53 protein-coding genes and 3 tRNA genes (1 of these 56 running past the window's edge) are annotated in these 52,061 nt (G+C 55.9%); 19 read left to right on the top strand and 37 right to left on the bottom strand.

Translation table 11 applies throughout. The annotated features are described in order from the left end of the window. Positions 1-200: 200 nt before the first annotated feature. Genes ACOTZP_RS06160 through ACOTZP_RS06150 form a run of 3 tightly spaced genes read left to right on the top strand, consistent with a single transcriptional unit; the run spans position 201 to position 2,801 of the window. Positions 201-671, top strand: a complete 471-nt coding sequence (locus ACOTZP_RS06160; protein WP_022646938.1) for a MarR family winged helix-turn-helix transcriptional regulator — start codon at positions 201-203, stop codon at positions 669-671. Further along, complete coding sequence (locus ACOTZP_RS06155; protein WP_271075397.1) at positions 668-1,735, top strand: HlyD family secretion protein; 1,068 nt, start codon at positions 668-670, stop codon at positions 1,733-1,735. Before ACOTZP_RS06160 ends, ACOTZP_RS06155 begins: the two co-directional genes overlap by 4 nt. Further along, positions 1,725-2,801 (top strand): DUF2955 domain-containing protein, encoded by a 1,077-nt coding sequence (locus ACOTZP_RS06150; RefSeq protein WP_022646940.1) that lies wholly within the window; start codon positions 1,725-1,727, stop codon positions 2,799-2,801. The genes ACOTZP_RS06155 and ACOTZP_RS06150 overlap by 11 nt, the downstream gene beginning before the upstream one ends. Here ACOTZP_RS06150 and ACOTZP_RS06145 read toward each other — a convergent pair. From ACOTZP_RS06145 to ACOTZP_RS06135, 3 genes are read right to left on the bottom strand one after another with little or no spacing between them, the layout of a single operon-like run. Further along, positions 2,798-4,069, bottom strand: a complete 1,272-nt coding sequence (locus ACOTZP_RS06145; RefSeq protein WP_271075396.1) for a DUF445 domain-containing protein — start codon at positions 4,067-4,069, stop codon at positions 2,798-2,800. The two genes, ACOTZP_RS06150 and ACOTZP_RS06145, sit on opposite strands and share 4 nt — an antisense overlap. Positions 4,070-4,072: 3 nt before the next feature. Then, the gene (locus ACOTZP_RS06140; protein WP_271075395.1) at positions 4,073-4,726 is read right to left on the bottom strand and encodes a LysE family translocator; all 654 of its coding nucleotides are present in this window, start codon (positions 4,724-4,726) and stop codon (positions 4,073-4,075) included. Positions 4,727-4,774: 48 nt separating this feature from the next. Continuing rightward, positions 4,775-5,518 carry a helix-turn-helix domain-containing protein gene (locus ACOTZP_RS06135; RefSeq protein WP_126502852.1) on the bottom strand — a complete coding sequence of 248 codons (744 nt, stop codon included), beginning with the start codon at positions 5,516-5,518 and terminating at the stop codon, positions 4,775-4,777. A gap of 150 nt (positions 5,519-5,668) precedes the next feature. Between ACOTZP_RS06135 and ACOTZP_RS06130 the strand changes: the two genes are divergently transcribed. Continuing rightward, complete coding sequence (locus tag ACOTZP_RS06130; RefSeq protein WP_023305391.1) at positions 5,669-7,039, top strand: NAD-dependent succinate-semialdehyde dehydrogenase; 1,371 nt, start codon at positions 5,669-5,671, stop codon at positions 7,037-7,039. Between the two features lie 177 nt (positions 7,040-7,216). Here the strand turns inward: ACOTZP_RS06130 and ACOTZP_RS06125 are convergent, their stop codons facing one another. After that, a complete protein-coding gene (locus ACOTZP_RS06125) occupies positions 7,217-7,762 on the bottom strand; it encodes a YfaZ family outer membrane protein (protein ID WP_023299248.1) in 546 nt (181 codons plus the stop codon). Between the two features lie 409 nt (positions 7,763-8,171). Here ACOTZP_RS06125 and ACOTZP_RS06120 point away from each other — a divergent pair, with 409 nt between their 5' ends. Beyond that, positions 8,172-9,530 (top strand): esterase-like activity of phytase family protein, encoded by a 1,359-nt coding sequence (locus ACOTZP_RS06120; RefSeq protein WP_271075394.1) that lies wholly within the window; start codon positions 8,172-8,174, stop codon positions 9,528-9,530. Positions 9,531-9,614: 84 nt separating this feature from the next. Here the strand turns inward: ACOTZP_RS06120 and ACOTZP_RS06115 are convergent, their stop codons facing one another. From ACOTZP_RS06115 to hpaG, 15 genes are all read right to left on the bottom strand, one after another. Continuing rightward, the gene (locus tag ACOTZP_RS06115) at positions 9,615-11,462 is read right to left on the bottom strand and encodes a 3'-5' exonuclease (protein WP_023299250.1); all 1,848 of its coding nucleotides are present in this window, start codon (positions 11,460-11,462) and stop codon (positions 9,615-9,617) included. Positions 11,463-11,648: 186 nt separating this feature from the next. Continuing rightward, on the bottom strand, positions 11,649-12,602 hold the full coding sequence (gene yjiA / locus ACOTZP_RS06110; protein ID WP_038415244.1) for a GTPase: 954 nt from the start codon (positions 12,600-12,602) through the stop codon (positions 11,649-11,651). Between the two features lie 10 nt (positions 12,603-12,612). Continuing rightward, the gene (locus ACOTZP_RS06105) at positions 12,613-12,816 is read right to left on the bottom strand and encodes a YbdD/YjiX family protein (RefSeq protein ID WP_003856610.1); all 204 of its coding nucleotides are present in this window, start codon (positions 12,814-12,816) and stop codon (positions 12,613-12,615) included. 96 nt (positions 12,817-12,912) lie between these two features. Continuing rightward, entirely contained in the window at positions 12,913-15,066 is a 2,154-nt protein-coding gene (locus ACOTZP_RS06100; protein ID WP_022646950.1) for a carbon starvation CstA family protein, read from the bottom strand. 219 nt (positions 15,067-15,285) lie between these two features. Beyond that, positions 15,286-15,543: an HTH domain-containing protein gene (locus tag ACOTZP_RS06095; RefSeq protein ID WP_022646951.1), complete on the bottom strand. Its 258-nt coding sequence runs from the start codon at positions 15,541-15,543 to the stop codon at positions 15,286-15,288. 120 nt (positions 15,544-15,663) lie between these two features. After that, a complete protein-coding gene (locus tag ACOTZP_RS06090) occupies positions 15,664-16,173 on the bottom strand; it encodes a 4-hydroxyphenylacetate 3-monooxygenase reductase subunit (RefSeq protein ID WP_271075393.1) in 510 nt (169 codons plus the stop codon). 17 nt (positions 16,174-16,190) lie between these two features. After that, a complete protein-coding gene (hpaB, locus tag ACOTZP_RS06085; RefSeq protein WP_421633675.1) occupies positions 16,191-17,753 on the bottom strand; it encodes a 4-hydroxyphenylacetate 3-monooxygenase, oxygenase component in 1,563 nt (520 codons plus the stop codon). A 195-nt stretch (positions 17,754-17,948) separates the two neighbouring features. Then, positions 17,949-18,839: a 4-hydroxyphenylacetate catabolism regulatory protein HpaA gene (gene hpaA / locus ACOTZP_RS06080; protein ID WP_022646953.1), complete on the bottom strand. Its 891-nt coding sequence runs from the start codon at positions 18,837-18,839 to the stop codon at positions 17,949-17,951. Beyond that, the gene (gene hpaX / locus ACOTZP_RS06075; protein ID WP_032625355.1) at positions 18,811-20,157 is read right to left on the bottom strand and encodes a 4-hydroxyphenylacetate permease; all 1,347 of its coding nucleotides are present in this window, start codon (positions 20,155-20,157) and stop codon (positions 18,811-18,813) included. Before hpaX ends, hpaA begins: the two co-directional genes overlap by 29 nt. Before the next feature lie 21 nt (positions 20,158-20,178). Continuing rightward, complete coding sequence (hpaI, locus tag ACOTZP_RS06070; RefSeq protein ID WP_271075391.1) at positions 20,179-20,976, bottom strand: 4-hydroxy-2-oxoheptanedioate aldolase; 798 nt, start codon at positions 20,974-20,976, stop codon at positions 20,179-20,181. 10 nt (positions 20,977-20,986) lie between these two features. Then, the gene (gene hpaH, locus ACOTZP_RS06065; protein ID WP_023305397.1) at positions 20,987-21,790 is read right to left on the bottom strand and encodes a 2-oxo-hept-4-ene-1,7-dioate hydratase; all 804 of its coding nucleotides are present in this window, start codon (positions 21,788-21,790) and stop codon (positions 20,987-20,989) included. Positions 21,791-21,889: 99 nt separating this feature from the next. Beyond that, positions 21,890-22,270: a 5-carboxymethyl-2-hydroxymuconate Delta-isomerase gene (locus tag ACOTZP_RS06060; protein ID WP_023299258.1), complete on the bottom strand. Its 381-nt coding sequence runs from the start codon at positions 22,268-22,270 to the stop codon at positions 21,890-21,892. 9 nt (positions 22,271-22,279) lie between these two features. Then, positions 22,280-23,131 (bottom strand): 3,4-dihydroxyphenylacetate 2,3-dioxygenase, encoded by an 852-nt coding sequence (gene hpaD, locus ACOTZP_RS06055; protein WP_022646958.1) that lies wholly within the window; start codon positions 23,129-23,131, stop codon positions 22,280-22,282. 2 nt (positions 23,132-23,133) lie between these two features. Further along, positions 23,134-24,600 (bottom strand): 5-carboxymethyl-2-hydroxymuconate semialdehyde dehydrogenase, encoded by a 1,467-nt coding sequence (gene hpaE / locus ACOTZP_RS06050; protein ID WP_063200439.1) that lies wholly within the window; start codon positions 24,598-24,600, stop codon positions 23,134-23,136. Beyond that, positions 24,597-25,874, bottom strand: coding sequence for a 4-hydroxyphenylacetate degradation bifunctional isomerase/decarboxylase (gene hpaG, locus ACOTZP_RS06045; RefSeq protein WP_271075390.1), 1,278 nt, complete (start codon positions 25,872-25,874; stop codon positions 24,597-24,599). The genes hpaE and hpaG overlap by 4 nt, the downstream gene beginning before the upstream one ends. A 268-nt stretch (positions 25,875-26,142) precedes the next feature. Between hpaG and hpaR the strand changes: the two genes are divergently transcribed. After that, the gene (gene hpaR, locus ACOTZP_RS06040) at positions 26,143-26,583 is read left to right on the top strand and encodes a homoprotocatechuate degradation operon regulator HpaR (protein ID WP_154850072.1); all 441 of its coding nucleotides are present in this window, start codon (positions 26,143-26,145) and stop codon (positions 26,581-26,583) included. A gap of 83 nt (positions 26,584-26,666) precedes the next feature. Continuing rightward, a complete protein-coding gene (tsr, locus tag ACOTZP_RS06035) occupies positions 26,667-28,331 on the top strand; it encodes a methyl-accepting chemotaxis protein (protein ID WP_023299261.1) in 1,665 nt (554 codons plus the stop codon). Between the two features lie 135 nt (positions 28,332-28,466). On the opposite strand, the gene ACOTZP_RS06030 is transcribed toward tsr, so the two are convergent. The 9 genes from ACOTZP_RS06030 to ACOTZP_RS05990 form a co-directional block, all read right to left on the bottom strand. Beyond that, entirely contained in the window at positions 28,467-28,976 is a 510-nt protein-coding gene (locus ACOTZP_RS06030) for a GNAT family N-acetyltransferase (RefSeq protein ID WP_023305400.1), read from the bottom strand. After that, entirely contained in the window at positions 28,976-31,267 is a 2,292-nt protein-coding gene (gene opgB, locus ACOTZP_RS06025; protein ID WP_150312298.1) for a phosphatidylglycerol--membrane-oligosaccharide glycerophosphotransferase, read from the bottom strand. The genes ACOTZP_RS06030 and opgB overlap by 1 nt, the downstream gene beginning before the upstream one ends. Positions 31,268-31,538: 271 nt before the next feature. Next, positions 31,539-32,021: a DUF2501 domain-containing protein gene (locus ACOTZP_RS06020; protein WP_271075389.1), complete on the bottom strand. Its 483-nt coding sequence runs from the start codon at positions 32,019-32,021 to the stop codon at positions 31,539-31,541. Positions 32,022-32,105: 84 nt separating this feature from the next. Next, a complete protein-coding gene (dnaC, locus tag ACOTZP_RS06015; RefSeq protein ID WP_003856580.1) occupies positions 32,106-32,843 on the bottom strand; it encodes a DNA replication protein DnaC in 738 nt (245 codons plus the stop codon). Further along, positions 32,840-33,385 (bottom strand): primosomal protein DnaT, encoded by a 546-nt coding sequence (gene dnaT / locus ACOTZP_RS06010; protein WP_023299265.1) that lies wholly within the window; start codon positions 33,383-33,385, stop codon positions 32,840-32,842. Before dnaT ends, dnaC begins: the two co-directional genes overlap by 4 nt. Before the next feature lie 124 nt (positions 33,386-33,509). After that, positions 33,510-33,938, bottom strand: a complete 429-nt coding sequence (locus ACOTZP_RS06005) for an organic hydroperoxide resistance protein (RefSeq protein ID WP_003856578.1) — start codon at positions 33,936-33,938, stop codon at positions 33,510-33,512. 84 nt (positions 33,939-34,022) lie between these two features. Then, the gene (locus ACOTZP_RS06000) at positions 34,023-34,475 is read right to left on the bottom strand and encodes a MarR family winged helix-turn-helix transcriptional regulator (protein WP_022646966.1); all 453 of its coding nucleotides are present in this window, start codon (positions 34,473-34,475) and stop codon (positions 34,023-34,025) included. A gap of 44 nt (positions 34,476-34,519) precedes the next feature. Continuing rightward, positions 34,520-34,993 carry a threonine/serine exporter gene (locus ACOTZP_RS05995; RefSeq protein WP_032621429.1) on the bottom strand — a complete coding sequence of 158 codons (474 nt, stop codon included), beginning with the start codon at positions 34,991-34,993 and terminating at the stop codon, positions 34,520-34,522. Further along, on the bottom strand, positions 34,984-35,760 hold the full coding sequence (locus tag ACOTZP_RS05990; protein WP_017383842.1) for a threonine/serine ThrE exporter family protein: 777 nt from the start codon (positions 35,758-35,760) through the stop codon (positions 34,984-34,986). Before ACOTZP_RS05990 ends, ACOTZP_RS05995 begins: the two co-directional genes overlap by 10 nt. A 389-nt stretch (positions 35,761-36,149) precedes the next feature. Here ACOTZP_RS05990 and ACOTZP_RS05985 point away from each other — a divergent pair, with 389 nt between their 5' ends. Together ACOTZP_RS05985 and bglJ are read left to right on the top strand one after the other, a co-directional pair. Further along, the gene (locus ACOTZP_RS05985) at positions 36,150-36,887 is read left to right on the top strand and encodes a helix-turn-helix transcriptional regulator (RefSeq protein WP_022646969.1); all 738 of its coding nucleotides are present in this window, start codon (positions 36,150-36,152) and stop codon (positions 36,885-36,887) included. Next, positions 36,884-37,519, top strand: a complete 636-nt coding sequence (gene bglJ, locus ACOTZP_RS05980; protein WP_032677181.1) for a DNA-binding transcriptional activator BglJ — start codon at positions 36,884-36,886, stop codon at positions 37,517-37,519. Before ACOTZP_RS05985 ends, bglJ begins: the two co-directional genes overlap by 4 nt. Before the next feature lie 37 nt (positions 37,520-37,556). Here bglJ and ACOTZP_RS05975 read toward each other — a convergent pair whose 3' ends face one another. Next, positions 37,557-38,015, bottom strand: coding sequence for a YbaK/EbsC family protein (locus ACOTZP_RS05975; RefSeq protein ID WP_022646971.1), 459 nt, complete (start codon positions 38,013-38,015; stop codon positions 37,557-37,559). Positions 38,016-38,343: 328 nt separating this feature from the next. On the opposite strand from ACOTZP_RS05975, the gene ACOTZP_RS05970 reads away from it, so the two are divergent. Then, positions 38,344-39,690, top strand: a complete 1,347-nt coding sequence (locus tag ACOTZP_RS05970) for a PTS cellobiose transporter subunit IIC (RefSeq protein WP_006810218.1) — start codon at positions 38,344-38,346, stop codon at positions 39,688-39,690. A gap of 77 nt (positions 39,691-39,767) precedes the next feature. Here the strand turns inward: ACOTZP_RS05970 and fhuF are convergent, their stop codons facing one another. Both fhuF and ACOTZP_RS05960 read right to left on the bottom strand, forming a co-directional pair. Then, positions 39,768-40,556, bottom strand: a complete 789-nt coding sequence (fhuF, locus tag ACOTZP_RS05965; protein ID WP_022646974.1) for a siderophore-iron reductase FhuF — start codon at positions 40,554-40,556, stop codon at positions 39,768-39,770. A 95-nt stretch (positions 40,557-40,651) separates the two neighbouring features. Next, entirely contained in the window at positions 40,652-41,716 is a 1,065-nt protein-coding gene (locus ACOTZP_RS05960) for a GGDEF domain-containing protein (RefSeq protein WP_023299268.1), read from the bottom strand. A 216-nt stretch (positions 41,717-41,932) separates the two neighbouring features. Here ACOTZP_RS05960 and ACOTZP_RS05955 point away from each other — a divergent pair, with 216 nt between their 5' ends. Next, on the top strand, positions 41,933-42,202 hold the full coding sequence (locus ACOTZP_RS05955) for a DUF1435 domain-containing protein (RefSeq protein ID WP_026080652.1): 270 nt from the start codon (positions 41,933-41,935) through the stop codon (positions 42,200-42,202). Between the two features lie 42 nt (positions 42,203-42,244). On the opposite strand, the gene ACOTZP_RS05950 is transcribed toward ACOTZP_RS05955, so the two are convergent. The 4 genes from ACOTZP_RS05950 to rsmC all read right to left on the bottom strand — a co-directional run bounded on the left by ACOTZP_RS05950 (position 42,245) and on the right by rsmC (position 43,737). Next, positions 42,245-42,331, bottom strand: a tRNA-Leu gene (locus tag ACOTZP_RS05950). Between the two features lie 32 nt (positions 42,332-42,363). After that, positions 42,364-42,449 (bottom strand) — tRNA-Leu (locus ACOTZP_RS05945). 28 nt (positions 42,450-42,477) lie between these two features. Then, positions 42,478-42,564: transfer RNA gene (locus ACOTZP_RS05940), tRNA-Leu, on the bottom strand. Positions 42,565-42,708: 144 nt separating this feature from the next. Beyond that, positions 42,709-43,737, bottom strand: coding sequence for a 16S rRNA (guanine(1207)-N(2))-methyltransferase RsmC (gene rsmC / locus ACOTZP_RS05935; protein WP_022646977.1), 1,029 nt, complete (start codon positions 43,735-43,737; stop codon positions 42,709-42,711). 102 nt (positions 43,738-43,839) lie between these two features. On the opposite strand from rsmC, the gene ACOTZP_RS05930 reads away from it, so the two are divergent. From ACOTZP_RS05930 to ACOTZP_RS05895, 8 genes are all read left to right on the top strand, one after another. Next, positions 43,840-44,253 (top strand): DNA polymerase III subunit psi, encoded by a 414-nt coding sequence (locus tag ACOTZP_RS05930; RefSeq protein ID WP_022646978.1) that lies wholly within the window; start codon positions 43,840-43,842, stop codon positions 44,251-44,253. Then, the gene (gene rimI / locus ACOTZP_RS05925) at positions 44,222-44,665 is read left to right on the top strand and encodes a ribosomal protein S18-alanine N-acetyltransferase (protein ID WP_022646979.1); all 444 of its coding nucleotides are present in this window, start codon (positions 44,222-44,224) and stop codon (positions 44,663-44,665) included. Before ACOTZP_RS05930 ends, rimI begins: the two co-directional genes overlap by 32 nt. A gap of 19 nt (positions 44,666-44,684) precedes the next feature. Continuing rightward, the gene (gene yjjG / locus ACOTZP_RS05920; protein WP_022646980.1) at positions 44,685-45,362 is read left to right on the top strand and encodes a pyrimidine 5'-nucleotidase; all 678 of its coding nucleotides are present in this window, start codon (positions 44,685-44,687) and stop codon (positions 45,360-45,362) included. 92 nt (positions 45,363-45,454) lie between these two features. Then, positions 45,455-47,044: a peptide chain release factor 3 gene (gene prfC, locus ACOTZP_RS05915; protein ID WP_421633674.1), complete on the top strand. Its 1,590-nt coding sequence runs from the start codon at positions 45,455-45,457 to the stop codon at positions 47,042-47,044. A 304-nt stretch (positions 47,045-47,348) separates the two neighbouring features. Then, on the top strand, positions 47,349-47,966 hold the full coding sequence (osmY, locus tag ACOTZP_RS05910; RefSeq protein WP_271075388.1) for a molecular chaperone OsmY: 618 nt from the start codon (positions 47,349-47,351) through the stop codon (positions 47,964-47,966). A gap of 125 nt (positions 47,967-48,091) precedes the next feature. Continuing rightward, entirely contained in the window at positions 48,092-48,253 is a 162-nt protein-coding gene (locus tag ACOTZP_RS05905; protein ID WP_003856556.1) for a DUF1328 domain-containing protein, read from the top strand. 122 nt (positions 48,254-48,375) lie between these two features. Further along, complete coding sequence (locus ACOTZP_RS05900) at positions 48,376-49,428, top strand: patatin-like phospholipase family protein (RefSeq protein ID WP_023299272.1); 1,053 nt, start codon at positions 48,376-48,378, stop codon at positions 49,426-49,428. Continuing rightward, positions 49,425-50,207 carry a TatD family hydrolase gene (locus ACOTZP_RS05895; RefSeq protein ID WP_022646984.1) on the top strand — a complete coding sequence of 261 codons (783 nt, stop codon included), beginning with the start codon at positions 49,425-49,427 and terminating at the stop codon, positions 50,205-50,207. The genes ACOTZP_RS05900 and ACOTZP_RS05895 overlap by 4 nt, the downstream gene beginning before the upstream one ends. On the opposite strand, the gene ACOTZP_RS05890 is transcribed toward ACOTZP_RS05895, so the two are convergent. Together ACOTZP_RS05890 and ACOTZP_RS05885 are read right to left on the bottom strand one after the other, a co-directional pair. After that, positions 50,202-51,062 carry a YjjW family glycine radical enzyme activase gene (locus ACOTZP_RS05890; protein ID WP_046619840.1) on the bottom strand — a complete coding sequence of 287 codons (861 nt, stop codon included), beginning with the start codon at positions 51,060-51,062 and terminating at the stop codon, positions 50,202-50,204. The two genes, ACOTZP_RS05895 and ACOTZP_RS05890, sit on opposite strands and share 6 nt — an antisense overlap. Beyond that, on the bottom strand, positions 51,037-52,061 hold the 3' portion of the coding sequence (locus ACOTZP_RS05885) for a YjjI family glycine radical enzyme (RefSeq protein ID WP_045309049.1). Its footprint extends 511 nt past the window's final position; only the last 1,025 of its 1,536 coding nucleotides appear in the window; the start codon falls outside the window, past its right edge; it ends in the stop codon at positions 51,037-51,039. The genes ACOTZP_RS05890 and ACOTZP_RS05885 overlap by 26 nt, the downstream gene beginning before the upstream one ends.

Below are 52,061 nucleotides of genomic sequence, written 5' to 3'. Positions count from 1 at the left end.
CCGCCGTATGTTCCCCTCACCCTAACCCTCTCCCCGGAGGGGCGAGGGGATTGCTCAGTGCTCGCATTAATTTGTGGGGAACCCTCAGCCCACAGGGAGAGGGAGAATCTCATTTCGCAATTCCTGCGCTTTAACTTCTCGTTTCTTGATACTTACCCTGATAACTATTATCGTGACCGCGTGTGACGAGAGGTTTCCCCATGAGTGAAGAAGAACTGTTTAGCCGCAGGCCGATGGGCATGCGGATGGCGATGATCGTGCGCCAGTGGCGTGCCGTCATTGACGACGCCATTCTCGATACCGGGTTAACCCAGTCGAGCTGGACGGTGATGATGCAGCTGCATCAGCTCGGGGATAACGTCTCGGTGAGTGAGCTGGCGGAGGTGCAGGGCATTGAACTGCCGCCGCTAATGCGCACCCTGACACAGCTGGAAAAACAGGGTTACCTGCTGCGCACCGTCTCGCCGTATGACAAGCGCATCCGGCTTCTGACGCTGACGCCTGAGGGAAAAGCTGTACTTAACAGGCTCACCCAGGTAATTGAGACGCTTCAGACGCGCGTATCGCAAAACATCGCGCCTGAACATCTCGACATTTTCAGCGCCACCCTGAATCAAATCGCCTGCAATTTGCGGACAATCCGCGAAGAAGATAACAAGACCGAAAAATAATGACTCCTGAACAAAAGTTTGCCCGCTGGGTAAGGGTAAGTATTGCCTCTTTCCTGCTGATGTTTGTCTACTTTATCGTCGCGGATATCTGGATCCCGCTGACGCCGGATTCCACCGTGATGCGCGTGGTGACGCCGGTGTCTGCCCGTGTCTCCGGCTATGTGGCGGCGGTCCATGTCCACAACAATAGCCAGGTGAAGAAAGGCGATCTGCTGTTTGAGCTCGACGACACCCCGTTTCGCAATAAAGTGGAAGCGGCGCAGATCGCGCTCGAGCAGGCTCGCCTTTCCAACGAACAACTGGACGCGCAGATCGCCGCCGCGCAGGCCAGCCTGAAGACCGCCGTGCTGACCGCGCGTAACGACAAAGTGACTTTCGACCGCTACCAGAAACTGAGCACCCTGCAGAACGTGTCGCAGGCGGATCTGGATAAGGTCCGCACTACCTGGCAGAGCAGCGAGCAGTCCGTCAGCTCGATTCAGGCGAATATTCATAACCTGCGCATTCAGCGCGGCGAGCGGAATGAACACCGTAACGTGACGCTGCAAAAATACCGTAACGCGCTGGATGAAGCGGAGCTGAATCTTGGCTGGACGAAGGTCTACGCCGAGGCGGACGGCACGGTGAGTAATCTGCAATTAAGCCCCGGTTTTTACGCCTCGTCCGGTTCGGCAGCGCTGGCGCTGGTGAATATGCAGACGGATATTGTGGCGGATTTCCGCGAGAAGAGCCTGCGTCATACCCACCAGGGGACCGACGCCGCCGTGGTGTTTGACGCCTTTCCGGGACGGGTTTTCCGCGCCCACGTGACCAGCAGTGACGCGGGGATCCTCGCCGGTCAGGAAGCCGTTAACGGTCAACTTTCTGAACCGGAAACCTCTAACCGCTGGGTGCGCGATGCCCAGCGAATGCGCATTCACGTGGCGCTGGACGAAGCCTTACCGAAGTCGCTGCCGACCGGCGCGCGCGCCACCGTGCAGCTCTACAACAGCGAAGGGCCCTTTGCGCGCTTCTTCTCCGGGATGCAAATCCATCTGGTGAGCCTGCTTCACTATGTCTATTAGCACCCTGGCGCGGGTATTTACCCCGCACGGCAACATCGTCTACACGGCAAACGACTTCCGCCAGACCCTGCGCATCGTCTTTGCCGGGATGATTGCGCTCAGTATTTCGAGCTTCTACAACACCAGCTACGGCGTGTTTTTTGTGGTCTACCCGATCATGCTGCTGTCGCTGGTGCCGGTGTTTAACCGCCACGTGGCGAAGCAGTTTATCTTCAGCGCATCGCTCAACTGCGTCGAAATGGTGATCATCATCGGCTTTCTGTCGCAATGGCCGGTCATTATGACGCTGGTGGTCTTTGCCCTGTACGTGATGCGCTTTCGCTTTATGAGCAAGGGGCCGCTGTTTCTGTTCGGTTCGATGGGCGTGGTGTGCCAGAGCGTAATGCTCAACTTTATGAGCTACCCCACCACCAACTGGCACACGCTTTTGTTCTCCAACATTGAAGCGAGCGTGATGGCGGTGTGTCTGAGCGCGCTGATGAATTACCTGCTGCCGGACGTGGAGCCACGTAAGCCGCCGCCGCTGATAGAGAAAGACGATGCCCGCGTGCGCCACGAGTCGCTGCTCTCCGGCACCGTGGCGACGCTGATTTTCGTGGTATTTCAGATGAGCGACTTAAGCGATTCGCTCTCGGCACTGATGGCGGGCATTCTGATCCTGTTCCCGATGCACTACCGCGGCGCGGTCATGAGCTCCATCTGGCGCGTGGTCGGCGTGGTGCTGGGCTGTCTCTATATCCTCGTCGTTCAGCTTATTCTGTACGATCACAGCAGCCATATGCTGCTGATGATGCCGCTGATCGGCCTCGGGCTGGCATTTGGCGCGCGCCTGCACGTGATGGAGAAGGTCGGGGCCGGGGTGGGATTTTCCAGCATTACCACCATCGGCATTATGTTCGGGCAAAACATGCATCCGGACAGCGATCTGGTGTTCAGCGATCTGTACCGCATCACCTCCGTTACCTTCGCGCTGGTGGTCACGCTGACGATGGTCTTTCTGGTGCACTTGATCCTGAACCGCTTCGAGGCGACGCGCTACGTTATCGCGCCCCCAAAAGCGGATTAATGCCCCAGCACGGCGGGCAACTGAGAAAGTAAAAACAGGATCAGGCCAATCGTTCCGCCTACCAGGGTACCGTTTACGCGAATGAACTGAAGATCTTTACCGATATTGAGTTCTATCTGGCGTGACATATCTTTGGCGTCCCAGCTTTTCACCGTGTCGCTGATATGGCGCTTCAGGAACGCCGCAAAATCCGGCGCGACGCGGTGCGCGGCCTGCTCCAGATGCTCGTTCAACGACGCACGCAGGCTGGCATCATTCGACAGCGTCTCACCAAACCACAGCCCGGCGTTGGCGATACGTTGCTTCACGCGGGAATCGTCGCTCTGCATGTCATTTTTCAGCCACTGGCGCAGGTCAGCCCACATTTCACCCAGGTAGCGGTTAAATGCTTCATCATTCTTCAGATAGTGCTTGATATTGTCGGCTTTGGCCGTCATCTCCGGGTCGTTTTTCAGGTTGTCGATAAACTTCAGCGTGGCGCGGTCAAATGCCCGACGGATCTGGTGCGTGCGGTCGTGGCTGATATCATCCAGTAGCGTGTTCACCGCGTTCGACACCATCTCTGCGCTCTGATCGCCCAGCCACTCGGTGGGCAGCACCATCGCCTTGCGCGGATGCTCGGTCTTCAGCCAGTGGACGATCTGGTCAGAGATAAATTCCCGCGTGCTCTCGCGCTGAATCAGGGTAATCAGACGGTTGATGATGGCGTCCAGCAGCACCTGGTGACGGTTGTTTTTGGTCATGCTTTCCAGCATGACGGCGCTGGTCTCGGTTAAATCGACCTTGTCGATAGCCTTATGCACCGCGCGTTTGAGCAGGCGCTGAATGCGCCCGTCGTCAGTTAGCTCAAGAAAACCGCTCATCACCTGCATCAGATGCAGCCCGACGCGCTGGGCGTTGTCGGGCTTGCTGAACCAGACACCAATCATCTGGGCCGGCTCGTAGCGGCGAATTAATGCGACCAGCGACTGGGTATCCAGAAACTTTTCCTGCACGAACTGGCCAAGATTGTCGCCGATGCGGTCCTTATTGCGCGGGATAATCGCCGTATGGCGCGAGATAAAGGGAATTGGCACCCGGCGGAACAGCGCGACAACGGCAAACCAGTCCGCCAGCGCGCCGACCATCGCCGCCTCGGCAATAGCTTTTGCGCCGCGTACCCAGAAGGTTTGCGGCAGGAACAGGGTAGTGATAAAGGCCGCAGCGGCAATCAGCAGCAGCGACAGCGCGAGAAGCTTGGCGCGTTTGAGTTCGGTATGTTTTTCCATGGGTTAAGGATAGAGGGATACGGGGGAAAAGTGCAAAAACCGCCACAGCACCCACCCACCAAACCCCATCAATACCACCCCCGCCATGCGCTCTATCAGCCAGAGCGAACGGCTGAGCTTTCGCTGAACCGCCGGTAACCCCATCAGCGACACCAGCGCAAAATCCCATACCAGTACTACCATCACCATCCAGACGCCGCAGGTCGCCTGCTGAAGCAGCGTGACGTCCGGCCCGAGTAACGCCGTCATCAGCGCCAGGTAGAACAACGCGTTTTTGGGATTCAACAGCGCCGAACCCAGCCCCAGCAGGATCTGCTTACGCAGCGAGGGGCAGCGCTCATGTGTTTCATTTAGCGTCAGCGTCTGCGGTCGGCTGCGTACAAGATGCGAGCCGATCCAGAGCAAATACAGTGCGCCGGATAATTCAATCAACGTGAACAGCCACGCGAACTGACGCAGCGCGCTCCATCCCATAATGACCAGCAAAATGTAAAGCCCGTTTCCTGCCGCTATCCCGATGCACAATCCGGCGCTGCCGCGCAGTCGGTAGCGGGCGGCGTAGCCCATCAGCAGGAAAAAATCCGGGCCCGGGCTTAACAGGGCAACAAAATGCGCCAGCGCCAGGGCGAGAAAAGCGGAAGGGAAGAACAGTTCCATAGCGACCTCAGAATGCAAAACTGGGGCCAGATTACGGAAACACAGAACTTATTTATTGTCTGATATTGATCGGCCCGTAGCGTACTGGCGCGGTGTGGCGGCGGTGTAGCGCACAAAGGTCTTATGAAAATGGCTCTGGTCAGCAAACCCGCTCTGGTAGCCGACATCGGCGATATCATCCCCGGCACGCAGCCGCGCTTTGGCGTACTCTACGCGGAAGATATTGAGGAAGCTGCCAGGCGTCAGGCCCGTGTCCTTCTTGAAGGTACGGATCAGCGTCTCCTTTCGCAGCGAGAATCGTTGCGCAAGTGCGTCGAGGGAAGGCGGGCTGGAAAGACTGGAAAGAAATGCCTGCTGAACCTGCTGGCTGGTTGATCCAGGCTTTTCTGCCTCATCCATGCAATGGGGAAGGGCAGCAAGCAACCTGTTCACGGACGCAGGGGACATCCTCTCAACAACTTCCCGGTAATACATAAACAGCGTAGCGTTGCGAATCACCTGAACCGCAAGGGGAAGGTCCGTATCGATATAAAGCATATGATAACTACGCGGCTGCCCGGCAACAGGGTTGCAGCTGTGTGGGACATAAGCCGGGATCACAATCAGGTCCCCGGGCTGGAGGATGTATTCTCTGCCATTACACACGCAGCATGTCTGGCCTTCCACAATTGCGCCGATGGAGAGCTGAGGGTGGCAATGGCGTTTGTACGCCTGCATGCTCTGCCACGTGCTGCGTAGTTCAAGGCCCGAGGCGCGGTGAAAGGTCTGACGGATGTGGCGGGTATCGGTCATAGCAACTCCTTATGAAGGTTTTTTATACCACGCCAGCCACGGTATGGCATCGCTTTACTCAGAACCTTCCGGATATACCCAACTTTACGTCCATAGCCAGTCATGTTGACTACCCTTAATACCCTAAGCGGTAAAACATGGAGATTCGATATGGCTTATCAGACAGTAAATCCTGCCACTAACCAGCTCATCAAAGAATATCCCTCCCACACTGACGCAGATGTTGAAGCGGCGCTGAAGGCAGCCGATGCGCTCTATCACTCCGACTGGGCGAAAGGCGACATAAGCCAGCGCCTGCCGGTGCTGCATAAGCTGGCGGACCTGATCGACGAACGCGTGGAGGAGCTGGCGAAAATCGCCAGCCAGGAGATGGGTAAGCTCATCGAACAGAGCCGCGGCGAGGTGAAGCTGTGCGCGCAAATCGCCCGCTACTATGCGGACAACGCGAAGCAGTTCCTGGCCCCGGTGAAGTATGACTCTGAACTCGGGGAAGCATGGGTTGAACATCACCCCATCGGCGTGCTGATGGCCGTCGAACCATGGAACTTCCCATACTATCAGTTGATGCGCGTTCTGGCGCCAAACCTGGCGGCGGGTAACCCTGTCATCGCTAAACACGCCAGCATTGTGCCGCACTGTGCGGAAACCTTCGCCCATCTGGTGCGTGAGGCGGGCGCGCCGGAAGGGGCGTGGACCAACCTGTTTATCTCGTCCGATCAGGTGGCGAACATCATCGCTGACGATCGCGTACAGGGCGCGGCGCTAACCGGTTCAGAAAAAGCGGGCAGCGTGGTAGCGGCCCAGGCAGCGAAGCACATTAAGAAATCCACGCTGGAGCTTGGCGGTAACGACGTATTCGTGGTGCTCGACGATGCGGACCTGGATAAGGCGGTGAAGATCGGCGTTAACGCGCGGCTCAACAACGCCGGGCAGGTCTGTACCGCGGCGAAGCGCTTTATCCTGCATGAAAAGATTGCCGATGCCTTCCTGAGCAAATTCACCGAGGCATTTAAGCAGGTGAAGATTGGCGATCCGCTGGACGAAAGCACCACGCTGGGGCCGCTGTCCTCTAAAGACGCGCTCGACACGTTGACCAAACAGGTTAACGAGGCGGTGAAAAACGGCGCTACGCTGCACTATGGCGGCAAACCTGTGCAGCGAGACGGGAGCTTCTTTGAGCCGACCATCCTGACCAACATCTCACGCGACAACCCGGCGTACTTCGAAGAGTTCTTTGGCCCGGTAGCGCAGATTTACGTGGTGAAAAACGACGACGAGGCGGTCGCGCTGGCGAACGACTCTCACTACGGCCTGGGCGGAGCGGTGTTCAGCCAGGATATTGAGCGCGCGAAGAAGATGGCATCGCGTATTGAGACCGGTATGGTGTACATCAACTGGCTCACCGATACGGCGGCAGAACTGCCGTTCGGCGGCGTAAAACGTTCGGGTTACGGACGCGAGCTGTCGGACCTGGGGATCAAAGAGTTTGTGAACCAGAAACTGGTGGTTGTTCGCAAGTAATGTCGGACATAAAAAAACCTGCCATCCGGCAGGTTTTTTATTAACAGTCTCATCGCCTTTTTTGCCGGGTGGCGCTGCGCTTACCCGGCCTACATGGTGCAATAATATTCATAAATTGCACCCTTCATTGTAGGCCCGTGCAAGCGTAGCGCCGCCGGGCGAAACGGGCAAACAGGCTTAGAAGGACACGCCACCGCCAACATATGCGCCGTCAATCAGCGTGTGGTTAGGACGACCGTCTTTACCATCAACGCTCACGTGACGATAACCCACCTTCAGCGTCACCGGCTTCACTGGCGTCCAGCTTACGCCACCGTTCGCTTCAACGTAGTTTTTCACGCTGTTGTTCAGGCCGTCTGGCGCAACGTAGCCTTCACCGAATACCCTGATGCTGTCGGTCAGGGCAACGTTCACACCGCCGCCGACCGGGAACGCCACGCCGTTATCGCCTTTTTTCGGGCCAACGTAGAGGGCCTTAGCGCCTGCGTTCAGCATCACCGGGCCGACTTCAAAGTTGTAGCCTGCACCTACGCCACCGGTTGTGGTGCCGTCATCTGTGTTTTTCAGCCAGCTACCTTCGGTGTACAGACCGGAGGTTGATTTCCCCATTTCCACATTCAGGTTGGTAAAGTTTTTACCCTGCTCAATGCTGCCGCCCATGGCCAGTGCGGAGCCCGATACGGCAGTCAGAGCGGAAAGAAGGAGAACGTTGAGCTTTTTCATGAGTTTTTCCTCGTCATCAAATTAATCTGAGGGCACCTTAACAAGAGCTGTTTATCTCTGCAAATGCGATGCTTGTCACGTTTTTATGCTGATTTTGTTTGATTTTTGAATTTTAAATGTTGTTCGAATGTTGACCCGGCAAGGAGTCAATACGTAATGCATTCGCGTTTAGGAAGGGTTCAGGATTCTCATTAAACGTACCCTGAACGGGTCGGAAAAATTAGTTCAGGATGAATTAATTGAGTTTCTAATAATTTCCAAAAGTGTTTCAGTTGTCACAGATAAAGACACAGGTTTACATTTCTGGAGGTGGCTATACGCCCCGTCGTGCCGAACCGCTTTCACCATGTCATTTTTCTGACACGTTTCTTCATTACGTTGTTGGCTTCACTTACTGGGTGCTAACACTATGAAAAGAAAAATCATTCCTGTGCTAATTGGTTGTGCGCTCTCTTTCTCTGGCCTGGCGGCACAGCCAACCGCGGAGCGTTACGTCGTCAGTTTTCCCGAAGGCGCGCATGTCAAATACAGCGGTGCGTTTGCCAGCGCGTTTCCGAACGGGCTGCCTGTGGGGATTGGCTCTGGCCTGCTGTTTATGGGCAAGCAGGGCGACGCCTTGACGTTTACGACCGTGACCGATCGCGGTCCTAACGCGGATTCGCCAAAAATGGGGAAAAATGACGCTAAAATTTTTGTTACCCCGGATTTCGCCCCGCAGCTAATGACGATCCGCGTGCAAAACGGTAAAGCGGAGGCCGTGGACGCGCGTCCTTTGCATGACGATAAAGGCGAAATCAACGGTCTGCCGCTGCAAAGTGGCGTGATTGGTTCCACCAATGAAATCGCGCTAAGCGACACCTTAAAAGTGCTGAAAGGCGATAACCGCGGGCTGGATACGGAAGGCATCACGCCGGACGGGAAGGGCGGTTACTGGCTGTGCGATGAGTATGGCCCGTTCCTGATTAATATTGACAGTAAAGGGAAAATCCTCGCGATCCACGGCCCACAGGCGGCGGAAGGGGAGAAATCCATCGCGGGCGGTCTGCCAAATGTTATCAAATGGCGCCAGGCAAACCGGGGATTTGAAGGCCTGACTCGCATGCCGGACGGACGTATTATCGCCGCTGTCCAGAGTACGTTGGATATCGACGGGAAGAGCAAAAAGCAGGCGCTGTTTACTCGACTGGTCAGCTTCGATCCGGCGACCGGAAAAACCGCGATGTACGGCTACCCTGTCGACAGCGCGGCCTACAGCAAAAACAGCGACGCCAAAATCGGCGATATCGTGGCGCTGGATAACCACACTATCCTGCTGATTGAACAGGGCGAAGATAAAAACGACGCAATGCGTAACCTCATCTACAGGGTGGATCTGAGCAAGGCGAGCGATCTGGCCGCCTTCGACAAGCCGGGCGAATACCCGGAATTTGACGATGAGAAAACGCTGGCGCAGCGCGGCATTTCACTTGCGGAAAAAACGCAGGTGGTCGATCTGCGTGCGCTGGGCTGGCAGCAGGAAAAAGCCGAAGGGCTGGCGCTGATTGACGACAAAACGCTGGCGGTGGCGAACGATAATGACTTTGGCGTGAAGGTGGCGATGCACAACCCGGCCGAGGGCAAGAAGCTCAAGGATTATCGGGTGAACGCGGAAGGCAAGCTGACGCTGGATGACAAAGCGGTTGAAACTACCCTCAGCGTCAAGCCGCTGAAGAAGCCGGAGTCCGACAGCGAGCTGTGGATTGTGACGCTGCCGGAGGCGTTGAAATAATATTGGACTTTACCCCTCACCCTGGCCCTCTCCCCACAGGGGAGAGGGGATTGTTCGGTGCAGATACTTTTCAACGCGGAATAGTTAGATCGACTTAACGCTCTTTTCCCAGGTCTCGACCAGATGATCTCGCAGGCTTCCGGTTCCGTGCATTGTCACCAGAAGATTCTGTCGTGCGCGGGTAATGCCGACGTAAAGGCGCTTGATATCGTCACTCAGATCTTCACTGTCCCTTTCCTTTGCCGCATCCATAATGGCGACCGAATTAAACTCAAGCCCCTTGCTGCTGGGCAGCGGCATGACGCAGAGGTAATCATTCTGCGGGGACCAGTGCTTTTTATCATCGCTGGAGACAATCATCTGGTATGGGATCTTGCGGGCTTCAAGCCTTGGCGCGAGCATGCCTGAAATGCTGTAGGTTGAGGGGCACAGTATGGCGATTTCTGACCACGCAACACCTTCCTGTCGCTGCTCTGTGACCCAATCGAGGACGCGCGTAATCTCCTCGTCCTGATTATCAAAGCTGGCCAGCGCGGGATACTTCCCGGACAGGCCACCTGCGGCAGGCTGCTGGTATTTGAGAGAAGCTTCTATGTGATTATTGAGATAATTAAATGCTACGCTGCTGGCAAAATGGAGTATTTGCCGGGTGTTGCGATAATTGGTATCCAAAATAGTTGTACGGCCCTGAGCCTTTATATCGACGCTGGACAGGGTAAAATCGAGAGCTTTCTTTTTCTGATAAATTGACTGAGCGTCATCGTACAGAAACAGCAGGGAGCTATCTTTATTGTCCGGCATTTTGGCGAGGATTCTTAGCCATTCCGGTTTAAAATCGTGTCCTTCATCTATCAAAACGGCGCTGTACTGCTCCGGTTTGATTGCTCCCTCTTCAAATGCCACCGTCAGCGCATTTTCCATCAGCTCAATAAAGTTTTTGCTCCTGGGGGGAAGACGCCGATGCGCGTTTAATTGCTGATAACACCAGGCGTGGAAATGGATAACTTCGACGGGAAGTCTGAGGCTATGCTGTTCGAGCTGCGCTTTGAGTTTTTTAGCCAGCGTAATGTTGTAGCAAATCACCAGTATCGGTTTGGTGTTTTCAATGTTGTTGGCAAGCTCAATACATCGGTGGTGCAAAATGAGCGTTTTGCCCGAACCAGCCACGCCATGAATTACCCTGTGTCCCGCCCCCATACTTCTGGCGAGTTGTTCCTGGTTCCTGTCCATCATGCATACCACATCAGGGGTGTGGAAAGTAAAATTATCCAGGTCAACCCGCGTAACGGATGGGTTAATGCGGACATCGGGATAAAGATGCCACCGGATGCGGTCGAGCTGCTGTGGTGTTGTGTTATGAACAAAGTGATGTTTGAGAAGGGATTCGAGCCGGCCAGAGATTTGTTCTCGAGTCATAAACTCGTTGAGTTCGTCTTTGCATATCACCTGGCTGGCGGGCAATATTTCATTCAACTCCTCAGGTGTAAAACTCTTTTCCAGCTGTGCCCGAGTGATGTTGCTCAAATAAACACCGTATCCATACGGCATAATAAAACCGCCCTCATGCTCTCCCTGTTTCTGGCGAAGCAGGGGATCTTTTTTCAGGCTATTGATGATATGAAAGGTATATTGTCGAACTTGTTCGAGTGGGTTCTTCAACGGCTCTATGCCGTTTTTGGTTTCATAATTAATATGGGTTTTATTAGCCGATTTTATTTTTGTGATATACCAGTCTTTCACTTCTATAAACAGCAGCCCTTTATCGGGGGCCAGAATCACAAAATCAGGATGATCGTCTTTGTCTCCCATTCGGGTATCATACCAGCAGGTACATTGTTCGCTGAGCCCACCCTCCAGAAGCCTTGCCAGTCTTTTTTCTCCTGCCGTAATTTTCTCGCTACAGCTGCTAACCGTGGGAATAATGATTGCCATATTACGCCTACCAATTCATGAAAATTATATAAATCCAATTGATTAATATTGTAACCAATATTAATCAAAGCATGATTTCATTCATGATAAGAACATTAACAGACAATATTGCAAACAGAAAGGGCGAAACCCGCATTTTGCCTTAATGAAATACGCCCCCTTTACTGTTTAAAAGGGAGCGACGATTTACTTTTTCAGTCCCGCAAACGCTGCCCGAATTTCCTCTTCCGGCAGCTGTATTCCAATAAACACCATCACGCTGTGCGGCGGTTCATCGCCCCACGGACGATCCCAGTCGGCGCTGTACAGGCGCTGCACGCCCTGGAACAGCAGGCGGTTCGGCTCGCCGTCGATCCACAGCATTCCTTTATAGCGCAGCAGCTTGTCGGCAAACGACAGCAGCAGGTTCTCCATCACGCGCGAGACCTCGCTGATGTCCACCGGGTAGTCCAGCTCCACCACAATCGACGCTACGTCGTTTTGCTTGTCTGCCATAAAGTGGAAGCGCGGTTTCGCGGTGACGTTCTCCTCCAGCATAAAGCCGTTGGTGTTGAACAGCTGAGACAGGTCGATATCGCCGTGCGTCACGGTATAAATGGGTGCGCGCGAGTTGATGCGCGTCAGGCGCTCACGCAGTTTTTCGCTTTCACCCGCCACGTCGGTTTTGGTCAGCAGAATGCGGTCGGCGTAGCCAATCTGAGACTGGGCGATGGTGAACTGGTTCATCTGCTCGTCGGCATGGACCGCGTCGACCAGGGCGACGACGCCGTCCAGCAGGTAGCGCTGGCACAGAATGTCGTGGGAGAAAAAGGTCTGAATAATCGGGCCGGGGTCGGCCATGCCGGTGCACTCGATCACCAGACGGTCGAAGACGATGTCACCGCGATCGCGGCTGTCGAGCAGGTCCAGCAGGGCGTCTTCTAATTCACTGGAGCGGGTGCAGCAGATGCAGCCGTTGGTCAGGGTTTTGATCTGCGTGGCGCGGTCGCCAATCAGCTGATCGTCAACGGAGACTTCGCCAAATTCGTTTTCAATGACGGCGATTTTGAAGCCGTGCTGTTCATTCAGGATGTGGCGCAGCAGGGTGGTTTTACCGGCGCCGAGAAAACCGGTCAGCAGGGTAACGGCAATCGGGGTCATGGTTTCTCCTTTAGCAGCAGCGGACGCCGCCTTCTCCACTTCCGCCGTAGCGCGCTTCCTGACGCTCGCGGAAGAATTCAGTGTAGGTCATGTACGGCTTATCCGGATGGTTGGTCTTCATATGCTCAACGTAGTTGTCATAGTCCGGAATGCCAATCAGCATTTTCGCCGCCTGACCGAGGTATTTTTTTGCTTCGCCTAAGTTACCAAACATAACGTGTCCTGATAAGAAAAAGCCCGGTGGCGCTACGCTTACCGGGCCTACAGTAACGTTGTAGGGCGGGGCAGCGCAGCGCCACCCGCCATTTTATTAATGGTGTGAAGACGTCTTCACGCCGCCTTCCGGCACCGGCACGTACGGGGTTTCTTTGTCCGTACGGCCATCGGCATTACGCACTTTCATCCAGGTTTTAATGCCGTAGAAGATAATGCTGTACACCACCACCAGGAACAGAATGCTCAGACCCGCGTTGGTGTAGTTGTTCACCACGATATGGTTCATGTTGGCAATCTGCTGCGCAGTCAGATCCGCGCCGCCTGCGGCAATCTTCTCTTTGTACTGGTTAGCCATGAAGAAGAAGCCTTCCAGCTGCGGGTTGGTGCTGAACAGTTTCAGACCCAGCGCCCAGGTAGTGCAGAGCAGCAGCCACAGCGCAGGCACCACGGTTACCCAGATGTATTTGGTGCGTTTCATCTTCACCAGGACAACGGTGCCCAGCACCAGGGCCACAGCCGCCAGCATCTGGTTAGAGATGCCGAACAGCGGCCACAGGCTCTTCACGCCGCCCAGCGGGTCAACAACGCCCTGATACAGCAGATAACCCCACAGACCTACGCAGCCCGCAGTACCCAGAACACCTGCTACCAGAGAGTCGGTTTTCTTCAGGAACGGCACGAAGTTACCCAGCAGATCCTGCAACATGAAGCGGCCTGCACGCGTACCGGCATCCAGCGCGGTGAGGATGAACAGCGCTTCAAACAGAATACCGAAGTGGTACCAGAAGCCCATGTCCGCCCACGGCAGCACTTTGTGGAACACGTGTGCGATACCCACCGCCAGCGTCGGTGCGCCACCTGCGCGGTTCAGCACGGATGGTTCGCCGATGTCTTTCGCGGTCTGCATAATCTGCTCAGGCGAAATCACGAAGCCCCAAGAGCTGACGGTCGCCGCCGCGTGTGCGCTGGCATCTTTCAGCTGCGCCATAATCAGCGCGGTATTTTCGCCGCCCATCTCATGCAGGTTTGGCATGGTGATGCCGAGACCCGCTGGTGGGGTGTTCATCGCGAAGTACAGGCCAGGCTCGATAATCGACGCCGCTACCAGCGCCATGATCGCCACGAAGGATTCCATCAGCATCGCGCCGTAACCGATGAAGCGCGCGTCGGTTTCGTTGGCCATCAGCTTCGGCGTGGTGCCGGAGGCGATCAGCGCGTGGAAGCCAGACACGGCACCGCAGGCAATGGTGATAAACAGGAACGGGAACAGGGCACCTTTCCACAGCGGACCGGTACCGTCAATGTACTGCGTCACCGCCGGCATTTTCAGCTCCGGGTTGATGATCACAATCCCGATTGCCAGCCCGACGATCACGCCGATTTTCAGGAAGGTCGCCAGGTAGTCACGCGGAGCCAGAATCAGCCACACCGGCAGCAGCGCTGAGATGAACGCGTAACCGATCAGCGCGAAGGTGATGGTGGTGTCTTTAAAGGTCAGCGCCGGGCCCCAGTACGGGTCGTGGGCAATCACACCGCCGAAGTAGATAGAGGCGACCAGCAGCACGATACCGATGACCGACACCTCGCCAACGCGGCCAGGGCGCAGGAAGCGCATGTAGATGCCCATGAACAGCGCAATCGGCACGGTAGAGCAGACGGTGAAGACGCCCCACGGACTTTCGGCCAGCGCTTTCACCACGATCAGGGCCAGCACTGCCAGGATGATGATCATGATCAGGAAGCAGCCGAACAGGGCGATGGTGCCCGGCACGCGGCCCATCTCCTCTTTGATCATCTCGCCCAGCGACGAACCGTTACGGCGCGAGGAGATAAACAGCACCATAAAGTCCTGCACCGCTCCCGCCAGCACCACGCCCGCCAGCAGCCAGAGCGTACCCGGCAGGTAGCCCATCTGCGCAGCCAGCACCGGACCGACCAGCGGACCCGCGCCTGCAATGGCGGCGAAGTGGTGACCAAACAGCACGTAACGGTTGGTTGGCACATAGTTCAGGCCGTCATTGTTAATGACCGCCGGGGTGGCGCGCGTCGGGTCGAGCTTCATGACCTTCTGCGCGATGTACAAGCTGTAGTAGCGATAAGCCACAAGATAGACGGAAACCGACGCGACCACGATCCACAGGGCGCTGACGTGCTCGCCCCGGCGTAATGCGACAACCGCCAGACAGAAAGCGCCGATGATCCCGAGGATGGCCCAGGGCACGTGCTTAAGTAGTTTTTTAGTATCCATAGTAAGACCTGGTTTTTTATGTAAAGAAAAAAGGGTCAGGGTTCGTTGTGAGGAGGTATTGATTAATGCTGGAGCGATCGTGCCAGATCCTCGCGCGTGTAAAGCACGGTAAATGGGTGAGTGGTTGAAAGCGATGCGTGAGCGGTCAAAAGCGAGGGTGAGTGGTTAAGGCTCACCCCCGGCGGGAGAAAATATGTGATTGAGATCACTGAGAATAATCTAGCCCTGCGGGGTTTCGTCGTTCGCATCAGGGCATTGCGTGCAGCGGCAGGGCTGATATGCGGGCAGCAGCTGATAGCGTCCTTTGCCGTCGTGTTCGATAATCGGGGAAAGGGCCTGTAAATCGCGGTACACCGTACGTTCGGTAATGCCAAATTTTTGCATCAGATCGCGGCGATTAACGCTTCCGTTGCGGTGCAGGGCAATAATGATGTCAACCAGACGTTCAGCCGAGCGGCTTCGGGGTGAAGGGGCCATAAGACTTTCCAGCGTTAAGGGGGCGGCTGACGACGTCGTCAGCCGCCCCGAAAAATTTATCTTATGGATAGTTAACGGCGCACCTTTGCGGAAACCTTAGCGTTTTTTTGTGCAACGGGATCAAACCGCGGCTTCCATCTCCATCATCACCGGGTGGAAACGGCGTTTGAAGTAGATCAGGCCGTGCCCCTCGCTGCTGAGGATGATGTTCTTAATCTCCACCAGGTAGACCAGATGGGTGCCGATGGTTTGCACCTGGGTTATCTCACCTTCCAGGCTTGCCAGGGCGCCTTTCAGCACCGGCTGCGCCAGCGATCCTTTCTGCCAGCAGGAGAGAGCAAAGCGCTCCTCCATGGCCATGCCGGTCATCCCGGCAAAGTGGCGGGCCATGATCTCCTGCTCGTGGTTCAGCACGTTGACGCACAGTTTGCCGTTGCCCTGGAAGACCGGGTTCATGGCGCTGTTGGCGTTGATGCAGACCATGACCGAGGGCGGGGTATCCGTGACCGAACAGACGGCGGTGGCGGTAATGCCGCAGCGGCCCGCATCGCCCTCGGTGGTGACCACATTCACCGCCGCCGACAGGCTGGCCATCGCGTCGCGAAAACGCAGGCGTTCTTCAGATTGCATTGAAACCTCCCGCTGCGTTATTTCAGCAGCTTATCCAGCATGTTGATATCAGTGTTGCTGTGCAGGTGCGGTACGGTCCAGCCGTGCTGGTCGTACTCGGACATGCAGCGGTCAACCATCGCCATCATCTTGTCCATGTTGCCGGAGCTTTGCGCCTGACGCAGGCATTGCAGGCGGATCTCATCCTGGCTACCGGAGTAGTTGATTTCGTACAGCTCGTGACGTCCGCCAAACTCGCTGCCGATGGCATCCCACATCAGTTTCAGAATCTTGATGCGTTCGACGTGATCCATCCCGTTGGAGCCGCGCACATACTTCGCCAGATACTGGTCGATCTGCGGGTTGTTCAGGTCCCGCGCGCTGGACGGCAGGTAGATCAGCCCGGAGGTCACGTTGCGTTCGATGATGTTCTTGATTTTCGCGTAGGCCATTGGCGCCATCACGCGGTAGGTCTGTAACGCCGCGTGGTCAGGCAAGTACGCGCCGTTTACCCACGGCGTGGCTTCGGAGCACATGGAGTCGCTCAGCGCCCAGAACATGTTGCGCCACGCCACCACTTCGCCGAGATCCGCCTGCACGCCGCGGAACTCGAGGGTGCCGGTACACTCCAGCGATTTCTTCAGCAGAGCGGTGATGAAGTCGAGCTTCACCGCCAGACGCACGCAGGCCTGAAGCGGGTACATGCGGGCGAAGCCACCTTCCATCGTCCAGCGACGGCAGCGGTCGAAATCGCGGTAGATCAGCACGTTTTCCCACGGGATCAGCACATGATCCATCACCAGAATGGCGTCGTTCTCGTCAAAGCGGCTGGAGAGCGGGTAGTCGTACGGGGAGCCGGTCGCCCCTGCCACCATCTCGTAAGAGGCGCGGGAGATCAGCTTCACCCCTTCGGCATCCATCGGCGCGACGAACATTAGCGCGAAGTCCGGGTTTTCGCCCATCACCTGCGCAGAGCCAAAACCAATCATGTTGTAGTGGGTCAGCGCAGAGTTGGTGGCCACCACTTTCGCGCCGCTGACGATGATCCCGGCGTCGGTCTCTTTCTCCAGCTTGATGTAAACGTCTTTCACCTCGTCCGCCGGTTTATGGCGGTCGATAGGCGGGTTGACGATGGCGTGGTTAAAGTACAGGCCGGTTTCCTGAATACGGGTGTACCAGTTGCGGGCGTTCTGCTCGAACTGACCGTAGAAGGCAGGGTTAGCCCCCAGTGCGCAGCCGAACGCGGCTTTGTAGTCTGGCGTGCGGCCCATCCAGCCGTAGCTCAGGCGCGACCACTCGGCGATGGCGTCGCGCTGCTGGCGCAGATCGTCGGCGCTTTTCGCCACGCGGAAGAATTTATGGGTGTAGCCGCCGCTGCCGGTGTCGGTGCCCCAGCAGAGTGTATCCTGCATGTCTGGCTTGTGCAGGGCATCGTACATCTGGGCGATGGACGCCGCCGCATTGCGAAATGCCGGGTGGGTAGTAACGTCCTTAACGCGCTCGCCGTAGATATAAATCTCACGGCCATCTTGCAGGCTTTTTAAATACTCTTCACCGGTTAACGGACGTTTGGCATTAGCGCGGAAATCTTCAGGCTTCATAGGGACCTCATATCGGAAGATGGTTGTTAAATTTATGTTTTGTTTTTGTTGTTTAATTGAAGCGTGAGAGGGGCGGAACGTGAAGGGACGATTGGGACAACGGCAGGTACTTTTCGGGTGGGATGTTGTTTTGTGATCTGTGCGGCTTTTCGGCGGGTGGCGCTGCGCTTACCCGCCCTACGAACCGTGATGCGTTCAGGAAACCGGTACTTTCTGCGCCCGGTATGCGCTGGGTGAGCACCCCGTCAGTCGGTTGAAAAAACGGGCGAAATAGGCCGGATCTTTAAACCCCAGTTGCCAGGCAATTTCGCTCACTGTGCTGTCGGAAAACAGCAGCAAGCGCCTGGCTTCCCGCAGCTGGCGGTCGAAGATCAGCCGTTTCGGCGAGCGGTTGGCAAAGCGGCGGCAGATATCGGTCAGGCGGGATTCGGTAAGATGCAGTTCGCTGGCGTATTCCGGCACCGTCCAGTGCTCGTGGTAATGCGCATCTGTCAGCTGGTTAAAGCGCTGAAACAGCTTCAGCTCGCCGCGCATGCCGCCTGAAGCGTGGTCGTCGAGCTTCGCGTTGCGCAGCAGCAGGGTAAATACGGCCTGCGCCAGCAGGACCAGCGTATGCTCACGGCCCGGCAGCTGTTCCGTGGATTCCCGGGCAATGAGCTGCCAGTAATGCTTCAGCGCCGCCAGCTCGTCAGGCCTGTCGGCAAGCGACAGGCAGATCCCCGGCAGGCCGAACGCCTCCCGCGTGCCGGGGTAGAGCACTTCTAACAACGGCCAGATAAGATCCTCGCGCACCGTCAGCACGTGGCCGTCGCTGTCGGATTCAGTGATAAACGCGTGCGGCACCGACGGCGGCGTCAGAACGAACAGCGGCGCCTGCACCGAGTAGCGGTGGTCGTCGAGCTGCAGCTCAATCTGCCCGGTGTCGAGAAAATGCATCTGAAAATACTGGTCGTGGCGGTGCGCCTGCATGTCGCGGCCAAAAAAGGCCGCCATGCGGGCGAACGACTGGTAGTGCACATCGTCGGTGCCCAGACTTTCGTCGTACTCCTTGCTGATATCAATGTTGGCGATAGGGCTCTGGCACATGATCGTTCCTCTTTTGAACCCGCTGCGTCATCGGAATGCGCGTCAGCACCAGCGCGCCCACTACCAGCAGACCCGCCACGAACCACAGCCCCGAGCTGAAGCTGCCGGTCGCGTCGCGCAGAATACCAATCAGCAATGGGCTGACGGCAGACCCGACGTTGCCGATGGCGTTGATCACCGCCAGCGCCACCGCGCGGGATTGCAGGCTAATCACCTGGTCCGGCGTGGTCCAGAATATCGCCATGGCGGTAAACGATCCGGTTGAGGCCATGATGATGCCAAGCAGCTGGATCAGGCTGTGATCGGTCGCCGAGGCCAGCATCCATCCCGCCGCCGCAAACAGATACGGCAGGATGGTGTGCTTTTTTCGCTCTTTCAGCCTGTCGGAGCGGCGGCTCCACCAGATCATCCCGAGGATGGTGCAAAACTGCGGGATCGCCGCCAGCAGGCCAATCACGATATTGCTGCTGCCGGTGTTGAAGCTTTGCAGGATCTGCGGCGTCCAGATGTTGATCGCGCTCAGCGTATTCGTCAGGCAGAAGTAGGCCAGCGTGTAGAGCAGTACGGCGGGCGTCAGCACCTCGCGCAGCGTCGATCGCGGCGTGGCGACGTGCGCAATGGCCAGTTCCTGCTCGCGGGCGATCATCGTTTTGAGTGCCTGCTTTTCATCATCATCCAGCCAGGTGGCCTGATCCGGGGTGTCGTTAAGGTAGAACCAGGTCACCACGCCGAGCACCACCGACGGCAGCCCCTCCAACAGGAACAGCCACTGCCAGCCCTTCAGGTTCCACAGCCCGTCCATCGCCAGAATGTACCCGGAGAGGATCGAGCCGAGCATCATGGTCACCGGCATGGCGATCATAAACAACGCGTTGGCGCGGGCGCGGTGATACGCCGGGAACCACCAGGTGAGATAGACCAGGATCCCCGGCAGGAAACCGGCTTCGGCAATGCCCACCAGCATGCGCAGGACGTAGAGCGTTTCCGGGCTGGTGGCGAACATGGTGCAGGTAGAGGCGATGCCCCACACCACCATGATCCCGGCGATCCAGCGCCGCGCGCCGATTTTCGCCAGCATGATGTTGCTGGGGATCCCGCACAGCACGTAGGTGACGTAAAACAGGGTCGCGGCCAGGCCAAACATGGTCGACGTGAGGCCCAGATCTTTACCCATCGTCAGCCCGGCAAAGCCGATGTTGATGCGATCGAGAAACGAAAAGACAAACAGGATAAAGAGAAACACGATCAAACGACGGAACAGCTTGTTGATAACGCGATGTTCTATAGCTTTCTTATCTTGCAGGGTAGAGGTCGTCATGCTGCGCTCCAGATCTTACGTTTAGTAGACGGATTTATTGTTATTAACTGACGTAACCGGTTGTTCGATAAAGCGTGCCGCCAGCGCTTCCGCGCCGCGGGCGAGCAGGGTGGTGTCGACGCCGACGGCGACAAACAGCGCGCCGAGTGCAAGGTAACGTTTCGCCAGTTGCTCGTTCGCCATCAGGATGCCGGGCGCTTTACCGGCGGCGCGTATCTGCGCGATCGCCTGCTCAATGGCGGCCTGCACCTCCGGGTGCTGCGGATTACCGGCAAAGCCCATGTCGGCACTCAGATCCGCCGGGCCGATAAACACGCCGTCGACGCCGTCCACGTCCAGGATCAGCGGCAGGTTTTTTAACGCTCTTAGGGTTTCGATTTGCACCAGCACGCACATGGCGTCGTTAGCCTGATGCAGATAGTCCGGGATACGGTTCCAGCGCGAGGCGCGCGCCAGGGCGCTGCCGACGCCGCGAATGCCGGCAGGCGGATAGCGGGTGGCGCTGACCGCCAGCCGCGCTTCGTCGGCGTTTTGCACCATCGGCACCAGCAGGGTTTGCACCCCCACGTCCAGCAGCTGCTTGATCTGCACCGGATCGTTCCACGACGGGCGCACCACCGGCTGGCTGGGATAAGGGGCGATGGCCTGTAGCTGAGTGAGAACGGTCTGCACGCTGTTTGGCGCGTGCTCCCCGTCGATCAGCAGCCAGTCAAAACCGGCCCCGGCCAATAGCTCAGCGCTGTAGCTGCTGGTTAGCCCCAGCCATAACCCGATTTGCGGTCGGCCCGCTTTCAGCGCCGCTTTGAATGCGTTTTGCATGATCATCTCCTTACACAAAGCGGCAGCTGATGGAGCCCATGTTGCCGTAGTCGACGTGGAAGGTGTCGCCTCTGCTGGCGGGCACCGGGCGGGTAAACGAGCCGCCGAGGATGATCTGGCCTGGCTCAAGCTGCACGTCGTATGGCGCGAGTTTGTTCGCCAGCCACGCCACGCCGTTCGCCGGATGATTAAGGACGCCTGCGGCCACGCCGGTCTCTTCGATCACGCCGTTGCGGTAGAGCAGGGCGGAGATCCAGCGCAGATCCAGCTCGTCGGGTTTAATCGGGCGGCCGCCGAGGATCACGCCCGCGTTGGCGGCGTTATCGGAGATAGTGTCGAATACCTTGCGCGGGCGCTGGGTTTCCGGGTCAACGTTGTGGCAGCGGGCGTCGATCAGCTCCAGGGCAGGGATGACGTAATCCGTGGCGTTGTAAACGTCGAAGATCGTGCAGTTCGGGCCGCGCAGCGGTTTTGCCAGCACGAAGGCCAGCTCCACTTCGATGCGCGGGACGATAAAGCGATCCACGGGAATGTCGCTGCCGTCGTGGAAGAACATATCGTCCAGCAGCGCGCCGTAGTCTGGCTCGCTGATCTGCGAGCTGGCCTGCATCGCTTTGGAGGTGAGGCCGATCTTGTGGCCTTTCAGCACGCGGCCTTCGGCAATTTTCAGGCTCACCCATTCGCGCTGGACGGCGTAGGCGTCTTCAATGGTGATCTCCGGATACTCAAGCGAGATCGCGCGGATCTGCTCCCGGGATTGTTCCGCCTGATGCAGGCGGTGGGCGATCAGGGTATGGGTGTGTTTGTCGAGCATGGCGATATCCTGTTGTTGCCGGGTGGCGCGTAGCGATCCCGGCCTACGTTCGAGCCGTTGTAGGCCCGGTAAGCGAAGCGCCACCGGGCGAGCAGACGGCTACTTAAACAACGCGTGCACGTTATTCTGCTTGTAATTGAGCGTCGGGTGCAGCTCGTCGAGCTCGAAAGACAGCGCCAGATAGCGGGCGGCCATCAGCTCTGCAAAATGCGTTTTGATCAGCGCAAACAGCATTTCACCGACCTCTTCCCGGCTCTCCAGACTGCGCCCGGCGCCGATTTTGAGCGTCATATGCACAAAGGCGTAATCGTGCTTGCCGTCGGCCATCTGCCAGGTGTCCAGCCAGTGGGCGCGGCTGCGGATACCGCCGAGCGGGAAAATACCCGTGGCGGCGAGCGCCTCGTTCACTTTGGCAAACAGCCCCGGCAGGTCGGCCTGCTCGCGGATGTTGTCGGTACATTCAGCAATAAAGTGCGGCATGGTGGCTCCTTACGCGGGCAGCGGGAAAACGGCGTTGACCTGGCCGGTGCCGGAGCTGGCGAACAGCTCGGTGAGAAACTCCACCTTACCGTCGTAGTTGTCCCAGCCGAGCATCCCCAGCAGCATCACCGTGTCGTGCATGTTGCCCTCGCCGTAGCAGTAGTCGGCGTACTCCGGCAGCATGCTGCAAAACTCTTTGAACTGCCCCTCGCGCCACAGCTTCACTACCCGCTCATCCATCTGGCGGTCAAACTCGCGGGTATAGCTGTTCATCCCTTCCTCCGCGCGCTGGTCGTCGATAAAGCGGTGCGACAGCGAGCCGCTGGCGAGCACCGCCACGGTGCCGTCGTATTTTTCGATGGCGCTGACGATGGCCTCGCCCAGCCTGCGGCTGTCGGCGAAGTCGTGAACCGTGCAGAACGCCGAGATGGAGACCACTTTGAAGTGCTTATCCGCGTTCATGTAGCGCATCGGCACCAGCGTGCCGTACTCCAGCTTGAGGCTCGGGATGTTGTGCGCCTTGGCGCGCACGCCAAGCTTCACCGCTTCGTCGGCGATCAGCTGGCCGAGTTCCGGGTTGCCGTCGTAGTCGTAGGTCATGTCGCGAATAAAATGCGGCAGCTCGTTGCTGGTGTAGACGCCTGAAAAATGGTCCGCACAGTTGATGTGATACGCGCTGTTCACCAGCCAGTGGGTGTCGAAGACGATAATGGTATCGACGCCCAGCTCGCGGCAGCGCTTGCTGATCTCTTTATGCCCGTCGATGGCTGACTGGCGGCAGCCGTGGTTTTTGCCCGGCAGTTCAGAGAGATACATTGACGGCACGTGGGTGATTTTTGCTGCTAAGGCTAATTTTCCCATGATCAGATCCCCCACTTTGGAATCGGATGGTCGCCCATGGAGATACAGACGTTTTTCATCTCCGCGAAGACCTCGAAGCTGTACTCGCCGCCCTCACGCCCGGTGCCGGAGGCCTTCACGCCGCCAAACGGCTGGCGCAGGTCGCGCACGTTCTGGGTGTTAACGAACACCATGCCCGCTTCGATGTTGCGCGCCAGACGCAGCACTTTGCTGACGTCCTGCGTCCAGATGTACGACGCCAGGCCATACTCCACGTCGTTTGCCAGGCGCAGGCCTTCCGCTTCGTCCTTAAACGGCAGCAGGCAGGCCACCGGCCCGAAGATCTCCTCCTGCGCCACGCGCATGCGGTTATCGACATCCGCCAGCACGGTCGGGCGCAGGAAATTGCCGCCTTTCAGGTGCGCAGGAAGATCGGTCGGTTTGTCCGGGCCGCCCGCCAGCAGGGTTGCCCCCTCTTCAATGCCGAGGCGGATGTAGCCGGAGACCTTCTCCCAGTGCTGCTTGCTGATCAGCGCGCCAATCTGGGTGTTCGGATCGGTCGGGTCGCCCACGCGCAGGCGGCTGGCGCGCTCGGCAAAGCGTTTGACGAACTCCGGGTAGATGCTCTGCTGGATGAAGATGCGCGAGCCGGCGGTGCAGCGTTCGCCGTTGATGGAGAAGATGGTGAACAGGGCGGCGTCCAGCGCGCGCTCAATGTCCGCGTCTTCAAATATCAGCACCGGAGATTTGCCGCCCAGCTCCATGGAATACTTCTTCAGCCCGGCGTTTTTCATGATGTTACGCCCGGTGGCGGTGCCGCCGGTGAAGGAGACGGCGCGCACGTCATGATGACGCACCAGCGCGTCGCCCGCCGTGGCGCCATAGCCCTGCACTACGTTCAGCACGCCCGCCGGAATGCCCGCCTCCAGCGCCAGCTCGCCCAGACGGTCGGCGGTCAGCGGGGAGAGCTCGGACATCTTCAGCACCGCGGTGTTACCCAGCGCCAGGCACGGCGCGACCTTCCAGGTGGCGGTCATAAACGGCACGTTCCACGGCGACACCAGCGCACAAACGCCTACCGGCTGCACGAGGGTGTAGTTGAGCATCTTGTCATCGACCGGGTAGGTTTTGCCGTTCATCTGCTGGCACACCTCGGCGAAGAACTCAAAGTTGTGCGAGGCGCGTGGAATGAGCACGTTTTTGGTCTGGTGGATCGGCAGGCCGGTGTCGGCGGTCTCCATCGCGGCAATGCCCGGCACGTTCTGGTCAATCAGATCCCCCAGGCGACGCATCAGGCGCGCACGCTCCTTCATCGGCAGGTTGGCCCATTTCGGGAACGCCTCTTTGGCGGCGGCAACGGCCTGATGGATTTCGGCTTCGCCGCCGGAGGCCACTTCTGCCAGCACCTCGCCGGAGGCCGGGTTAGTGGTTTGGAAGTACTCACTTCCGGCGACGTTTTTCCCGTTGATCCAGTGGTTAATCTTTTTCATTTTGCAGTATCCTCACTGACAATTCGGTTTACCAGGCGGCCTACGCCTTCCACTTCCATTACCACCTCATCGCCCGGCACCACGTCGGACAGCCCCTTCGGCGTGCCGGTGGCAATCATGTCGCCCGGTTGCAGGGTCATGAAATCGCTCAGATACGCAATCAGGAATGGGATGCTGAAAATGAGATCGGCGGTGGTGCCTTCCTGACGCAGTTCACCGTTGACGTAGGTGCGAAGACGAAGGTTGTGCGGGTCAGGGATGGCTTCTTTTGGCACTACGTTCGGGCTGATGGGGGTCAGCCCGTCGCGGCTTTTCACCCGCAGGTTCGGGCGATAGTAGTTTTCGAGATAATCGCGGATGGCGTAGTCGTTGCACACCGTGTAGCCCGCAACATAGTCCATCGCCTCGGCTTCGCTGACCTTACGCGTGGTTTTACCGATGACCACCACCAGCTCGGCTTCGTAATGCATGTATTCAATGTTGTTTGGGCGCACCGAGGTATGGTTGTCGCCATTAAAGGTGTTTGGCGCTTTGATAAACACCAGCGGCTCGGTGGGGGGCTTGAAGTCCAGCTCGCTGGCGTGATCGGCGTAGTTCAGGCCGAGGGCGAACAGCGTGGCGTGCGGCGGCGTGCGCGAAGCGATGGCAACGTCGCGTTCCTCCACCACCGGGTTTTCCAGCGGCGGAAATCCCTCTGCCAGAATGCGTACCCGATCGCCCGGGCGAATTTCGACGCGGCTTTGCGGGGTACCGAGCAATATCGCATCGCCGGGGTTCAGGGTGGCAAATTCGCTCAGGGCGCTCAGCAGTTTGGCGGCGTTGCGGTGCAGATCGGCCGTGTTCCAGTGGTCCGCTTCGCGACCGTTGATCTCGGTGATGATGGTCAGGTTGTCCACGTTATCAACGGCGACAGGTTCGCCGAGCGGGCAAAATCCATCCCGGCATTTGGCTTTAATAGCCGGGCGGTAGAAGCTCTCTTCCGGCAGGCTGATTTCGTTGGCCAGCGCGTAGCCGGCGATGTACGCCGCCGCCTCTTCAACGCGTACTTTGCTGGCGGTTTTGCCCACCACCAGCGCCACCGTTGCGCCGCTTAACACGGTTTCTCCCTGCGGGAAGGGAATCGGCTCGCCTGCGCGAATAACGGTGTTATGTGGCTTGATAAACCACACCGCCGTTTTTGGCGGCGCGTTATAGGGGGCTTTTTCAAACGCCTCAGCCCAGGCCGCACGCTGGCTTTGGTGGTTTAGCGCTACGGCAAAAACAGTACCTTTCATTCCCATACTCCTCAAACCGGCTGTCCGGTTTTGATTTCATTAATATGTTAATGATCTGGTTTTATGCTTTTGCTGTTCGTTTCGCAATCAGAAGTGAATAATTTGTGATATGAATAACAATAAATTTACACCAATGGGTTAATTATCATTTAAATCAATGCACTAAAAAAATGACGTTGTTTCTGTTAGACTTTTTGGGTTACAACGTATTGTCTATAAAAGCATCTGTTTTAAATTGTTTACTTGTTAATGATGTAAGGGGAAGGTGATGCATGATTCATTAACCATCGCGCTGTTGCAGGCGCGTGAAGCGGCGATGGGCTACTTCCGCCCGATAGTGAAACGGCATAATCTGACCGAGCAGCAGTGGCGTATCGTCCGCGTACTGGCCGAGCATCCCTCCATGGATTTTCATGATCTGGCGTTCCGCACCTGCATTTTGCGCCCAAGCCTGACCGGCATTCTGACGCGGATGGAGCGCGACGGTCTGGTGCTGCGCTTAAAGCCGGTGAATGACCAGCGCAAGCTGTACGTATCGCTGACGAAAGAAGGCAACGCGCTGTACCATCGTGCTCAGGCTCAGGTGGAAGAGGCGTACCAGCAGATTGAGGCGGAATATACCCCGGAGAAGATGAAGCAGCTCACGGCGCTGCTGGAAGAGTTTATTGAACTCGGAAACCGACATATTGCCGCGCGGGACGAAGAGTAAAAACCCTAAAATCCAGGATGATTTTCGTAAAGTTTTCCCTTTCCAGGCCGAAAATTCTGTATCTGTCTGAGGAAAGAGAAAACATGTTAAATCGTATCAAGATTGTCACCAGCTTACTGCTGGTTTTAGCGATATTTGGCCTTTTACAACTCACATCCGGTGGTCTTTTCTTCAATGCCCTGAAGCATGACAAAGAGAATTTCACCATTCTGCAAACCATTCGCCAGCAACAATCCACCCTGAACGGTAGCTGGGTGGCGCTGCTGCAAACCCGTAACACCCTGAACCGCGCGGGTATCCGCTACATGATGGATCAGAACAATATCGGCAGCGGCTCAACCGTCGCCGAGCTAATGCAGATTGCCTCTGCGTCTCTGAAACAGGCGGAAAAAAACTGGGCGGATTACGAAGCACTTCCGCGTGACCCGCGTCAGAGCGACGCTGCGGCACTGGAAATCAAACGTAATTACGATATCTACCACGGCGCGCTGGCCGAGCTGATCCAGCTGCTGGGGGCGGGCAAGATCAACGAGTTCTTCGACCAGCCGACCCAGAGCTATCAGGATGGCTTTGAGAAGCAGTACGTCAGCTATCTGCAACAAAACGACGCGCTCTATCAGACCGCGGTTGAAGACAGCAACAGCTCTTACCGCCAGGCTATCTGGGTGCTGATTAGCGTGCTGGCTGCGGTGCTGGTGGTGATTGTTGCCGTCTGGCTGGGTATTCGTCAGGCACTGATTTCCCCGCTGAACAGTCTGATTGACAGCATTCGTCATATCGCCAGCGGCGACCTGGTGAAGCGCATCGACGTGGAAGGCTCCAACGAGATGGGTGAACTGGCTGACTCCCTGCGCCATATGCAGGGCGAGCTGGTGCGTACCGTGGGTGACGTGCGTAACGGCGCAAACGCCATTTACAGCGGTGCGAGCGAAATCTCGATGGGCAATAACGATCTCTCATCCCGTACCGAGCAGCAGGCTGCCTCTCTGGAAGAGACCGCCGCCAGCATGGAACAGCTGACCGCCACCGTGAAGCAGAACGCCGAGAATGCCCGTCAGGCGAGCAACCTGGCCCTGAGCGCGTCTGAAACCGCGCAGAAAGGCGGGAAAGTGGTGGATAATGTGGTGCAGACCATGCGCGACATCGCCGGCAGTTCGCAGAAAATCGCCGATATTATCAGCGTGATCGACGGGATTGCTTTCCAGACCAATATTCTGGCGCTGAACGCGGCGGTAGAAGCGGCACGTGCGGGCGAGCAGGGCCGCGGCTTTGCGGTGGTTGCAGGTGAAGTACGAAACCTGGCACAGCGCAGCGCCCAGGCGGCTCGCGAGATCAAGAGCCTGATTGAAGACTCCGTGGGGCGCGTGGAATTGGGTTCAACGCTGGTAGAAAGCGCCGGTGAAACCATGGGTGAGATCGTGAATGCGGTAACGCGCGTGACGGACATCATGGGCGAAATCGCGTCTGCGTCTGATGAGCAGAGCCGCGGTATCGACCAGGTGGGGCTGGCGGTGGCTGAGATGGATCGCGTGACCCAGCAGAACGCCTCGCTGGTGGAAGAGTCTGCGGCGGCGGCGGCGGCACTGGAAGAGCAGGCGAGCCGTCTGACGCAGGCCGTTGCGGTGTTCCGTATTCAGCAGGAACAGATGAAGGCGCGCGAGTTCGCCTCCGCGAAAAGCGTTGCCGCACCGGTAGTGGCGCGTAAACCGGCGACCGCAGATGCGGGCGATAACTGGGAAACGTTCTGACGTTGTGCGTTTTGCCGGGTGGCGGCTGCGCCTTACCCGGCCTACGGATTGTGCAATTTGCCGGGTGGCTGCGTCTGGCCTGGCCTGCGGAATTGGGTTTTGTAGGCCCGGTAAGCGCAGCGCCACCGGGCGATTTTACAGAGGCAGGCGCATGGCGCAGCGGGAACCATACGCTAAACCGTGCGCCGTCTCTTCTTCACGTTTCTGGCGCATTTCCGGCGTCAGCGTCGTCATCATTTCAAACCCTAATCGTCTGTAGTAGGGCGCATTCCACGGGACATCACGAAACGTCGTTAACGTCAGCGAGGTTAGCCCCAGCGTGCGGGCATGCTCTGCGACACGGTTAATCAACCGGCGTCCGAGACCTCGTCCCTGCCAGTCCAGATGAACCGAAAGTTCCACAATAAACAGCGAAGATGGCTGGGCTTCGGCGAGAATAAAGCCCACGGGCCTGTCGTCAGCCAGCGCCAGCCAGCTTAATCCGCGTCCGGCGTAACCGAGGTGATCTTCAACGGAAATAACCTCGCTGTCTGCCAGCCAGGCCAGCTCAGGAACGTCGCGAAATCGCTGCCCCGCCGCGCGTTCAATGGCGGGCAGGGCAGCGACGTCGTCGATGCGCGTCGGGCGGAGTGTGAACGCCGTCATCAGCCAGCGCTGCTCACAATTTTAATCTCCACCATGCCGATCCCCAGCTTGCGCGGAGCGTGACCGAGAATATTCCCTTCGTTAGTGGACTGCGGCTCGGGCGGCACAATGACCAGCGTATTGCTGCGCGTGGGGTTATCGAAATGCAGCGTGCTGGTGGTGACATCATTGCTCAGCGTCAGCATCTGTTCTTTATCGCCGACGCGCACCGGCACAGGACGGTTTGCGTTGGGACCAAATGCCCTGGCGGTGATCACCAGATCGAATTTCTCCGGCAGCGGATGGGTATACTCAATTTTCACCTCATCACCTAACTGCGCGTTAGACCAGCGCCCCCAGGATTCGGGACGTGAAATACCGCTGAACTGCTTCACCTCTTCAGGCGCGCCGGCAACGTTAAAGATAAAGCTGTCAGCTTTATAACGAATGTCGTTGTCGACGATTTTCAGCAGGTCAACGTTGCGCTGATAGCGTGCGGTATCAATGACCGTATCTTTAAACGCGGTTTTCCCCTGCCACTGTGGTTTATCAACGTGTTGCACGGTCTGCTCGCCACCGAGTTGCCCCTGTGAGACGCACCAGCCGGTGGACAGTGACAGCTCTTGTGACCAGAGCTGGCCCATTTTGTAGCATTTATCGACCCAGACGAAATTATCGCGCGGGGCGAATTCCGCCAGCTGGAAGCGCAGTGGCGCGGAGTATTCGCTTTCCGGCAGCGGCTCGACGCGGTTATCCGACACGCGCAGCAGCAGAGGCAGGCGGAAATGGCTGCCGGAGAACGCGATCATTTTTTTATCCTGATCGATGGTGAAGTCGTTTATCTCTTTCGGGAAGTTCCACAGGCGAATGATATCCGGCTTCCAGGCGAGGATTTTTTCCTTCATGTTGAGGAAGATTTCCGACAGGGACTGGCCCGACAACGTACTGCGGCCCAGGCCAATGAAGTTATCGCCACCCAGAATATCCAGCACGGTAGCGCCGTTATCCATCGAGTTACGTTTAGCGGCAATGATCTCCTGCTGCGGTTTATCGCCGCGCAGCACAAAGAACAGGTTGCTGCGATCCAGCTTATTCAGCTCATCCCAGGCGCTGTTTTTCATCGCCAGATGGTCAGATGAAACGACGATGACCGTATTTTTGAAATACGGCGACGCTTTGATTTTCTCGATTAACGCCGCGATATGTTCCTGGCTACAGGTCACAGCGCTGAACGACTTGTTGTTTTTACCGTCAATGTCGTAGCCCTGACGTTTACAGGTGCGTGAGACGAAACCATCCGGATGATGCGTGTCGACGGTCAACGCAAACAGCGAGAAGCGTTTACCGGCGCGGGAAAGCTCCTCGAATTTCTTCCAGGTTTCATCCAGAACGGTATCGTCGTAAAAGCCCCAGTCGTTGCGGTAGGCCGGATCGGCGACCGTGGTTTTCAGCTCTTCGGAACCATATAAGTGATCGAAACCGTGGGATCTCAGGAACACATCTTTCCCGGCAAAGCGCAGGTTAGCGCCCTGCATAAAGTAGTTTTCATAGCCCGAGTTTTTCAGGATATCGCCGAGGCAAATGTTCTGCGGGAAGAAGCTCGACATCGAGGCAGAGGCGTTGCCTTCAAACGGGGCGAACAGGGGAATGCCGCACTGGGAGGCCACCATCCCTGCGATGGTGTAATCCGTGCCAGGCAACTGCATGGTGTGGCTGAAGTCGAGGCCCTGGTTTTTCAGCGCGCCAAGCTCTGGCGTCAGGTTCGGGAAAGCATCGTTGTCAAACCAGGTGCGTTCCAGACTTTCGCCGTAGATATAGACCAGGTTGAGTTTAGGGTTGTCGATTTTCTTCGAGGGTTCTTTGTAATAGGCCGCAAAGTCCGGATCGCCATCGCGCGACTGGGATTTTACCAGCTCGGTAATTTGATGGAATGCCGGGCTGGCATCCACGGAGGCCAGCGCCAGGCACAGCGCCAGCAGGCTGTAGCCATGATGATGCGGACGGTGACGGCGACGGCGCAGAACCCAGGCCAGCGCGGCGAAGATGCCCACCAGGGCGACCACCAGCCCCAGACCCGGAAGGATGTACTTACCCACACCTGCGCCGGTCAGACTGTTGGTCAATGTGTAGAGCACCGCGTCGTTAATACCGTCGCCGGTAAAGTAATCGCTGGCATATAACGTAATGTTTAAAACAATAAAAATACCGAGCACCACCAGGGTGGCCACAAACCACCAGGTGTGACGACCGGCTTTCCAGGCATAAACGCCGATGGAAGCCAGGAAAAGGACAAGGGACATTAACTCTGACAACAGCAGATCCTCATCATGCCGGACGCTTAGCCGGCTAATTGCTTATTTTTTGGGTAATACAATGTAATTGCGATGTCGCTTAGCTGCAATTTTAGTGTCACGAAAGTGTGCTGTTGTTAGGATTTGGTTTATAAAATCGGATTTTTGAATACAGTCGCATCGTGGCACACGGAGGCTGAGGTGGTGGCAGGGGGTAAAAAAACGCACTTCACGCCGCGGTGTAAGACTAACGTAATAAACCCGGCGTGTTGTGGCAGAAAATGGGAGGCGATCAGGAGAGGAAATTAACGCCTTGTTTCAGCACCAGATCGCAGGCTTTCGTTTTCACCTGTTTCGCCAGAGATGAATTTCCAAGGGTGCTGAGGTTCAGCTGCTGACCATTTTGCGCGTTCAGCAGGCCCTGAATACCGTCCATATAGTTGGTGTCCGCTTTCTGCTCCTGGGTGTCCAGACCCAGTTTACCCAACACCTGGTTTTTGATGTTTTCGGTATCGGTGACGGAAGCCAGTTTCTGCTTCGCGCAGTATTCCAGAATACCCGCGGCGTTGTTCATCGTTCCGGCACTCAGGCTTTGGGAGCTGTTGCCCAGCAGGCCGGTGAGGGACGAGGCTGACAGCCCGCCCTGGGACGTGCCGCTCTCTTTGGTTAACTCACTTGCTGCGCTGGAGAGCGACTCCTGCCATGATGCGGCCTGCGTTGCGCCAGTCACCAGCAGGGCGCCAGTAAGGATGCTGATAAGAAATTGTTTTTTCATAATGATTTACTCAACAAGGTCCGTTTTGGGCCAGAAGTGGGTTCAGTATATACCTCTGCTCTTCCGGCGCTCCCTGGAAATATCTTAATACTCTTTGCCGGTGACGCGGCTGCGGTAGCTGTCCCAGTCGAAGATGACGTACAGGCTGTTACCCAGCTTCATGCGATCCATCACCCGCTCGCCAAGAAGTCGGGTCATCTCGTCGATATTGTGGTTCGTCAACATACCGGTTGGGCGTTTTGACGACGAACGGCGATCGACAATCTGGTTGATGATCACTTTTTCGTAGCGGGACTCCGTCTGGACACCGATCTCGTCGATGACCAGCAAATCCACGTTACTTAAATCATTCAGCAACTGTTCTTCGCTGGTTTCGCGATTACTAAAGGTGTCTTTCATGGCGGACATAATATCGGCCACGGTGATAATCAGCACTGACTTCCCGCGCAGCAGCAGCTCGTTGCAGATAGCGGCGGCGAGGTGATTTTTCCCGGTGCCGGGTTTTCCGCTAAAGATGAAGCTGGCGATGTTGCCGTCAAATTCATCCACGTACTGGCGCGCCTGGTTAAGGGCGTTCATCTGCCCCTGAGACTCGACCTTATAATTCTCGAAGGAGCAGTTCTGGTGCAGAGGGCGAATGCCCGAGCGGTTAAAGGTGCGCTGCATTTTCATCGCGCGGTTTTCGCGGGCGAGGGCTGCCGCGCGAATTTTACCCTGCTCTTTTTGCCATGCCAGCAGCTCTTCACCGGTGGTGAAGGCGGGCTTCACGTTGGCAGGCATCATCTTCTGCAAACGTTTCATCAGGTCGCCGACGTTTTTCATTTCGCACCTCGGAATCCATCAGGGATTTTTTTGTCCGGTTCTGAAAAAGCATTGATATCACGTTTTGGCTGGCCGTTGTTGCTGGCGCGGTTGATTTGCAGACTGCGCGCGAATTTTTGCTGCCACTGAACATGGTGGAAGACTTTTCCTTCAGCTTGCCAGTATGCGGTAAAGGCTGCCAGCTCTTCCGGTGTTGCGGGCTGCGAGAGGGCTATTCCCCATAAGGCCGCCTGCCGCTGAAAATCGGCGTCCGGCTGCCAACCGGCGTACATGGGAAATTTCCCCATTGGAACGGCCACCGGGGCGCTGGCGGGTTCGTCAAAAAACTGATTATCCAGCATGACATCGCTCGCCGGGCGCGACAGCTTCTCTTCAATTTCCAGAAGCTGCGCCAGACGCTCCGGCGTGACCGCATAAAACGCCGGGGCGTTGTCGGCAAATACCGCGAGCGTGCCGCCTTCGGCGTGCGTCAACACACCGCGAGGATCGCGCATAAAGGCATCAATGCCAGCAATGCTGGTGGTCAGAATTCTGGAGGACATAACACTTTCTCAACTGATTACTACGGGCGTGATTGAGGGTTATGGTAGCACAGAGAGAGGGGAGGAAAGGAGAGGATTTCCCCGGTGGCGTTACGCTTACCGGGGCTAAAATCACAGGGGCTGGTTACGCGATGATGTTCAGCGTCACGTCGATATTGCCGCGCGTCGCGTTAGAGTACGGACAGACGATGTGCGCCGCATCCACCAGTTTTTTGGCTTCCGCTGCGTCCATCCCTTCAACGTGGATGTTCAGCTTCGCTTCGATACCAAAACCGGTTGGCAGCGGGCCGATCCCTACTTCGCCTTCAATAAAGGCGTCTTTTGGCAGAGCGAATTTATCGCGTGCCGCAACGAACTTCATTGCGCCCAGGAAGCAGGCGGAGTAGCCCGCAGCGAACAGCTGTTCAGGGTTGGTTACTTCACCCCCCATGCCGCCCATCTCTTTTGGCACACCCAGTTTGACATCCAGAACGCCATCGGAAGACGTGGCGCGGCCATCACGGCCTCCGGTTGCTTTGGCTTTGGCAGTGTAGACAACTTTTTCTAAAGACATGGCAGGTTCCTCATCTTACGTTTATGTGCGCTATTAAATAGCGCGCGATGTTTTAGGTTAAAATTAGACGCGTAAAGTACAGCCTTACGCGCGATGCAGCTGTTGGCGCAAACTTTCGAGCTGTTGCTTGAGCGCCAGCATGGTGTCGGTATCACACTGCGCTGCACAGCCCACGGCGTGGGGTATCGTCACAGCCTGCTGTTGCAGCGCCCGACCCGCGTCGCTCAGGGTGACGGCGACCTGACGCTCATCCTGACGGGAACGCTGGCGGAGGATCAATCCTGCGCTTTCCAGGCGTTTCAGCAGGGGAGTCAGCGTGGCGGAATCCAGGAATAGCCGCTCGCCAATGTCTGACACCGTAATATCATCCTGTTCCCAGAGCACCAGCATCACCAGGTATTGCGGGTAGGTCAGGTTAAGCGGCGCCAGCAGTTGCCGGTACAGCTTGTTAAGCGCCAGATTTGCCGAATAGAGGGCAAAACAGAGCTGGTTATCCAGCAGAAGCGCGTTGGTGGTGTCGTTCGTTTTTGCGTCCATGAAATGAATATAGATAGTTCACGATACAATTGCAAGCGATTTTATTATACGCGTGGACGTTTGCGGTAAAGCCATAAGCCGGGGATCGACAGGCCGATGGAGAGCGCACCCACGATCGACGAGGCTTTAAGGAAGTTGCTCAGGAGCAGGATCATCTGGGGTTCGCTGTAGCCAAAATGGCTGATTTTGACGGCGGAGATCATCGCCGTATAGGCTGAAATGCCCGGGAACATAGGAATCACTGCCGCCACGGTGAATACCTTCGGGTGCGCCAGATACCAGCGGGACCACTGAATACCGATGCTGCCAACCAGCATGGAGGCGATAAACGTCGACCATTCAATATTAAAGCCCGCTGTCATCATGATCATACGAGAGCCGTGGCCAATGGCACCCAGCAGCGCACACCAGGGTAATGCACGCTGTGGGACGTTAAACACCATCGCAAAACCAACGGCGGGAAGGGCAGACAAGAGCATGTCCTGTGCCAGTGCGAGCATAAAATCCATCACGCCCATCCGCGTAACCCCCAGAGTGTCATGGCCATTACCACCCCGATACAGGTCGCCAGCGTCAGCAGGCTGGCTATCGCCCAGCGTGCCAGACCGGTGTTGATATGGCCTTTGAACATATCAGCGACGGCATTAATTAAGGGAAAACCTGGCACCAGCAGCAATACGCTGGCGGCCATCGCAACAGTAGGCGTGCTGGCGAAGTAGGGCTGGCGCAAAAGCAGGCCGGATACGGTTGTCGCCACAAATGCCGTGATGCAGAAGTTAATTTGCGGATGTAGCTGTCTGTGCGTCAACAGCTGGCGGACATACATTGCGATGCTGCTGGCAAAGAAGGTCACGACAGCGCCGTCCCAGCCGCCCGCGTTGAGCTTGCAGAAGCAGGCGCAGGACAGTCCCACCATCAGCACAACCAGCCAGCGCGGATACCGGAGGGGTTTGATTTGATTGAAACGTTTTTCTATCTCCCGGAGATCGAGCAGCTTGTGTTCAGCAAGGATCACGATGTGCTGCACTTCCGTCACGACGTGCATGTTAATGCCGCGGTCATGATTTTTACGGGTGGAGGTCAGGCACTGTCCGTCTTTAATGGTGGTCAGCACAATGGCATTTGACGAGATGGAACTCTCAACGCTGTCCATCCCCAGCGCCAGCCCAAGGCGTGTGGAGAGTTCTTCGACGAGGGCGCTTTCTGCGCCGTGCTGTAAGAGAAAAAGCCCGCACTGAATACATAGCCGCGTGGTGGCACGTTGCGTAGACCGATCTGCCTGCATGAAACGCCCTGAAGAGAAGAGAGATTGCTTACTTTTAACACAAAGTGCAGGGCCCTTTGCGCTGGGCCAGATCAACATTTGTGCGATCAGTGGCGCGATGGGGGCGGAGGAAAGACAGCATTGTTATTTATTTAATGAATGTGAAATTAGGATTTATAAAAACAATATATTAAGTATTTCTAATTTCATATTTTCGATCTTTTCACGCAATTTGAATTAAATTTAAATGGTCTTTATGCGATATTAGGCCTGTATTGGGCGTTTCTTAACCCATGTGATATTTGTTCTATTTTGCGAGTATTAACCCGTTTGTACTTCGGAATGCAAACGTGTTTAACCTTGCAGGGTTAGTTCGTTCTTAAATAAAGAATTCATGACAGGGAGGGTCTATGTTGCCATTGAATGGTAAACACGGAGTGGTGATCAGCAGAGTACCGGTTATGCAAAATGGGTTAGGTGGCGTCATGTCGCGTCATTTTCCCGATTTTGAGATAACGTACTGCCGTTCGATGCAGGAGTTGACGTTATTACAATTGCGTCGCGCTGGGGTCGTTATTGCCGATATTTCGGGTGAGTATCGTAATCCACGCGGCACGCTTGAGCAATATTATGGGTTAATGAATCAGTACCGGGATATTCACTGGATATTCCTCGTTTCGCGCCCCCTTTATCCACTTGCAGTAGAGCTTCTTATGCGTCCGGAAAGCACGCTGCTTTCGGATATGGAACCCATTGAAGGCGTAATTAACGCTATTCGCGCGGGGAGTGAACGCGCCGAGCGAATAAGCCAGACGTTATTGATACCGGAAAATCCTGATATTGAAGAGGAGAGTGAGCAAATGATTGCGCTTACCCACTCTGAACGCAAGGTGTTGCGTTTGTTAGGTAAAGGTTGGGGAATCAACCAAATAGCCACGCTACTTAATAAAAGTAATAAAACGATCAGTGCACAGAAAAACAGTGCAATGCGTCGCTTATCACTTCGCAGTAATGCCGATATGTACGCGTGGATAAGCAGTACCCAGGGAATGCGAGAACTCAGTTTAATGTCGGCTTATGGAGAGTTTGAGGAATGGAAAAGACCACTGCAACAAAACATATCGCCGTCATCGAAAGCTGCTCAATGAGCGCTATGGGGCTGAAGCATCTTTTTGCGATGCCCGCCCTGAGCCATTACCAGGTGCACCTGTTTGCCAGATTTGACAACTTCAAAGCGGCGCTCTCGGAAATCTCATTCTTTGCCGTAATTTATTCATTGTCCGATGAGCGTGAGGAGCGGCGAAACTGTCTGGCCTGTTTGCGGGATCTCACCTTCACCCACAGCGACGTCAAGCGTATTGTGCTGGCCTCTGATGAAATGGAGGCGAGACTGGTCAGCCATCTTTCGCCTTCTCGCTTACATGGAATTATCAGTAAATCGGTTCCGCTGAAGCAGTTAATGGAGGGGCTGGAGACATTACTCAGCGAAACGCATCACGTGAATGACAACGTGTACAATCACTGGAGTGTGAGCCAGCATCGTATGCTAAGCCCAACTGAAAGGGCGATTCTGCGATATATGTCATCGGGTTTTTCGATCCCTGAAATTGCGGCACAGCTTGAACGCAATATCAAAACCATCCGGGCGCATAAGTTTAACGCAATGGTAAAATTGGGTGTCAATTCTGATGTGGGATTACTGGATGCGGCAGATATCCTGGCGCATCTCCCGGTCAGGGAAATTCGCCGTTCCGCTCTCACCGTTCCTTCTTTCTCGTAGTGTTAAGTGATGCGCCAGAATTTTTCTGGCGCAACGTTCAAATACAGACATCAACCCATTTTGCTGCGGTCAGTTCCGCCATTCTGTCGGGCGATATACGCACCGCACTGTGGATGGCGCCCGCTGCGGGTAACACTTCGGCGTACTGTTTTAAAGTGATGTCACAGTAAACAGATAGCGGATTTTCCAGTCCAAAAGGGCAGACGCCGCCAACAGGATGACCCGTCAGGGTTACTACCTCATCGCAGCTGAGCATGCGGGCTTTTGCGCCGAATGTCTCTTTGAGCTTTTTGTTATCCAGACGCGCATCGCCTTTTGCAACCACCAGAATCACATCATTTTTAATTTTCAGTGACAGCGTTTTGGCAATTTGGCCGGGTTCAACGTTGTGCGCGGCAGCAGCAAGGGCAACAGTCGCTGTGCTTTGGTTAAGCTCGATGATTTCTATATCCGGAGCGTGTTCGGCGAAAAACTGCTGTACAGACTGCAAACTCATTGATTCCTCCTGACAAATATCTTCCGTAATCTGTCATAAGAATTTAGTCGCTGTAAATATCCCTTAAGTAACAAATATCCGTCAGGAGCGATTTCTGGATCGCCTTCACATTCACAGAAACCGGTTACAGTAACCGGTTGCAGAGCGTGATGCAGAGATTAATACTGAGTGTGTAACTTCCCCTGTATCTAATAATAAGAGCTAATTATGAAACCATTCCGTTTGAGCAGTACCGCAGGTACACGATCCGGCAAGGTTGTGACGCTGATGTATGGAACAACGTGTGACGTGAGAACGTCCGAAACGAACGTCTGACAGGAGATCTGCTATGTCTGCCAACCATGCTGCATTTAATCTGATTTTCCGCTTCGTTGAAAACTATGTCAGCCCTATTGCCGGGCGCATCTCTTCCCAGCGTCACGTTATGGCGATTCGTGACGGGTTCATCTCGGCAATGCCGTTTATGATTGTCGGGTCGTTTTTATTAGTGTTCGCTTACCCCCCTTTTTCGCCAGATACCACCTGGGGCTTTGCTCGCGCCTGGCTGGATATGGCGAAGCAGTTTGAAGGTCAAATTCTGACGCCGTTTGATATGACGATGGGGGTGATGTCCCTCTATATCTGTGCGGCTATCGCCTACAACCTGGGCAAACATTACGTTAAAACCCATCAGCTGGATCCGTTCATGTGTGCGATGCTGTCGCTGATGGCGTTCCTGCTGGTCGCCGCCCCTAAAACCAAAGGCGCCTTACCGGTTGATAGCCTTGGAGGCACCGGGATTTTCACCGCGATCCTGGTGGCGATTTACTGCGTTGAGATGATGCGTTTCCTGAAAGCACACAATATCGGGATCCGCCTGCCAGACCAGGTTCCGCCTATGATCAAAAACTCATTTGACCTGCTGATCCCGGTGCTGGTGGTGGTGCTGACGCTCTATCCGCTGAGTCTGTTGATCCAGTCGCAGTTCGGTATGCTGATCCCACAGGCCATCATGTCGATATTCAAACCGCTGGTCTCTGCGGCAGACTCGCTGCCAGCGATCCTGCTGGCGGTGCTGATTGGCCACCTGCTGTGGTTTGCCGGGATCCACGGCGCAGCGATTGTATCGGGTATGCTGCAAATGTTCTGGCTGACGAACCTGGGGGCGAACCAGACCGCGCTGGCGGCGAGCCTGCCTTTACCACACATCTTTATGGAAGCCTTCTGGACGTTCTTTATTGTGATCGGTGGGTCAGGAGCGACGATGGGGCTGGTGTTCTGTTACCTGCGTAGCCGCTCCGCGCACCTGCGCTCCATTGGACGCCTGAGCGTGGTGCCAAGCATTTTCAATATCAATGAACCGGTGATTTTTGGTACGCCGATTGTGATGAACCCGGTGTTCTTTATTCCTTTCCTGCTGGCGCCGATGGTCAATGCCGTGCTGGCATGGGCAGCGATGAAGTTTGATCTGATTGGCCGCGTGATTTCCGTTGTGCCGTGGACGGCACCGGCTCCGGTTGGTGCCGCCTGGGCGCTGGGCTGGGATTTCCGTGCAGCCATTCTGGTGCTGGTTTTGGCCTGCGTTTCCGCCATTATCTATTTCCCGTTCTTCAAGGTGTACGAGAAACAGTTGCTTCAGCAGGAAGCGGAAGAAGCACAGCGTAATGGGGAAGAGGAAAATCAGCAGGTAGCCTAGATAAAAGCAAAACGGCAACGCAGGTTGCCGTTTTTAGTGTTTGCTCCCTCTCTCTGCGAGTTTCAGGCAGGGCCAGACTACTTAAGCGTGCAATCGCCGCACTGCTGGACATCCGGCAGACGGTAGCGCTGACAGCAGGTACGACGCACCAGAAGTCCCTCACGCGGAACCACGGTGCGGTAAAGAGGGTTATCCCGCCCATCCGACAGCTGTCTGGCAAAGAAACAGCTCTGACGCAGCGCATCCACTTTCTCGTCGCCGAGCAGCGGCTTCATCTCCGTTAAATACCAGTGGATAAGATACCCGGTATTACTCCAGATCAGTTTGCCGTTGATCTCCCCCGTCGCTTCCAGCGCATCAATGACCGGAACCAGCGCTCTTGTAATCAGTCGTTCCATACGCGCCTGCGCTGACAGGTGACTCGCGCTCGGATCTTCGTGTACATCAATCCAGAAACAGGCGGCGCGTCCGGTCTCATGGAATTCGACGTGGAAATGTTCCGACGAGAGATCGAGCATCGTTTCCTGGGTCAACAGGGCCAGCATGACAGGCGGCACCATCAGCCCGATATACCATTGTGCCCAGAGGGAAAGCAGCGGTTTATTTTCCCGCGCCAGCGTCGGTTGGTTACGATAAATATGGTCGGAATAGGTTGCCAGCAGTGACCGCAGCTCGGCAGGTCGTTGCCACTGAGTCAGCGTCAGAGCATGATGCGGCGGTGCTTCATCCAGTTTGATGAAATCCAGCAGATGGGCGCGTGTTACGGCGATTTTTTCCCGAATGGCATCCGCAAGCGTCGTTTCTCCGGCGGAGAGTGGAGCTCGCCAGAGCAGTGGCTCAACGATGTGTGCGGTACGAGTCGCCATAGTGTGGATTACAAATCTAAATGATAATGATTGCCAATCCTAACTATAGATAAAACCGAGCGCAAGCGTTTTATCCTGGCGCTGTGAAGGCGGTTTCAGGCGATATGAAGCTCGTCGCTCAGCAGAATGCTGTTGCGTCCCATATGCTTGGCTTCATAGAGGGCTTTATCGGCTTTCGCCAGTGCGCCATCAACGTCTTCACCTTCGAACATGGCTATGCCAATGCTGATGGTCACGTTAGTGGCGACGCTTTCGTTAAACATGTGGGGGATTTTGAGATCGTAAACCTTCTGACGTATGCGTTCAGCTGTCTGGCGCGCTTGCTCCAGTGGGATGTTACTTAACAGCACCATAAATTCTTCCCCGCCAAACCGGGCGACAACATCGCGTGAGCGCACGGCGTCGCGGATCGCAGCCGAGACCCTGATCAAGGCCTGATCGCCCATCATATGGCCGTAATGATCGTTGTAGGCTTTGAAATGGTCGATATCCATCAGCAGCACAAAGTGCTCGCCAGCGTCAGGCCTGGGGAGGTTCTCAAGCCGGCTTTGCAGCCCGCGACGGTTATATAGGCCGGTGAGCGGGTCCATCATGCTGAGATCGGTCAGGGTTTCACGCTCTTCGAGCAGTTCGGAAAGCAGTTCCTGGGCGAAACGGTCATTACGCCGCTGAAGAACATGATGGATACCAATGGCGACCACCGGCAGCGCGAAAAAATAGGCCATTCTCAACCAGTTTTCGGACGGGCTAAGCCACAGGCAGGATATAAAAGCGGGAAATGAATGTAACGTAAAGGCTTTAATATTACTGGCGAAAGCCAGAGACCCTATAAAAAGCACTGTTAATAGCGCCATCATTAAATAGGTTGCGTGATCGTGCGTTATTAACAGAAATTTTGAGACGATCTGCCATGCCCATAAAAACCCAAAAATAGCTGAAACAACAGGGATATTTATTTTTCGCGTGCTGTTTTTCCAGTGCCAGATAAGTAAGCCAGTGCTGACAGTCAGTACGGCAAACAGGGGGACTGATAACACACGAACGGAATAGAGAGGGTTTGTTACCGAGAACAATGCTGATGCAGCGTTCAAAAATAAAAATAAACGTAAAGAAAGCTGATATTTCTTGTTGACTAAGGACAGCCAGGATTGTGATGTCATATGCGTGCGTTTTTATTAAAACTCAATTAAAACAATGAGCAAGATGTTGTTATGCAATATTGGTCGCTACAAAATTGAATTTTTATTATCAGAAAAACGTTATCGGAAGTTAACAGGTGGGCAATTTATCACCTTACACATTCTCTGTCATTATGGGAAAGCAATTGCTGGCGCAATTTCTTACGTCGCATGCTGACAAGTGATAATTACTATCATATGATACTGGTTATCATTATCAGTGCGAGAGGTGAAACCATGTTGAGCAAAGCGCTGGGAAGTGGGTGGGGAATATTGCTGCCTGGTTCCATTATCGGTGGGCTGATGTTTGCCGATCTTCCCATTGATGTCTGGAAAGCAATGATTGTTTCGGGCTTGCTGGTGACATCCGCGATGATCTGGCACAAACAGTTACGGCATTACGTGCTGTTGCCATCATGCGTTGCGCTAATCAGTGGACTGCTGGTGATTCTGATGAGTTTGAAATAAAAGGGAAAAACAAGAGGTACTGCTGAAGGGATGTAAGATAATTGGTGCGAGGGGGGGGACTTGAACCCCCACGTCCGTAAGGACACTAACACCTGAAGCTAGCGCGTCTACCAATTCCGCCACCTTCGCACAGTCATCTTACTGGTTTGATATCGCCTCGTTGGTGCGAGGGGGGGGACTCGAACCCCCACATCCTAAGGACACTAACACCTGAAGCTAGCGCGTCTACCAATTCCGCCACCTTCGCCCAGTGCGAGCAATATCAACGTGATTTATGGTGCGAGGGGGGGGACTTGAACCCCCACGTCCGTAAGGACACTAACACCTGAAGCTAGCGCGTCTACCAATTCCGCCACCTTCGCATACCATCGACACTGTAAAAGTATCGTAACCACGGAGGCGCATTCTAGATGTTTTCAGCTTTACGTCAACAGAAAATTGCGCACGTTGTTTTGATTGCTGCAAAAATGGGCGATGGCAGCGTCGGCCATCGCCTGGCAGGGGAATTACTTTTTCGCCTGGCGCGTCATCACGGTGCGATACACCTTAAAGCGGCCTGTCTGGGCGATTACTTCGTGGAAGCCGAAGGTTTCATCCAGCACTTTCGGATACGCCAGGAAGGCATTCGCCACAATACGTAGCTCACCGCCGCTGTTAAGGTGACGGGTTGCGCCACGGATCAGCGTTTGCGCCGCTTCAAGGCTGGTCTCCATCCCGTCGTGGAACGGCGGGTTAGAGATGATCATGTCAAAGCGACCGGTCACGTCGGAGAAGACGTTACTGGCAATCACTTCGCCTTCAATGCCGTTCGCAGTAAGCGTGGCGCGGCTGGCTTCTACCGCCGGGGCGCTCACGTCACACAGGGTTAAACGCACTTTTGGTGAGTGGCTGGCGAGAACCGTTGACAGCACGCCCGCGCCACAGCCGACATCCAGCACCTTGCCCTTGGTGTGCGGCGTCAGGGTGGACAGCAGCAGCTTGCTGCCCGTATCAAGCGCGTCACGGCTAAACACACCCGGCAGGGTTTTAATGGTCAGGCCGTCAAGCTGGTACTCGTCCCAGAAGGTGTTGGCATCAAAAGTGGTCTGTTTTTCCAGACGGCCATGATACAGGCCGCAGCGTCGGGCGCTGTCGATTTTCGTCAACGGCGCGTAGCCTTCGAGCATCTGCTCTGCGCTTCGCACCCCGCTGCGGTTCTCACCGACGACAAAAATATCGCAGCCGACCGGCAGCAGAGAAAGCAGGTTCATCAGCTGGAACTGGGCTTCCGGTTTGTTCTTCGGCCAGTAGTAAATGAGCGTATCGCAGTCAGCAATATCGCTCTGCTCCGCCACAAGGCTAAAGCGTGCGCGCTCGCCCATCTGGCGGCTCAGCACCTGCCAGTGGTGGTAGTATTGGGTGTGGGCACGGCTTTCAGCACAGTCGAAACGTGCGGGCAGGTCATCCTGCATATCTCCGGCAAACAGAATACGGCTTTCTTCGAAATCATCACTGTGACGCAGCAAGACTTCACTTGCCGGGGTAAATGCAGACATGAATTGTTCCTCAATAAACTCAGGCGGGGATTATAGTAGGTAGATGGCGCAGTTTCGACACATTTGCTATATTTGCGCGCCTGAGAGACAGGAGTTTTCGCTATGACATCCCGACGAGACTGGCAGTTGCAGCAGCTGGGCATCACCCAGTGGGCTTTGCGTCGCCCGACGGCGTTGCGGGGCGAAATAGCCATCTCCATCCCTGCGCATGTCCGCCTGGTGATGGTGGCAGAAGCGCCGCCTGCCCTGAACGAACCCCTGATTGAGGATGTCCTTCGCACCCTGAAGGTGACAAACGATCAGGTATTACAGCTGGCGCCCGAAAGCGTCGCGATGCTTCCCCCTGACAGCCGCTGTAACAGCTGGCGAATCGGGGCGGTGGATGAGCTACCTCTTGAAGGAAGCCAGATCAGCTCGCCAGCGCTGGACGAACTGAAAGCCAACCCAAAAGCGCGTAGCGCGCTATGGCAACAAATTTGCGAATATGAACACGATTTCTTCCCTCACGACGGCTGACCTGGCCACCGCGTTCGCGATTGAAACACGCGCCCATGCCTTTCCGTGGAGCGAAAAGACGTTTGCCAGCAATCAGGGCGAACGCTATTTAAATCTCCGCCTGGACGTTGACGGTGCGATGGCCGCGTTCGCCATCACGCAGGTCGTTCTGGACGAGGCGACGCTGTTTAATATCGCGGTCGATCCCGCTTACCAGCGCCGCGGGCTGGGCAGGGATCTGCTTGAGCACCTCATTCGTGAGCTGGAAACCCGTGACGTTTTCACCCTGTGGCTGGAGGTGCGCGCGTCCAATGTCGCCGCCATCGCGCTCTATGAAAGCTTAGGCTTCAACGAGGCGACTATCCGCCGTAACTACTACCCCACCGCAGAGGGACGTGAAGACGCCATTATCATGGCTCTGCCGATTGGATAACGAAAATAAGGTTGTAACGATGAAATGGGACTGGATTTTCTTTGATGCCGACGAAACGCTGTTTACGTTTGACTCGTTCGGCGGCCTACAGCGGATGTTTCTCGACTATAGCGTGACGTTCACCGCGGAAGATTTTCAGGACTATCAGGCGGTGAACAAGCCGCTGTGGGTGGATTACCAGAACGGAGCCATCACCGCGTTACAGCTTCAGCATCAGCGTTTTGACGTCTGGGCTGAACGGTTAAACATCAGTCCTGGGGTGCTGAACGAGGCCTTCCTGAATGCGATGGCGGATATCTGCGCGCCGCTGCCCGGCGCCGTTTCTCTGCTGGATTCGCTGAAAGGGAAGGTGAAGCTTGGGATCATCACCAACGGCTTTACCGCGCTTCAGCAGATCCGCCTTGAACGCACTGGCTTGCGCGATCATTTCGACGCGCTGGTGATCTCCGAAGAGGTAGGCGTGCCGAAGCCGGATCCGCGTATTTTCGATTATGCGCTGGCGCAAGCGGGCAATCCTGACCGCGATCGCGTGCTGATGGTGGGGGATACGGCAGAATCTGATATTCTGGGAGGTATGAGATCGGGCCTGTCGACCGTCTGGCTGAATGCGCATGGCCGCACGTTGCCTGAAGGCATCGAACCGACCTGGACCGTAACGTCATTGAACGAACTGGAGCAGCTCCTGTGTAAACAATGATTGCCTGCCCCCTGTTGATGGGTAAAATAGCCGCATTTTTCGTATTCCATGATGCGCGGCCTGCTGCCGCGCTTACCTAAGAAGAATTGATTATGACGTTGTCTCCTTATCTGCAAGAGGTGGCCAAACGCCGCACTTTTGCCATTATCTCGCACCCGGATGCCGGTAAAACGACCATCACCGAGAAGGTGTTGCTGTTCGGACAGGCGATCCAGACCGCGGGTACCGTTAAAGGCCGTGGCTCCAGCCAGCATGCTAAATCCGACTGGATGGAGATGGAAAAGCAGCGTGGTATTTCGATTACCACCTCCGTGATGCAGTTCCCGTATCATGACTGCCTGGTGAACCTGCTGGACACCCCGGGGCACGAAGACTTCTCCGAAGATACCTACCGTACCCTGACGGCGGTGGACTGCTGCCTGATGGTGATCGACGCCGCGAAAGGTGTTGAAGATCGTACCCGCAAGCTGATGGAAGTCACTCGTCTGCGCGATACGCCGATCCTCACCTTTATGAACAAACTCGACCGTGACATCCGTGATCCGATGGAGCTGATGGATGAAGTGGAAAACGAGCTGAAAATCGCCTGCGCGCCAATCACCTGGCCGATTGGCTGCGGCAAGCTGTTCAAAGGGGTTTACCACCTCTATAAAGACGAAACCTACCTGTATCAGACCGGTAAGGGCCACACTATTCAGGAAGTCCGCATTGTGAAAGGGCTGGACAACCCGGAGCTGGACGCCGCTGTCGGTGAAGAGCTGGCCGCGCAACTACGCGATGAGCTTGAGCTGGTCAAAGGCGCTTCTCACGAGTTCGACAGAGAACTGTTCCTGAGCGGTGACATTACCCCGGTCTTCTTCGGTACCGCACTCGGCAACTTCGGCGTTGACCATATGCTCGACGGTCTGGTTGAGTGGGCCCCGCAGCCGATGCCGCGTAAAACCGACACCCGCGAAGTAGAAGCGAAGGAAGAGAAGTTCTCCGGCTTCGTCTTTAAAATTCAGGCCAACATGGACCCGAAACACCGTGACCGCGTCGCCTTTATGCGCGTGGTTTCCGGTAAGTACGAAAAGGGCATGAAGCTGCGTCAGGTGCGTATTGGTAAAGACGTAGTGATTTCCGACGCGCTGACCTTCATGGCGGGCGACCGTTCGCATGTAGAAGAAGCCTATCCGGGTGACATCATTGGTTTACACAACCACGGTACCATTCAGATCGGCGATACCTTCACGCAGGGCGAAATGATGAAGTTCACCGGTATCCCGAACTTCGCGCCGGAACTGTTCCGCCGCATTCGCCTGCGCGATCCGCTTAAGCAGAAGCAGCTGCTGAAAGGCCTGGTCCAGCTTTCGGAAGAGGGGGCTGTACAGGTGTTCCGCCCTATCGCCAACAACGATCTGATCGTGGGCGCGGTGGGTGTGCTCCAGTTTGACGTGGTAGTTGCCCGTCTTAAGAGCGAGTACAACGTGGAAGCGATTTACGAATCGGTGAACGTGGCGACCGCGCGCTGGGTTGAATGTTCAGACGTGAAGAAATTCGAAGAGTTTAAGCGTAAGAACGAAGTTCAGCTGGCGCTGGACGGTGGCGATAATCTGACCTATATCGCCCCGACTATGGCTAACCTGAACCTGACGCAGGAACGTTATCCCGACGTTCAGTTCCGCAAAACGCGCGAGCATTAATTCCCTCACAGAGCACGGCAGCCGCCGTGCTCTTCTTTAATTCCAGTGTTATTAAACCCTTGCGGAATGTTCTTAATTCAACGTAATTTTTCGCTATTCGTTCGTTTTTTCCCCAATTCTGAATGCACCCCTCTGATTGTGATCTATATTTAACTCAGTGTTTAGCACCGGGCGTGGATGAATTAACTGTTCAATGCATGTCCACTGGTTCTCCATTTCGCCCGTGTGTTAATTCGCAATATATAAAACCAAGATTTAGGGAAGTATGTCGCCCAAATAACGGGCAAAACACAGGAATAAATCGATGAATATGACAAGACTGAAGATTTCTAAAACTCTGCTGGCTGTAACGTTGGGTAGTGTCCTGGTAAGCGGTTCTGCTCTGGCGGAATCCAGCACCATGGATAAAGCGCAAAATACCGCTAATACCGCAGGGGAAAAAATCGATAGCTCTATGAATAAAGTCGGTAATTTCATGGATGACAGCTCTATCACAGCAAAAGTGAAAGCCGCACTGGTGGATCATGAATCCATTAAGAGCACCGATATTTCTGTTAAAACCGACAACAAGGTTGTCACTTTGAGCGGTTTCGTTGAAAGCCAGACTCAGGCTGAAGAGGCCGTTAAAGTAGCGAAAGGCGTTGAGGGCGTAAGCTCTGTAAGCGACAAACTGCACGTACGTGACAGCACAGAATCGTCGGTGAAGGGCTATGCCGGAGATGCAGCAACTACCAGCGAAATCAAAGCTAAACTGTTAGCTGACGACATCGTGCCATCCCGTATGGTGAAAGTTGAAACCACTGATGGTGTGGTCCAGCTGTCCGGTACGGTTGAGAACCAGGCACAAAGCGATCGTGCCGAGTCAATTGCGAAAGCTATTGATGGTGTGAAAAGCGTCAAAAACGATCTGAAAACGAAGTAAAGCAGTACCACTCGCCCGTCTGGCTGAAAACCGCGGGCGAAATAAAAACGACTCTGGAAAAGCCGGTGAGTGACCTGAGCGCTCACGTTTAGCGGCCGACATTAACTATGGTAAAGGAGAGGCTTATGTTTCGTTGGGGCATTATATTTCTGGTTATCGCGTTAATTGCCGCCGCATTGGGCTTTGGTGGACTGGCGGGTACCGCGGCATGGGCAGCGAAAATTGTTTTCGTCGTCGGTATTATTCTGTTCCTGGTCAGCCTGTTTACGGGTCGACGTCGCCCGTAGCAAACGCAATAGTTATTAAACAAACTCAAGCCAGTCCTCGTGACTGGCTTTTTCTCGTTTGAGAACCATCGGGAATGTGCGTTACTGTGTCTCATCAAAATAATGAAAACAGGAAGGCAGAGGTGGGGCAACGAATTCCCGTGACGCTCGGCAATATTGCGCCGCTGACGTTAAAACCGTTTCATGCAGGCCAGCTTGCGCTGGTCTGTGAAGGGGGCGGGCAGCGCGGTATTTTTACCGCCGGCGTGCTCGACGAATTTATGCGCGCGCAATTCAACCCGTTCGATCTCTACTTCGGTACCTCTGCCGGGGCGCAGAACCTCTCCGCCTATGTCTGCAACCAGCCCGGCTATGCGCGCAAAGTGATTATGCGCTACACCACCTCCAAAGAATTCTTCAATCCGGTACGCTTCGTGCGCGGCGGGAACCTGATCGATCTCGACTGGTTACTGGATGCCACCTCCAGCCAGATGCCGCTGGCCATGGATACCGCGTCACGACTGTTCGATACCGGCAAAGCGTTCTGGATGTGCGCCAGCCGTGGCGATGACTATTCACCGGGTTACTTTTCGCCGCAGAAAGAGAACTGGCTGGATATCATTCGCGCTTCCAGCGCGATCCCGGGTTTCTACCGTACCGGCGCGTTGCTGGAGGGGATAAACTATCTTGACGGCGGTATCAGCGACGCGGTGCCGGTACAGGAGGCCGCACGGCGCGGGGCGAAAACCATTGTGGTGATCCGCACGGTGCCTTCTCAGATGTATTACACCCCACAGTGGTTTAAGCGGATGGAACGCTGGCTGGGCGACAGCAGCCTGCAACCGCTGGTGAATATCGCGAAGCAGCATGAAACCACCTACGGCGCGATGCAGCGTTTTATTGAAAAACCACCGGGCAAGCTGCGCATCTTTGAAATTTACCCGCCGAAGCCGCTGCTGAGCATGGCGCTGGGCAGTCGGCTGCCTGCGTTGCGTATGGATTACAAAACGGGGCGGCTATGCGGGCGATACTTCCTGGCGACCGTCGGGAAAATGCTGGCCGAGCAACCGCCTCTTCATCGGCATAAAAGCATCATATTGCCACCCGCTAGTGTGGCCAATGACGCGGTGGCGATGCCGCTGGTGGACGCGCCGCAGGCCAACGACGGCATACTCGATAACGAGGACCTGGCGTGACGCACTCTTTTATCGATACCCATTGCCACTTTGATTTCCCGCCGTTTAGCGGGGAGGAAACATCAAGTATTGCGCGTGCGGCTGAGGCCGGTGTGAGAGCCATTATTGTGCCCGCTATTGAAGCGGCGAGATTCGAGAAAGTCCTGGCGCTTGCCCAGGGTCACGATGCGCTGTATGCCGCGCTGGGTCTGCATCCGATCGTGATCGAGCACCATCTTGATGACCATCTCGACAGGCTGGATGCCACGCTGCAAAACGCGGATACGAAGCTGGTTGCCATCGGTGAGATCGGCCTCGATCTCTATCGTGAAGATCCGCAGTTTGAGCGCCAGCAGACGATCCTGGATGCGCAGCTCCGGCTGGCAAAGCGCCACGATCTGCCGGTGATCCTCCACTCCAGGCGTACCCATGACAAACTGGCGATGCACCTGAAGCGCATCGACGTGCCGCGCAGGGGCGTGGTCCATGGTTTCGCTGGAAGCCTTCAGCAGGCGCAGCGTTTTATCGAGCTGGGCTATAAAATTGGTGTCGGTGGCACTATCACCTATCCGCGTGCCAGCAAAACCCGGGATGTGATGGCGCAGCTCCCCCTGTCTTCGCTCCTGCTGGAAACGGATGCCCCTGACATGCCGCTGAATGGTTTTCAGGGCCAGCCCAACCGCCCGGAGCAGGCGGCGCGCGTTTTTGATGTGCTGTGCGAGCTGCGTCAGGAGCCTGAAGATGTGATTGCCAGCGCGCTGCTGGAAAATACCCGCGCGGTCTTCGGCATCACGCTATAGATAAAGGGCCGGGCGGATCACCGTGATCTGCTGTCGTTCCAGGGCCTGCGCCAGCGGCTCGATGTCCTCCGGCGTGGCGCTCCGCCATCGCGCCGCCTCCCCGTAAACCCCATGGGCATGAAACGCGTTGATCCGCACCGGAACGTTCCCCAACGCGTGGATAAAAGCGGTCAGCGATGACAGATGTTGCAGATAATCACACCGATCGGGGATCACCAGCAGGCGCAGCTCCGTCAGGCGATGACGATCGGCCAGCCAGCGGATGCTCTGCTTGATCAGCGTGTTTTCGCGCCCGGTCAGAAAACGGTGATGTTCATTGCCCCAGGCTTTCAGATCCACCATCGCGCCGTCAAACACCGGTAACAGCTTTTGCCAGCCGGTTTCGCTTAACAGGCCGTTGCTGTCCACCAGGCACGTCAGATGGCGCAGGGACGGATCGGCTTTGATCGCGGTGAACAGCGCAACCACAAACGGCAGCTGCGTGGTGGCCTCACCCCCGCTGACGGTCACGCCCTCAATAAACGGCGCGGACGTGCGGATCCGTGAGAGGATCTCCTCGACGCTGTATCGCTGCGCCATCGGCGTCGCCTGCTGCTGACACAGGTGCAGGCAGGTATCGCACTGCTGACAGTGACTCTCCTGCCACCAGACGCGCCCGGCCTGAATCGTCAGCGCATCATGAGGACAGTGGGGAACACAGTCGCCGCAGTCGTTGCAGCGCCCGATGGTCCACGGGTTGTGGCAGGTTTTGCAGCGCAGGTTACAGCCCTGGAGGAACAGCGCCAGGCGGCTGCCCGGCCCGTCCACGCAGGAGAAGGGAATAACCTGACTAACTAAAGCGCATCTGCTGTTCATGGCTTATCACGCGTGGCTGACGTTCCAGAATACGGGTATTGCGCGCGGCCTCCTCGCCGAGCCAGGTGGTGTTGGTGCGTGAGCCGGCCTCCCGATATTTCTCCAGGTCGGAGAGCCGCACCATATACCCGGTAACGCGCACCAGGTCGTTTCCGGCCACATTCGCGGTGAACTCACGCATACCGGCGTTGAACGCCCCCAGGCACAGCTGCACCACCGCCTGAGGATTGCGTTTAACCGTCTCATCCAGGGTGAGAATATCGCTGATCCCCGAATGATAGTGTTTATGGTGCGGGGCTACGGCCAGCAGGTGGCTGATGGGATCTGGCTCGTCACCGTACGGCAGACGCGCCCCCGGCGTGGTGCCTGAATCAGAACTGATCCCTGACTGCGCGTGCAGCATCGCGCGGTGCTGCCAGCCGTGTTTCACCGGCGTGTTTTCAACGAACGCCGCCAGCTGTTCACTGATGCGGTAACCCAGCGCATTGGCCTGCTCGTTTTTACCGTACCGTCCCGTAATGCCTGCTTTCTCGCACAGCACGTTTACCGCTTCGGCCAGACCGTACATGCCAAACATCGGTACAAAACGATCGGCATCAATCAGCCCCTCTTTCACCAGGAAGCTATTCTCAAAGAAGCCGGATTGTTCATATAAAAAATCGCAGCGCGCATTAATGATCGCGATTTGTTGCTGGCAGTAGTGGGGAAGGGTACGGGTGAAAAAGTCTTCCGGTGAGCGGCTGTGCTCCGCAATCGCTTTCAGGTTAAGGCGCACCAGCGTGCTGCCGCCGCCCGCCAGCGGCAGGGAGTTGTAACAGCTCACCACGCCATAGCGACCTTTTGTGAAAATTTTATCATTTACCGGGCCATTGGAAATATGCGGCTTACTACACTCACAAATGTTTTTCGCCACGCTCAGCAGCAGATCGTCAGGGGTGACGTCCGGGTCGTAAATAAAGGTCAGGTTCGGCGCGACCTGCTTCAGCTCTGCGTCCGCTC

It is taken from the genome of Enterobacter cloacae complex sp. SYL001, from assembly GCF_049237025.1.
Lineage (GTDB): Bacteria > Pseudomonadota > Gammaproteobacteria > Enterobacterales > Enterobacteriaceae > Enterobacter > Enterobacter intestinihominis.
Note: the sequence above shows the minus strand (reverse complement) of the source record. Positions and strands in the feature narration are given on the sequence as shown.

Coding starts and splice junctions, on each gene's coding strand:
- ACOTZP_RS06160 (WP_022646938.1), top strand. CDS start 201: ATGAGTGAAGAAGAACTGTTTAGCCGCAGGCCGATGGGCATGCGGATG.
- ACOTZP_RS06150 (WP_022646940.1), top strand. CDS start 1,725: ATGTCTATTAGCACCCTGGCGCGGGTATTTACCCCGCACGGCAACATC.
- ACOTZP_RS06145 (WP_271075396.1), bottom strand. CDS start 4,069: ATGGAAAAACATACCGAACTCAAACGCGCCAAGCTTCTCGCGCTGTCG.
- ACOTZP_RS06140 (WP_271075395.1), bottom strand. CDS start 4,726: ATGGAACTGTTCTTCCCTTCCGCTTTTCTCGCCCTGGCGCTGGCGCAT.
- ACOTZP_RS06135 (WP_126502852.1), bottom strand. CDS start 5,518: ATGACCGATACCCGCCACATCCGTCAGACCTTTCACCGCGCCTCGGGC.
- ACOTZP_RS06130 (WP_023305391.1), top strand. CDS start 5,669: ATGGCTTATCAGACAGTAAATCCTGCCACTAACCAGCTCATCAAAGAA.
- ACOTZP_RS06125 (WP_023299248.1), bottom strand. CDS start 7,762: ATGAAAAAGCTCAACGTTCTCCTTCTTTCCGCTCTGACTGCCGTATCG.
- ACOTZP_RS06120 (WP_271075394.1), top strand. CDS start 8,172: ATGAAAAGAAAAATCATTCCTGTGCTAATTGGTTGTGCGCTCTCTTTC.
- ACOTZP_RS06115 (WP_023299250.1), bottom strand. CDS start 11,462: ATGGCAATCATTATTCCCACGGTTAGCAGCTGTAGCGAGAAAATTACG.
- yjiA (WP_038415244.1), bottom strand. CDS start 12,602: ATGACCCCGATTGCCGTTACCCTGCTGACCGGTTTTCTCGGCGCCGGT.
- ACOTZP_RS06105 (WP_003856610.1), bottom strand. CDS start 12,816: ATGTTTGGTAACTTAGGCGAAGCAAAAAAATACCTCGGTCAGGCGGCG.
- ACOTZP_RS06100 (WP_022646950.1), bottom strand. CDS start 15,066: ATGGATACTAAAAAACTACTTAAGCACGTGCCCTGGGCCATCCTCGGG.
- ACOTZP_RS06095 (WP_022646951.1), bottom strand. CDS start 15,543: ATGGCCCCTTCACCCCGAAGCCGCTCGGCTGAACGTCTGGTTGACATC.
- ACOTZP_RS06090 (WP_271075393.1), bottom strand. CDS start 16,173: ATGCAATCTGAAGAACGCCTGCGTTTTCGCGACGCGATGGCCAGCCTG.
- hpaB (WP_421633675.1), bottom strand. CDS start 17,753: ATGAAGCCTGAAGATTTCCGCGCTAATGCCAAACGTCCGTTAACCGGT.
- hpaA (WP_022646953.1), bottom strand. CDS start 18,839: ATGTGCCAGAGCCCTATCGCCAACATTGATATCAGCAAGGAGTACGAC.
- hpaX (WP_032625355.1), bottom strand. CDS start 20,157: ATGACGACCTCTACCCTGCAAGATAAGAAAGCTATAGAACATCGCGTT.
- hpaI (WP_271075391.1), bottom strand. CDS start 20,976: ATGCAAAACGCATTCAAAGCGGCGCTGAAAGCGGGCCGACCGCAAATC.
- hpaH (WP_023305397.1), bottom strand. CDS start 21,790: ATGCTCGACAAACACACCCATACCCTGATCGCCCACCGCCTGCATCAG.
- ACOTZP_RS06060 (WP_023299258.1), bottom strand. CDS start 22,270: ATGCCGCACTTTATTGCTGAATGTACCGACAACATCCGCGAGCAGGCC.
- hpaD (WP_022646958.1), bottom strand. CDS start 23,131: ATGGGAAAATTAGCCTTAGCAGCAAAAATCACCCACGTGCCGTCAATG.
- hpaE (WP_063200439.1), bottom strand. CDS start 24,600: ATGAAAAAGATTAACCACTGGATCAACGGGAAAAACGTCGCCGGAAGT.
- hpaG (WP_271075390.1), bottom strand. CDS start 25,874: ATGAAAGGTACTGTTTTTGCCGTAGCGCTAAACCACCAAAGCCAGCGT.
- hpaR (WP_154850072.1), top strand. CDS start 26,143: ATGCATGATTCATTAACCATCGCGCTGTTGCAGGCGCGTGAAGCGGCG.
- tsr (WP_023299261.1), top strand. CDS start 26,667: ATGTTAAATCGTATCAAGATTGTCACCAGCTTACTGCTGGTTTTAGCG.
- ACOTZP_RS06030 (WP_023305400.1), bottom strand. CDS start 28,976: ATGACGGCGTTCACACTCCGCCCGACGCGCATCGACGACGTCGCTGCC.
- ACOTZP_RS06020 (WP_271075389.1), bottom strand. CDS start 32,021: ATGAAAAAACAATTTCTTATCAGCATCCTTACTGGCGCCCTGCTGGTG.
- dnaC (WP_003856580.1), bottom strand. CDS start 32,843: ATGAAAAACGTCGGCGACCTGATGAAACGTTTGCAGAAGATGATGCCT.
- dnaT (WP_023299265.1), bottom strand. CDS start 33,385: ATGTCCTCCAGAATTCTGACCACCAGCATTGCTGGCATTGATGCCTTT.
- ACOTZP_RS06005 (WP_003856578.1), bottom strand. CDS start 33,938: ATGTCTTTAGAAAAAGTTGTCTACACTGCCAAAGCCAAAGCAACCGGA.
- ACOTZP_RS06000 (WP_022646966.1), bottom strand. CDS start 34,475: ATGGACGCAAAAACGAACGACACCACCAACGCGCTTCTGCTGGATAAC.
- ACOTZP_RS05995 (WP_032621429.1), bottom strand. CDS start 34,993: ATGGGCGTGATGGATTTTATGCTCGCACTGGCACAGGACATGCTCTTG.
- ACOTZP_RS05990 (WP_017383842.1), bottom strand. CDS start 35,760: ATGCAGGCAGATCGGTCTACGCAACGTGCCACCACGCGGCTATGTATT.
- ACOTZP_RS05985 (WP_022646969.1), top strand. CDS start 36,150: ATGTTGCCATTGAATGGTAAACACGGAGTGGTGATCAGCAGAGTACCG.
- bglJ (WP_032677181.1), top strand. CDS start 36,884: ATGAGCGCTATGGGGCTGAAGCATCTTTTTGCGATGCCCGCCCTGAGC.
- ACOTZP_RS05975 (WP_022646971.1), bottom strand. CDS start 38,015: ATGAGTTTGCAGTCTGTACAGCAGTTTTTCGCCGAACACGCTCCGGAT.
- ACOTZP_RS05970 (WP_006810218.1), top strand. CDS start 38,344: ATGTCTGCCAACCATGCTGCATTTAATCTGATTTTCCGCTTCGTTGAA.
- fhuF (WP_022646974.1), bottom strand. CDS start 40,556: ATGGCGACTCGTACCGCACACATCGTTGAGCCACTGCTCTGGCGAGCT.
- ACOTZP_RS05960 (WP_023299268.1), bottom strand. CDS start 41,716: ATGACATCACAATCCTGGCTGTCCTTAGTCAACAAGAAATATCAGCTT.
- ACOTZP_RS05955 (WP_026080652.1), top strand. CDS start 41,933: ATGATACTGGTTATCATTATCAGTGCGAGAGGTGAAACCATGTTGAGC.
- rsmC (WP_022646977.1), bottom strand. CDS start 43,737: ATGTCTGCATTTACCCCGGCAAGTGAAGTCTTGCTGCGTCACAGTGAT.
- ACOTZP_RS05930 (WP_022646978.1), top strand. CDS start 43,840: ATGACATCCCGACGAGACTGGCAGTTGCAGCAGCTGGGCATCACCCAG.
- rimI (WP_022646979.1), top strand. CDS start 44,222: ATGAACACGATTTCTTCCCTCACGACGGCTGACCTGGCCACCGCGTTC.
- yjjG (WP_022646980.1), top strand. CDS start 44,685: ATGAAATGGGACTGGATTTTCTTTGATGCCGACGAAACGCTGTTTACG.
- prfC (WP_421633674.1), top strand. CDS start 45,455: ATGACGTTGTCTCCTTATCTGCAAGAGGTGGCCAAACGCCGCACTTTT.
- osmY (WP_271075388.1), top strand. CDS start 47,349: ATGAATATGACAAGACTGAAGATTTCTAAAACTCTGCTGGCTGTAACG.
- ACOTZP_RS05905 (WP_003856556.1), top strand. CDS start 48,092: ATGTTTCGTTGGGGCATTATATTTCTGGTTATCGCGTTAATTGCCGCC.
- ACOTZP_RS05890 (WP_046619840.1), bottom strand. CDS start 51,062: ATGAACAGCAGATGCGCTTTAGTTAGTCAGGTTATTCCCTTCTCCTGC.